The sequence below is a fragment of the Providencia sp. PROV004 genome (assembly GCF_011045615.1).
GTDB classification, from domain to species: Bacteria; Pseudomonadota; Gammaproteobacteria; order Enterobacterales; family Enterobacteriaceae; genus Providencia; species Providencia rettgeri.
In genome coordinates, this window is the sequence record NZ_CP042859.1 from 2,820,652 (window position 1) to 2,878,322 (window position 57,671).

57 protein-coding genes, 2 pseudogenes and 1 riboswitch are annotated in these 57,671 nt (G+C 39.9%); of the genes and pseudogenes, 33 read left to right on the forward strand and 26 right to left on the reverse strand.

All coding sequences use genetic code 11. The annotated features are described in order from the left end of the window. The first annotated feature begins 56 nt into the window (after window positions 1–56). Window positions 57–761, forward strand: a complete 705-nt coding sequence (locus tag FVA69_RS12710; RefSeq protein WP_004910345.1) for a MarC family NAAT transporter — start codon at window positions 57–59, stop codon at window positions 759–761. Here FVA69_RS12710 and FVA69_RS12715 read toward each other — a convergent pair. Continuing rightward, window positions 755–1,408, reverse strand: coding sequence for a transglycosylase SLT domain-containing protein (locus FVA69_RS12715; RefSeq protein ID WP_109911243.1), 654 nt, complete (start codon window positions 1,406–1,408; stop codon window positions 755–757). The two genes, FVA69_RS12710 and FVA69_RS12715, sit on opposite strands and share 7 nt — an antisense overlap. Window positions 1,409–1,691: 283 nt before the next feature. Between FVA69_RS12715 and FVA69_RS12720 the strand changes: the two genes are divergently transcribed. From FVA69_RS12720 to FVA69_RS12740, 5 genes are all read left to right on the forward strand, one after another. Then, complete coding sequence (locus FVA69_RS12720; protein WP_004910339.1) at window positions 1,692–2,603, forward strand: metal ABC transporter substrate-binding protein; 912 nt, start codon at window positions 1,692–1,694, stop codon at window positions 2,601–2,603. 1 nt (window position 2,604) lies between these two features. Beyond that, window positions 2,605–3,495: a manganese/iron ABC transporter ATP-binding protein gene (locus FVA69_RS12725; protein WP_109911242.1), complete on the forward strand. Its 891-nt coding sequence runs from the start codon at window positions 2,605–2,607 to the stop codon at window positions 3,493–3,495. Continuing rightward, complete coding sequence (locus tag FVA69_RS12730) at window positions 3,492–4,382, forward strand: metal ABC transporter permease (RefSeq protein WP_109911241.1); 891 nt, start codon at window positions 3,492–3,494, stop codon at window positions 4,380–4,382. The genes FVA69_RS12725 and FVA69_RS12730 overlap by 4 nt, the downstream gene beginning before the upstream one ends. Then, a complete protein-coding gene (locus FVA69_RS12735; RefSeq protein WP_042851806.1) occupies window positions 4,375–5,241 on the forward strand; it encodes a metal ABC transporter permease in 867 nt (288 codons plus the stop codon). The genes FVA69_RS12730 and FVA69_RS12735 overlap by 8 nt, the downstream gene beginning before the upstream one ends. A 392-nt stretch (window positions 5,242–5,633) precedes the next feature. Further along, complete coding sequence (locus tag FVA69_RS12740; RefSeq protein WP_004910334.1) at window positions 5,634–6,503, forward strand: fructosamine kinase family protein; 870 nt, start codon at window positions 5,634–5,636, stop codon at window positions 6,501–6,503. A 161-nt stretch (window positions 6,504–6,664) separates the two neighbouring features. Here the strand turns inward: FVA69_RS12740 and FVA69_RS12745 are convergent, their stop codons facing one another. After that, window positions 6,665–7,204 (reverse strand): YniB family protein, encoded by a 540-nt coding sequence (locus FVA69_RS12745; RefSeq protein ID WP_004910331.1) that lies wholly within the window; start codon window positions 7,202–7,204, stop codon window positions 6,665–6,667. Window positions 7,205–7,499: 295 nt separating this feature from the next. Here FVA69_RS12745 and hxpB point away from each other — a divergent pair, with 295 nt between their 5' ends. The 4 genes from hxpB to FVA69_RS12765 all read left to right on the forward strand — a co-directional run bounded on the left by hxpB (window position 7,500) and on the right by FVA69_RS12765 (window position 11,143). Beyond that, window positions 7,500–8,165, forward strand: coding sequence for a hexitol phosphatase HxpB (gene hxpB, locus FVA69_RS12750; RefSeq protein WP_123382036.1), 666 nt, complete (start codon window positions 7,500–7,502; stop codon window positions 8,163–8,165). Between the two features lie 192 nt (window positions 8,166–8,357). Continuing rightward, window positions 8,358–8,933: a metal-dependent hydrolase gene (locus FVA69_RS12755; protein ID WP_109911238.1), complete on the forward strand. Its 576-nt coding sequence runs from the start codon at window positions 8,358–8,360 to the stop codon at window positions 8,931–8,933. 181 nt (window positions 8,934–9,114) lie between these two features. Beyond that, window positions 9,115–10,506, forward strand: a complete 1,392-nt coding sequence (locus FVA69_RS12760) for an L-cystine transporter (protein WP_004910323.1) — start codon at window positions 9,115–9,117, stop codon at window positions 10,504–10,506. 247 nt (window positions 10,507–10,753) lie between these two features. Next, window positions 10,754–11,143: a YkgJ family cysteine cluster protein gene (locus FVA69_RS12765; RefSeq protein WP_004910319.1), complete on the forward strand. Its 390-nt coding sequence runs from the start codon at window positions 10,754–10,756 to the stop codon at window positions 11,141–11,143. 95 nt (window positions 11,144–11,238) lie between these two features. On the opposite strand, the gene FVA69_RS12770 is transcribed toward FVA69_RS12765, so the two are convergent. After that, window positions 11,239–12,243 (reverse strand): luciferase-like monooxygenase, encoded by a 1,005-nt coding sequence (locus tag FVA69_RS12770; RefSeq protein WP_164528921.1) that lies wholly within the window; start codon window positions 12,241–12,243, stop codon window positions 11,239–11,241. Between the two features lie 179 nt (window positions 12,244–12,422). Between FVA69_RS12770 and FVA69_RS12775 the strand changes: the two genes are divergently transcribed. Further along, on the forward strand, window positions 12,423–12,818 hold the full coding sequence (locus tag FVA69_RS12775; protein ID WP_109911236.1) for a hypothetical protein: 396 nt from the start codon (window positions 12,423–12,425) through the stop codon (window positions 12,816–12,818). A gap of 301 nt (window positions 12,819–13,119) precedes the next feature. Continuing rightward, a complete protein-coding gene (locus tag FVA69_RS12780; protein WP_004263611.1) occupies window positions 13,120–13,308 on the forward strand; it encodes a YegP family protein in 189 nt (62 codons plus the stop codon). A gap of 113 nt (window positions 13,309–13,421) precedes the next feature. On the opposite strand, the gene FVA69_RS12785 is transcribed toward FVA69_RS12780, so the two are convergent. Both FVA69_RS12785 and FVA69_RS12790 read right to left on the reverse strand, forming a co-directional pair. Next, window positions 13,422–13,739: an AzlD domain-containing protein gene (locus FVA69_RS12785; protein WP_004910308.1), complete on the reverse strand. Its 318-nt coding sequence runs from the start codon at window positions 13,737–13,739 to the stop codon at window positions 13,422–13,424. Between the two features lie 2 nt (window positions 13,740–13,741). Then, window positions 13,742–14,407 (reverse strand): AzlC family ABC transporter permease, encoded by a 666-nt coding sequence (locus FVA69_RS12790; RefSeq protein ID WP_117162016.1) that lies wholly within the window; start codon window positions 14,405–14,407, stop codon window positions 13,742–13,744. 82 nt (window positions 14,408–14,489) lie between these two features. Here FVA69_RS12790 and FVA69_RS12795 point away from each other — a divergent pair, with 82 nt between their 5' ends. Both FVA69_RS12795 and FVA69_RS12800 read left to right on the forward strand, forming a co-directional pair. Beyond that, a complete protein-coding gene (locus tag FVA69_RS12795; protein WP_004910302.1) occupies window positions 14,490–15,050 on the forward strand; it encodes a helix-turn-helix domain-containing protein in 561 nt (186 codons plus the stop codon). A gap of 67 nt (window positions 15,051–15,117) precedes the next feature. Continuing rightward, complete coding sequence (locus tag FVA69_RS12800; protein WP_004910298.1) at window positions 15,118–15,294, forward strand: DUF2526 family protein; 177 nt, start codon at window positions 15,118–15,120, stop codon at window positions 15,292–15,294. Between the two features lie 127 nt (window positions 15,295–15,421). Here FVA69_RS12800 and FVA69_RS12805 read toward each other — a convergent pair whose 3' ends face one another. The 6 genes from FVA69_RS12805 to dalD form a co-directional block, all read right to left on the reverse strand. Continuing rightward, window positions 15,422–16,606 (reverse strand): amidohydrolase, encoded by a 1,185-nt coding sequence (locus tag FVA69_RS12805; protein ID WP_004910295.1) that lies wholly within the window; start codon window positions 16,604–16,606, stop codon window positions 15,422–15,424. 57 nt (window positions 16,607–16,663) lie between these two features. Next, entirely contained in the window at window positions 16,664–17,899 is a 1,236-nt protein-coding gene (locus FVA69_RS12810) for a Zn-dependent hydrolase (protein WP_109911235.1), read from the reverse strand. Between the two features lie 5 nt (window positions 17,900–17,904). Beyond that, a complete protein-coding gene (locus FVA69_RS12815) occupies window positions 17,905–19,128 on the reverse strand; it encodes a hypothetical protein (RefSeq protein WP_109911234.1) in 1,224 nt (407 codons plus the stop codon). Window positions 19,129–19,768: 640 nt separating this feature from the next. Beyond that, complete coding sequence (locus FVA69_RS12820) at window positions 19,769–21,058, reverse strand: MFS transporter (RefSeq protein WP_004910288.1); 1,290 nt, start codon at window positions 21,056–21,058, stop codon at window positions 19,769–19,771. Window positions 21,059–21,148: 90 nt separating this feature from the next. After that, complete coding sequence (gene xylB, locus FVA69_RS12825; RefSeq protein ID WP_115167400.1) at window positions 21,149–22,618, reverse strand: xylulokinase; 1,470 nt, start codon at window positions 22,616–22,618, stop codon at window positions 21,149–21,151. A gap of 11 nt (window positions 22,619–22,629) precedes the next feature. After that, window positions 22,630–24,018 (reverse strand): D-arabinitol 4-dehydrogenase, encoded by a 1,389-nt coding sequence (gene dalD / locus FVA69_RS12830; RefSeq protein ID WP_104872953.1) that lies wholly within the window; start codon window positions 24,016–24,018, stop codon window positions 22,630–22,632. 177 nt (window positions 24,019–24,195) lie between these two features. Here dalD and FVA69_RS12835 point away from each other — a divergent pair, with 177 nt between their 5' ends. Next, window positions 24,196–25,146, forward strand: coding sequence for a sugar-binding transcriptional regulator (locus FVA69_RS12835; RefSeq protein ID WP_109911232.1), 951 nt, complete (start codon window positions 24,196–24,198; stop codon window positions 25,144–25,146). A 1-nt stretch (window position 25,147) separates the two neighbouring features. Here FVA69_RS12835 and crcB read toward each other — a convergent pair whose 3' ends face one another. From crcB to FVA69_RS12865, 6 genes are all read right to left on the reverse strand, one after another. Beyond that, window positions 25,148–25,528, reverse strand: coding sequence for a fluoride efflux transporter CrcB (gene crcB / locus FVA69_RS12840; RefSeq protein WP_004910278.1), 381 nt, complete (start codon window positions 25,526–25,528; stop codon window positions 25,148–25,150). Window positions 25,529–25,661: 133 nt separating this feature from the next. Continuing rightward, window positions 25,662–25,732: riboswitch (Fluoride riboswitch) on the reverse strand. 164 nt (window positions 25,733–25,896) lie between these two features. Further along, window positions 25,897–26,859 carry a sugar-binding transcriptional regulator gene (locus FVA69_RS12845; RefSeq protein WP_004910275.1) on the reverse strand — a complete coding sequence of 321 codons (963 nt, stop codon included), beginning with the start codon at window positions 26,857–26,859 and terminating at the stop codon, window positions 25,897–25,899. A gap of 159 nt (window positions 26,860–27,018) precedes the next feature. Next, window positions 27,019–27,672 (reverse strand): dihydroxyacetone kinase subunit DhaL, encoded by a 654-nt coding sequence (gene dhaL / locus FVA69_RS12850; protein ID WP_109911230.1) that lies wholly within the window; start codon window positions 27,670–27,672, stop codon window positions 27,019–27,021. A 10-nt stretch (window positions 27,673–27,682) separates the two neighbouring features. Then, window positions 27,683–28,684: a dihydroxyacetone kinase subunit DhaK gene (locus FVA69_RS12855; RefSeq protein ID WP_004910269.1), complete on the reverse strand. Its 1,002-nt coding sequence runs from the start codon at window positions 28,682–28,684 to the stop codon at window positions 27,683–27,685. Window positions 28,685–28,695: 11 nt separating this feature from the next. After that, a complete protein-coding gene (locus tag FVA69_RS12860) occupies window positions 28,696–29,967 on the reverse strand; it encodes an MFS transporter (RefSeq protein ID WP_115167405.1) in 1,272 nt (423 codons plus the stop codon). Between the two features lie 129 nt (window positions 29,968–30,096). Further along, window positions 30,097–31,209 (reverse strand): MDR/zinc-dependent alcohol dehydrogenase-like family protein, encoded by a 1,113-nt coding sequence (locus FVA69_RS12865; protein ID WP_004910265.1) that lies wholly within the window; start codon window positions 31,207–31,209, stop codon window positions 30,097–30,099. A gap of 323 nt (window positions 31,210–31,532) precedes the next feature. Here FVA69_RS12865 and rpiB point away from each other — a divergent pair, with 323 nt between their 5' ends. Together rpiB and tkt are read left to right on the forward strand one after the other, a co-directional pair. After that, on the forward strand, window positions 31,533–31,985 hold the full coding sequence (gene rpiB / locus FVA69_RS12870) for a ribose 5-phosphate isomerase B (protein ID WP_109911228.1): 453 nt from the start codon (window positions 31,533–31,535) through the stop codon (window positions 31,983–31,985). 36 nt (window positions 31,986–32,021) lie between these two features. Then, window positions 32,022–34,031 (forward strand): transketolase, encoded by a 2,010-nt coding sequence (gene tkt, locus FVA69_RS12875; protein WP_164528923.1) that lies wholly within the window; start codon window positions 32,022–32,024, stop codon window positions 34,029–34,031. 165 nt (window positions 34,032–34,196) lie between these two features. On the opposite strand, the pseudogene FVA69_RS12880 reads toward tkt, so the two are convergent. Then, window positions 34,197–34,957 (reverse strand): annotated as a pseudogene (locus FVA69_RS12880) (SDR family oxidoreductase). Window positions 34,958–35,424: 467 nt separating this feature from the next. On the opposite strand from FVA69_RS12880, the gene fetA reads away from it, so the two are divergent. After that, the gene (gene fetA, locus FVA69_RS12885; RefSeq protein WP_004910255.1) at window positions 35,425–36,078 is read left to right on the forward strand and encodes an iron efflux ABC transporter ATP-binding subunit FetA; all 654 of its coding nucleotides are present in this window, start codon (window positions 35,425–35,427) and stop codon (window positions 36,076–36,078) included. A gap of 9 nt (window positions 36,079–36,087) precedes the next feature. Next, a complete protein-coding gene (gene fetB / locus FVA69_RS12890; RefSeq protein ID WP_004910254.1) occupies window positions 36,088–36,864 on the forward strand; it encodes an iron efflux ABC transporter permease subunit FetB in 777 nt (258 codons plus the stop codon). Window positions 36,865–36,915: 51 nt separating this feature from the next. Here the strand turns inward: fetB and FVA69_RS12895 are convergent, their stop codons facing one another. Then, entirely contained in the window at window positions 36,916–37,950 is a 1,035-nt protein-coding gene (locus FVA69_RS12895) for a LacI family DNA-binding transcriptional regulator (protein WP_115167407.1), read from the reverse strand. A gap of 234 nt (window positions 37,951–38,184) precedes the next feature. Here FVA69_RS12895 and FVA69_RS12900 point away from each other — a divergent pair, with 234 nt between their 5' ends. Together FVA69_RS12900 and FVA69_RS12905 are read left to right on the forward strand one after the other, a co-directional pair. Next, window positions 38,185–38,913 (forward strand): SDR family oxidoreductase, encoded by a 729-nt coding sequence (locus tag FVA69_RS12900; RefSeq protein ID WP_004910250.1) that lies wholly within the window; start codon window positions 38,185–38,187, stop codon window positions 38,911–38,913. A 44-nt stretch (window positions 38,914–38,957) separates the two neighbouring features. Next, window positions 38,958–40,586 (forward strand): FGGY-family carbohydrate kinase, encoded by a 1,629-nt coding sequence (locus FVA69_RS12905; RefSeq protein WP_123382041.1) that lies wholly within the window; start codon window positions 38,958–38,960, stop codon window positions 40,584–40,586. A 123-nt stretch (window positions 40,587–40,709) separates the two neighbouring features. On the opposite strand, the gene FVA69_RS12910 is transcribed toward FVA69_RS12905, so the two are convergent. Continuing rightward, window positions 40,710–41,099 (reverse strand): hypothetical protein, encoded by a 390-nt coding sequence (locus FVA69_RS12910; RefSeq protein WP_004910246.1) that lies wholly within the window; start codon window positions 41,097–41,099, stop codon window positions 40,710–40,712. 1,056 nt (window positions 41,100–42,155) lie between these two features. On the opposite strand from FVA69_RS12910, the gene FVA69_RS12915 reads away from it, so the two are divergent. Continuing rightward, window positions 42,156–42,443, forward strand: coding sequence for a hypothetical protein (locus FVA69_RS12915; protein ID WP_004910245.1), 288 nt, complete (start codon window positions 42,156–42,158; stop codon window positions 42,441–42,443). A 71-nt stretch (window positions 42,444–42,514) separates the two neighbouring features. Here the strand turns inward: FVA69_RS12915 and FVA69_RS12920 are convergent, their stop codons facing one another. Next, window positions 42,515–43,408, reverse strand: a complete 894-nt coding sequence (locus FVA69_RS12920; RefSeq protein WP_164528924.1) for an endonuclease/exonuclease/phosphatase family protein — start codon at window positions 43,406–43,408, stop codon at window positions 42,515–42,517. Window positions 43,409–43,665: 257 nt separating this feature from the next. Beyond that, a complete protein-coding gene (locus FVA69_RS12925; protein WP_004910239.1) occupies window positions 43,666–44,700 on the reverse strand; it encodes a LacI family DNA-binding transcriptional regulator in 1,035 nt (344 codons plus the stop codon). Window positions 44,701–45,072: 372 nt separating this feature from the next. Between FVA69_RS12925 and FVA69_RS12930 the strand changes: the two genes are divergently transcribed. From FVA69_RS12930 to FVA69_RS12940, 3 genes are read left to right on the forward strand one after another with little or no spacing between them, the layout of a single operon-like run. Next, complete coding sequence (locus FVA69_RS12930) at window positions 45,073–45,519, forward strand: PTS sugar transporter subunit IIA (RefSeq protein ID WP_109911223.1); 447 nt, start codon at window positions 45,073–45,075, stop codon at window positions 45,517–45,519. A gap of 21 nt (window positions 45,520–45,540) precedes the next feature. After that, window positions 45,541–45,828, forward strand: a complete 288-nt coding sequence (locus FVA69_RS12935; RefSeq protein ID WP_004910231.1) for a PTS sugar transporter subunit IIB — start codon at window positions 45,541–45,543, stop codon at window positions 45,826–45,828. An 11-nt stretch (window positions 45,829–45,839) separates the two neighbouring features. Continuing rightward, window positions 45,840–47,096, forward strand: coding sequence for a PTS ascorbate transporter subunit IIC (locus tag FVA69_RS12940; protein ID WP_036958647.1), 1,257 nt, complete (start codon window positions 45,840–45,842; stop codon window positions 47,094–47,096). A 51-nt stretch (window positions 47,097–47,147) separates the two neighbouring features. On the opposite strand, the pseudogene FVA69_RS21695 reads toward FVA69_RS12940, so the two are convergent. Continuing rightward, a pseudogene (locus FVA69_RS21695) lies at window positions 47,148–47,389 on the reverse strand (hypothetical protein); the annotation flags it as partial. 258 nt (window positions 47,390–47,647) lie between these two features. Between FVA69_RS21695 and FVA69_RS12950 the strand changes: the two are divergent. The 3 genes from FVA69_RS12950 (at window position 47,648) to FVA69_RS21700 (ending at window position 50,413) form a co-directional block, all read left to right on the forward strand. Then, entirely contained in the window at window positions 47,648–48,190 is a 543-nt protein-coding gene (locus tag FVA69_RS12950) for an RrF2 family transcriptional regulator (protein WP_004910219.1), read from the forward strand. A 132-nt stretch (window positions 48,191–48,322) separates the two neighbouring features. Further along, the gene (locus FVA69_RS12955) at window positions 48,323–49,531 is read left to right on the forward strand and encodes an NAD(P)/FAD-dependent oxidoreductase (RefSeq protein WP_109911222.1); all 1,209 of its coding nucleotides are present in this window, start codon (window positions 48,323–48,325) and stop codon (window positions 49,529–49,531) included. A gap of 138 nt (window positions 49,532–49,669) precedes the next feature. Beyond that, window positions 49,670–50,413: an ankyrin repeat domain-containing protein gene (locus tag FVA69_RS21700; RefSeq protein ID WP_184957447.1), complete on the forward strand. Its 744-nt coding sequence runs from the start codon at window positions 49,670–49,672 to the stop codon at window positions 50,411–50,413. 229 nt (window positions 50,414–50,642) lie between these two features. Here FVA69_RS21700 and FVA69_RS12965 read toward each other — a convergent pair whose 3' ends face one another. After that, window positions 50,643–51,587: an SPFH domain-containing protein gene (locus tag FVA69_RS12965; protein ID WP_004910213.1), complete on the reverse strand. Its 945-nt coding sequence runs from the start codon at window positions 51,585–51,587 to the stop codon at window positions 50,643–50,645. Between the two features lie 427 nt (window positions 51,588–52,014). On the opposite strand from FVA69_RS12965, the gene FVA69_RS12970 reads away from it, so the two are divergent. The 5 genes from FVA69_RS12970 to FVA69_RS12990 all read left to right on the forward strand — a co-directional run bounded on the left by FVA69_RS12970 (window position 52,015) and on the right by FVA69_RS12990 (window position 56,544). Beyond that, window positions 52,015–52,968, forward strand: coding sequence for a 2-keto-3-deoxygluconate permease 1 (locus FVA69_RS12970; RefSeq protein WP_109911221.1), 954 nt, complete (start codon window positions 52,015–52,017; stop codon window positions 52,966–52,968). A gap of 10 nt (window positions 52,969–52,978) precedes the next feature. Beyond that, window positions 52,979–54,253, forward strand: coding sequence for a D-threonate kinase (dtnK, locus tag FVA69_RS12975; RefSeq protein ID WP_110731867.1), 1,275 nt, complete (start codon window positions 52,979–52,981; stop codon window positions 54,251–54,253). Next, on the forward strand, window positions 54,243–55,226 hold the full coding sequence (locus tag FVA69_RS12980; protein WP_109911219.1) for a D-threonate 4-phosphate dehydrogenase: 984 nt from the start codon (window positions 54,243–54,245) through the stop codon (window positions 55,224–55,226). The genes dtnK and FVA69_RS12980 overlap by 11 nt, the downstream gene beginning before the upstream one ends. 3 nt (window positions 55,227–55,229) lie before the next feature. Beyond that, window positions 55,230–56,006: a DeoR/GlpR family DNA-binding transcription regulator gene (locus tag FVA69_RS12985; protein WP_109911218.1), complete on the forward strand. Its 777-nt coding sequence runs from the start codon at window positions 55,230–55,232 to the stop codon at window positions 56,004–56,006. Between the two features lie 106 nt (window positions 56,007–56,112). Then, window positions 56,113–56,544 (forward strand): carboxymuconolactone decarboxylase family protein, encoded by a 432-nt coding sequence (locus FVA69_RS12990; protein ID WP_164528925.1) that lies wholly within the window; start codon window positions 56,113–56,115, stop codon window positions 56,542–56,544. A 66-nt stretch (window positions 56,545–56,610) separates the two neighbouring features. Here the strand turns inward: FVA69_RS12990 and map are convergent, their stop codons facing one another. Both map and FVA69_RS13000 read right to left on the reverse strand, forming a co-directional pair. Then, window positions 56,611–57,381, reverse strand: a complete 771-nt coding sequence (gene map, locus FVA69_RS12995; RefSeq protein WP_004263445.1) for a type I methionyl aminopeptidase — start codon at window positions 57,379–57,381, stop codon at window positions 56,611–56,613. Then, the gene (locus FVA69_RS13000; protein WP_004910200.1) at window positions 57,374–57,580 is read right to left on the reverse strand and encodes a ParD-like family protein; all 207 of its coding nucleotides are present in this window, start codon (window positions 57,578–57,580) and stop codon (window positions 57,374–57,376) included. The genes map and FVA69_RS13000 overlap by 8 nt, the downstream gene beginning before the upstream one ends. Window positions 57,581–57,671: the final 91 nt, after the last annotated feature.

Below are 57,671 nucleotides of genomic sequence, written 5' to 3' on the forward strand. Positions count from 1 at the left end.
ATCATTTGGGATAAGGTGTTTTATTCACATTAATCAGGAGCTTGAATCTAACTTCCATGACAAACTTTTTTGAGCTATTTCAAGCCGTTGGTATTGGCCTGGTACTGTTACTTCCTCTTGCCAACCCTTTAACTGCAATTGCGGTCATGCTAAGCATCTCTGCTAATATGACAAAAGAACAGCGTGATCATCAATCGCTGTTGGCCTCTATTTATGTATTTGCAATCATGACAATCGCTTTTTATGCAGGCCAATTAGTCATGAACACATTTGGAATATCAATCCCAGGGCTGCGAATTGCCGGAGGATTAATTGTGGCATTTATTGGCTTTGGCATGCTATTCCCTAGTAGTGATGTAGGAGAAGACCAGACCACCAATGCGCTTGATGACCCAAATGTCCCCAAAAAACGCCAAGAATCACCTAGTATTGCCTTTGTTCCCCTTGCAATGCCAAGTACTGCGGGCCCGGGAACTATTGCGATGATCATCAGCTCCACTGCATCATTACAAGGTAATGTGAGTTTTGCTCCATGGGTCTTAAAAGTTGCCCCCGTGATTACTTTTTTTATTGCAAGTCTTATCGTTTGGATTGGTTTAAGAGGCGCAACTTCTATCATGAGGTGGCTTGGAAACAGTGGTATTGATGCTATCGCGCGGGTGATGGGGTTCTTATTAATCTGTATGGGAGTGCAGTTTGTTATCAACGGCATTGTTGAAATTGTCGCGCAACTCCCACACTTAATGAGAGAATATCAATAAGACATCGCTAGTGCATTGTAAGCATTTTTGACTTTCCACAAATAGCGTGGAGCTTGCGGTGCAGGGTGCTTTGTTTGTACATGCTGATAAAACTCTTCCGGTGATAAGCGATTAATCATCGCTATCGCCCGACCTTTATCATTATCAAACGTTCTTAATAACGCTCCAGCCCCATTCACATAAGCAACAACCGTTGCATAATATAATGTCTGAGGATGGCTTATTCCCGCAAGGTGCTGTTCCCTTAAAATACGAATATAAGCTGTACCAATATCGATATTTTTTTGTGGATCTTTTAGGTCACGAGAACTCGGCTCCCCCGATTTCCCTTGGTAACGATAGGCGTCACGTCCTGCTGTCGAAGCTTTAATCTGCATCAAACCTATTGCATTGGATTTACTGACAACTTCAGGTCTAAAGTTAGATTCGACCTCAATAATCGCTCTAATTAAAGTTTCATCAACACTGTAACGAGCCGCAGAGTCACGAATAAATTCATCAAAAGGCGTTCTTGGAAATACCGTATTTTGTGCTGTTATTGGCCCGGTAGGCTCTAACATTCGCTGTTTTGTTATAGGCCTATCTGGTTCGCTTGAACAACCTGCAAGTAGCAGTAACACAAAAGTACCGCCAATTATTTTTTTCACTGTCGAATCCTCTGCGATGAAAGCCGATGGCAGAATAACTAATCCTAAGAAAAATAAAATAATTTTTACTTAACTTTTACTTCAGGACGTGTTTTAGTCATACAAATAACCATGGGACTTAGAAGCCTATAATGACAAATAATGCTATTCCACACTTTTTATATTTATTTTTCTCAATTGATATTGATAATCATTATCAATTGAGATATAAAATATAATTGTTATAAACCTTAACAACTGTATGTTAATAAACGCTAAACCAATAATGTCAGGGTCAACTTTTATGAAGAAGAACGTATCTCGGTTATCTGCACCTTTACTAACTAGTATGTTTGCTTTGATAGCAATCATCTTTTTTAGTCAGCCTGCTTTTGCTAAAAAGTTTAAAGTCGTAACCACTTTTACTATTATTCAAGATATCGCTCAAAATGTAGCTGGAGACGCGGCAATTGTCGAGTCTATAACAAAGCCTGGAGCAGAAATTCACGGTTATCAACCGACACCTAAAGATATCATGAAAGCCTATGACGCAGATTTAATCTTATGGAATGGGATGAATTTGGAAGTGTGGTTCCAACGTTTCTTTGAAAACTTTAAAAATGTCCCTGCTGTCGTGGTCACTGAAGGTATTGAGCCAATGCCAATCCGTGAAGGTGAGTATAAAGACAACCCGAACCCACATGCATGGATGTCTCCTGCTAATGCTAAGATTTATATTGAAAATATTCGTCAAGCTCTGGTCAAATATGACCCTGAAAATGCTGAAACATATAATGCCAATGCAAAAAAATATGCGCAACAAATTGCTGAGCTTGACGCCCCTTTGCGTGAACGCTTAAATCGCATTCCTGAAAATGAACGTTGGTTAGTCTCAAGTGAAGGCGCATTTAGCTATTTAACTAATGATTACGGCTTTAAAGAAGTCTACTTATGGCCAATCAATGCGGAAGAGCAAGGCTCTCCTCAACAAGTAAAAAAGGTAATTGATACTGTCCGTAAATACAACATCCCTGTAGTATTCAGTGAAAGTACAATTTCTGACAAACCGGCTCGCCAAGTCAGTAAAGAAACAGGGGCAAAATACGGTGGCGTATTATATGTAGACTCACTTTCAACTGCTGATGGCCCAGTACCAACATATATTGACCTTTTAAATACGACTGTAGACACGATAGCGAAAGGATTTTCACAGTAATATGAATCACTCAAGTCAATTCGAACACCCGAATCTTATCGTCGATGATGCGACTGTGACATATAATAATGGTCACACCGCTATCTATGACGCAAGCTTTACTATCTCTGGTGGCTCTATTTGTGCCTTAGTTGGCGTAAATGGTAGTGGTAAGTCAACGCTATTTAAAACTATTATGGGGCTTGTCACCCCATCTTCTGGCAGTGTGACATTAAATGATCAACCGATAAAAACCGCGCTTAAAGAAAACGTGATTGCGTACGTCCCACAGACAGAAGAAGTAGATTGGAATTTTCCCGTTCTCGTTTCTGATGTCGTGATGATGGGTCGTTATGGCAAAATGGGTTTTTTTCGCATCCCTAAACAAGCAGATAAAGACGCTGTCAAAATGGCATTAGAGCGAGTTGACCTTGCAGGGCTTGAGCATCGACAAATAGGCGAGCTCTCAGGAGGCCAGAAAAAACGAGTTTTTTTAGCGCGGGCGCTCGCACAAGAAGGTAAAGTTTTACTCCTCGATGAACCCTTCACTGGGGTTGATGTTAAAACCGAAAATGCCATTATTGACCTGCTACGTAGTTTGCGTGACGAAGGCCATCTCATTCTCGTTTCAACTCATAACTTGGGCAGTGTGCCTGAGTTCTGCGACCATGTTATCTTAATCAATCGCACTGTTTTAGCGAGCGGGCCTACTGAAACGACATTTACGCAACGAAACCTGCAACAAGCTTTCGGTGGTGTATTGCGTCATATTAACCTGTCTGGTCAAGAGCTTCATGACGATGATGACCCGCGCTCTGTCACCGTCATTACCGATGATGAAAGAGCGGCTGTATTCTATGGTCATGACCATGATGCACCCGTTCGAAAAAACCAAGCTAAGGGTTCCGAATGATTGAGATGTTATTACAGCCCTTTGAATATGATTTTATGATAAAAGCCATTTGGGTCAGCGCCATTGTTGGTGCTGTCTGTGCATTCTTATCGGCGTATTTGATGTTGAAAGGCTGGTCATTGATGGGAGATGCCCTCTCCCACTCCGTTGTTCCTGGGGTGGCGGGTGCTTATGCTTTAGGTTTACCCTATGCGGCAGGCGCCTTTTTTACCGGGATCCTTGCGGCACTTGCCATGACATTAATAAAGCATCTAACTCGTTTACGTGAAGATGCTGTTATTGGCTTTATCTTTTCTACTTTTTTCGCGGCAGGTTTGTTGATTGTTTCATTGAATCCAACATCTGTTAATGTACAAAGTATTATTTTTGGTAATATTTTAGGTATTGCGGATTCTGACGTATTACAAGTAGAAATTATTATCGGCGTTTCATTTATTATCCTGTTGTGCTTATGGAAAGATTTATTAGCCGTTTTTTTCGATGAAAGCCATGCACGCTCAATAGGTTTGAATCCTCTACGCCTAAAAATTATTTTCTTCACATTATTAAGTGCGTGTACTGTTGCTGCTTTACAAACAGTTGGCGCAATCCTTGTGATTGCGATGGTCGTCACACCAGGTGCGACTGCCTATTTATTAACCGACCAATTTAAACGCTTACTCATTATTTCAGTCACGATTGGTACCGTAACCAGTGCTGTTGGTGCTTATATCAGTTATTTCCTTAATGGTGCTACAGGTGGGTTAATAGTCACCTTACAAACCATTATTTTCCTACTGGCATTTTTCTTTGCACCTAAGCACGGTATTTTTGCCTCAAAACGTAAAGCCAAACAGGAAGTCGCCCGGCTGCACCAATCACACCAACAAGGAGCATCTCATGAGTGATTTCATTGACTTACTGATGGCTCCGTTTGCATTTCCCTTTATGCAAAAAGCATTGATTACAGCCATTGTCAGCGGAACGGTATGCGCTATCCTCTCTTGCTTTTTAGTATTGAAAGGTTGGTCATTGATGGGCGATGCAATTTCCCATGCCGTTTTACCGGGGATCATTATTGCTTCTTTACTCGGTATCCCATTAGCGATAGGGGCATTTGCATCTGGCTTGTTTTGTGCTGTGGCTACAGGTTATTTAAAGGAAAATAGCCGTATAAAAGAAGATACGGTGATGGGTATCGTCTTCTCAGGCATGTTTGCTATCGGCTTGGTTATGTTTGCTAAAATAGATACCGAACAGCACCTTACGCATATTCTATTTGGTGATATTTTAGGGATAACCGATAGCGAGTTTAAACAAATATTACTATTTGCAGGGGTAACCATTGCAATTATCCTACTGAAACGTAAGGATTTCATGTTGTATTGCTTTGATCCTAACCAAGCACGAGTCATTGGCTTGCCTGTGAAGTTAATCCATTATGGCTTGCTATCGCTACTCGCTCTCACCATTGTTGCTTCATTGCAAGCAGTTGGTATTATTTTGGTGATTGCAATGCTAATTTCCCCAGGCATCATTGCTTTTGTGTTATGCCGTAGTTTTGGGAAAATGCTCATCGTCGCTATCATTGCTTCGGTAACATCGAGCGTTATTGGGACTATCCTGAGTTTTCACATCAACGCAACAACCGGACCAACTATCGTTGTTACACAGGCTGTGTATTTTGTGATTGCATTACTGTATAGCAAAATCGTATTAGCCCGCAAAAAAGGGCAAGCTAACCCACAAAGTATGCATACAGCCTGATAATTGAATGCTCTAAAAGTAAAAAGCTGAACTCACAAATTCGTAAGTTCAGCTTTTTATTAAAACAATCAATACTTACTACCAGCCTAATGTTTTAACGCATTTTCGTCGTACAACGTTAATCCCGCCCCTACTTATCCCTCATAAACTTTCATTGCTAGGCTTCTCGCTGATAATGTGAGTTCTGTAGCTACTTATTTCCAATTATTTGAACATTCTCATTTGGTTCGTCACACGTTAAATTTGAGTCACTCTCTGATTATAGTTATCAACCTGATAATTAATTAACTATTTCGTGATAGCGGCTTCTTTTTAAGCAATTATCACTGTTAATTCCTAAACTGCCGCTATAGTATTATATTAATGAAGACCAAAGCAGAGCGAGGTGAGTCATGTGGCAAGCAATGTGTCGTTTATTAAGTGAACACTTAGGTGAGGCGGAGCTACGTAACAAAGTCATTCTCTCTGGTGGTGATATTCACCATACGTTAAGAATTGACTATGGCGAACACACCGTGTTCATTAAACAAAATCGGCGTGAGTTTTTGCCTTTATTTAAACAAGAGGCTGAACAACTTGAAATGCTCGCTAAAAGCCAAACTATAACCGTTCCTAAAGTTTACGGTGTTGGCAGTAATAAGCACCATAGTTTTCTTCTGCTCGAATATTTCCCTCTAAAACCTTTCGATAACACCAATGCATGGCATTTTGGTCAACAACTAGCACGTCTACATCAATGGGAAGAGCAGCCTAGTTACGGGTTTGATTTTGATACAATGCTAAGCACAATTGTACAGCCTAATGGCTGGGAAAAGCGTTGGAATTCATTTTTTGCAGAAAAGCGTATTGGCTTACAATTACAACTCGCCTCCGAAAAAGGAATGGTATTTAGCGATATTCAGCAAATTGTCGATATTGTTAAGGACAAACTTGCAGGACATCAACCACAACCTTCTTTATTACATGGTGATTTATGGCCAGCAAACTGTGCTATCACTCAAAATATTGAAGGAGTACTGTATGACCCCGCCTGTTATTGGGGCGATAGAGAATGTGATATTGCGATGTTACCGTTATATCAAGAACTTCCGATCCAAATTATCGATGGCTACCAAAGTGTTTGGCCATTGCCAAATGGATTTTTAGATAGGCAACCAATCTATCAGTTATATTATTTACTCAATCAAGCCCATATCTTTGGTAATGAACAAAGCTACCACCAAGCACAAACAATTATTGATAACCTACTCAACGAAAAATAAGCTCCTGTTTTTTAATATTAAGTACGACGAATAGTTAATTTTCTAAATAATTCGCGTTATGAGTAGGCGGCAAGTGCAGATATCTCTGGGAGCATACATCAGTATGTGACCCGAGTAGCTAAACGCAGCCAACACCCTCATAACGTGACGTATGACGAAAATTACCAGTTAAGGAAGCGTAGAAGAAAATACAAGCCAACCCCCAATACAATTGGCCAAAAATAAAGAAGAAAAAATTGAGAGAAAATGGTGTGACGTGGAATAGTTACCTTAGCTTCTAGTTCTTCTTTTGAGATGTCTATGCCTTTTGCTTTTTCTATAATCACGTGGTCTTCTAAGCTTTCACGGATAAACTTAATTTGTCGGTACATGCGCAAACCTGATGCACTTAATGCAAGCCCAACAAAAATAAAAATAAAAATGATGATAAAGCCGATATTGCTGCCAGAAAACCCATTAGCAACTTGAGGTACTGGTGAGTTATTCCAAAAGAAATTTAGGAAAGGCGTAGTTTGACGGGCCATTTCCGCCATTAATTTAATAAAATCATTAGCGACTGCATTGATCCCTTCACCTGCAAGCCCCTTCATGCCAGCCAGTTTAATTAAAGACGCCAATGTCGAAATTAATGCTAACAGAAAAACAACCCAACCCAGAATACGTTTGCCGATTGCGACATAATTGGCATTATGGTAATTCATTACTGCTTTTCCTCAGCGTTATTATTTTTGATAAATTTTTACAATGATTTTTCAACGCTAATCATAGCTGAAAAAAGTCATCGTCTCCAAATTTCAATTCATAATTGATAACAATATTTAGACTTTCAGACTAATCAAAATAGTATGGTTATTAATTATCATTATATTTTTACTTCATGCTGTCCGATAATTCTTCAATATTGCCCTAATACTGACCTCAAGTAATACGCTTGAAGCCTGTTTACTGATATCATTGCTCCTTCGTTAATAGATACGACATGAATGGAGTTTTGACATGTACCATAATCTTCCCATCCAATCGGTCATTTTTGATATGGATGGTTTACTGATCGACTCGGAACCTTTTTGGGCACAGGCTGAACTTGAGATTTTTTCACAATTGGGTGTCGACGTTTCAATTGCTGATACCCTGCCTGATACCTTAGGTTTACGTATTGACCATGTGGTGGAGCTTTGGTACCACGCTTCCCCTTGGCAAGGATGCAGCCAAGAAGAAGCCACACAACGCATCATTGACCGTGTTGTTGGCTTAGTTGAAGAAACTCGCCCTATTCTACCCGGTGTGCAACATGCCATGGAACTTTGCCGGTCAATGGATTTAAAAATTGCCCTGGCTTCTGCTTCTCCTTTATACATGTTGGAAAAAGTATTAAACCTTCTGGATATTCGTGATTATTTCTCTGCGGTTATTTCTGCGGCTAATTTACCCTTGAGTAAACCTCATCCTGAAGTTTATCTTAAAGCAGCAGCTGAGTTATCAACTAAACCGGTCAATTGCGCATCATTAGAAGATTCATTTAACGGTATGATTTCTGCAAAAGCGGCCAGAATGCGTTCAATTGTGGTACCTGACAGCAAGCATTTTAATGATCCGCGCTTTGGTTTAGCCGATATCAAACTAGCCTCACTGAATGACTTAAAGGCTGAACATTTACGTTAAGAATACTTTGTGTGTCTAAGAAGTGTTCTCCCCTATCTAACTTAGGTAGGGGAATTGTGTTAATTTATAAAATCCTTTCCTTATCTGCTAATAAATAAGAGTTTTTTTACCTTTCTAGTACTATCATATTCTTTTCAAACACTTTATACTGCCAATCAACTGTATAGATAAACAGATGGTATTTTATCCACCATGACAGCTGAAGGGCATCTGCTTTTTTCCGTCGCCTCTTTAATAATGGCTCATAAACTTCAAATCACCCCAGAGATTGCTCATGGTGATTGGCTGCACATGGTTCCAGGAGCCTTATTAGGCGCATTATTGCCCGATATTGACCACCCCTCCTCAATTCCTGGTCGATTACTGCGGATTTTCTCATTACCCATTTCCAAGCTTTGTGGGCACCGTGGGTTTACTCATAGCCTAGTTGCATGGTTTCTATTGATGATTTCTTGTTATCAATGGGTACCTAAAGAATGGGCAATCCCAAATGATATTATCCAAGCCTTTTTATTGGGTTATATCAGCCATCTAGTCGCCGATATGCTCACGCCTTCGGGGGTACCGTTACTATGGCCACTCCCCCAACGTTTTTGTTTTCCCATGATCCGCGGTAAAAATAGCCAACGTGGAGAACGCTTTGTTGCCATTATTTTGACCGTTTGTGCCTGCTTATTACCCGCAGGTTACCAATTCGATTTTTATAATCACGTTGATGTGATTATAAAATACATTCATAATCAAATAGATACATACTTCCCTACATAATTTATAGTTTTGTCATATAATGTAAGTATGAATAATACTATCTTATTACTTTTTGGTATAAGAAATGTGTTTTATCAGCTGATAACATATAACCAGTTGTTTGAAGTAACTAAATCCTTATAACAAATAAGGATTAAAGGGCAAGTAACACACCTTATAAAAATATGATTTGGAGTTCGGAATGAATATTCCTCTAATTATTAATGTGCTCGGCTTTGTAGCACTACTAATACTGTTGGCAAAACTAGGGGCTAAAGGCTGGAGCCTATCTAAAAAAGTTTTAGTCGGTCTGGTTTTCGGTGTTGCCTATGGGGTAATACTGCACCTCGTGTACGGTAGTGGCCACCAAACGGTAAAAGACTCCATTCTGTGGTTTAATATTGTCGGAAATGGGTATGTGCAGCTATTACAAATGGTGATTATGCCATTGGTATTTGCTTCAATTCTAAGTGCGGTGGCAAGATTACATAAAGCCTCTTCACTGGGTAAAATTAGCTTTTTAACAATTGGCACTTTGTTATTTACCACTGCTATTGCTGCGTTAGTTGGTATTTTAATTGCCAATGTATTCGGCCTGACCGCAGAAGGTTTAGTTCAAGGTCAATCTGAAACTGCTCGCTTATCTGCAATAGAAAGCAATTATATTGGGAAAGTTTCTGACTTAACCGTACCTCAATTAATTTTATCATTTATTCCAAAAAATCCATTTGCGGATTTAACTGGAGCAAATCCAACATCGATTATTAGTGTCGTTATTTTTGCTGCCTTCCTCGGCGTTGCCGCACTACAATTGTTTAAAGATGATAAAGAGCGTGGTGAAAAAGCCTTAGCTGCAATTGATGTTATGCAAGCTTGGGCAATGAAATTAGTTCGCTTAGTAATGCGTTTAACGCCGTATGGTGTGATGGCGCTGATGATTAAAGTTGTAGCAAGTTCAAACTTACATGACATCATCAACTTAGGAACCTTTGTTATTGCCTCTTATGTTGCATTAGGCATTATGTTTGTCATACACGGTATTTTAGTTGCGACAACAGGCTTAAACCCGATTAAATTCTTTAAAAAAGCTGGGCCAGTGTTAACCTTTGCATTCACGAGTCGTTCAAGTGCAGCAAGTATTCCACTGAATATTGAAACACAAACACGTCGTTTCGGTATCCCTGAGTCCATTGCTAGTTTCTCAGCATCTTTTGGTGCAACGATTGGGCAAAATGGTTGTGCAGGTATCTACCCTGCAATGTTAGCGGTAATGGTAGCACCGACAATGGGAATCAACCCATTCGATCCACTGTGGATTGCGACATTAGTCGGTATTGTTACTATCAGTTCAGCAGGGGTTGCTGGTGTTGGTGGCGGTGCAACTTTTGCAGCGTTAATTGTACTACCCGCAATGGGCTTACCTGTCACATTAGTTGCTCTGTTAATCTCAGTTGAGCCATTAATTGATATGGGCCGTACTGCGTTGAATGTCAGTGGTTCAATGACAGCAGGTACTGTCACTAGCCAATTGATGGGTGAAACCGATAAAGCGATATTCAACCAAAATGATGACGCAGATTTAAAACACGTTTAATTTGTCATCATAGTTCAAACAAAAACCTGCCTTCTGGCAGGTTTTTTTATGGTTATCACAAATACGTCAATTTTATTAATCTTGGTGAACATTAAAAAAACCAGTTTTTTGTGCTAAATAATATTGCAATAAACTGGAATTACGTAAGATAATAAAGCCTGAGCAACGTTTTCTTGAGCTTCCTGCTTGTGTTGCGTCAACCCATTTCCTATGGGTATTTTATCAACATCATTTATGGTTTTTTAATATGACTAATAATGTCCATATCCTAAAAACTGCGTCTTCTGAAAACCCTTGTGTAAGCTGCGGTGCATGTTGTGCCTATTTTCGTGTCTCTTTTTATTGGGCTGAGGCAGAAAGTGGCGGTGGTGTTGTACCACAACATTTAACTGAGCAAATTACCCCATTTATGAGTTGTATGCATGGCACCAATCAAAAACAAAATACCCGCTGTACTGCTTTAGAGGGCACTATTGGTGAGTGTGTGTCTTGTTCGATTTATGCACAAAGACCCACACCGTGTCGTGAGTTCGAACAATCTTGGCAGGACGGTGTTTACAACGAAGCCTGCGATAGAGCGCGTGCTGCTCACGGTTTACCCCCCTTAGAGCCTCATCAACCACAAATAGCTTGCTAGCCGTCAATGACCCAGATTTTTCTGGGTTATCTCTTTTTTGCATCAAGTCTGAAAAATGCGTCCTTGCACTGGTGTTAACCGCTCAGCTATATACATTACATAATTTCGTTCATTACCTGCATCGCTAACTCAAAAGAGTGCAAACGAGCTTGATGATCAAAAATTTGGCCATTAACCATAATTTCATCCGCTTGAGTTTGCCTCAATATCGTTTCCAACCCATGGCGTACCTTGGTTTTATCCCCTACCAGTGACATCCCTAATGCTTGTTGAACACCAAATTCCTCGGCAGGTGACCAAATGTTTTCCATGCTCTCGACTGGTGCAGGAAGTTGAGAGGGTTGGCCACGACGTAGCATGACAAAGGCTTGCTGCATCGATGTAAATAAAAATTCCGCTTCACGTTGAGTCTCTGCGGCAATGATATTGATGCAAACCATTGCATACGGCTTAGGTAGTCTCTGCGATGGCTGGAAATTAGCACGATAAACATCCAACGCTTGTAATAGCAAATCAGGTGCAAAATGAGAGGCAAAAGCAAAAGGGAGCCCCATCTGCGCAGCTAACCTTGCACTGTATAAACTCGACCCTAGCAACCAAACTGGAATTTTTTCGCCAAACCCCGGTACTGGACGCACTGCTGGATCTGGGTTTATGGCATCAAACCAATTAATAATTTGCGCTACATCTTGCGGGAAATTATCGATATCCGTGTTCATATGGCGACGTAAAGCTTGCATCGTCCGTTGATCACTTCCTGGTGCACGCCCTATGCCTAAATCGATACGTTCAGGGTAAAGTGTATTTAGCGTGCCAAATTGCTCTGCAATCACCAACGGTGAATGATTCGGTAACATGACACCACCAGAACCTAAACGTAAAGTGCGCGTATTAGCAGCAAGATAGCCGATTAATACCGAGGTGGCCGCACTTGCAATCCCTGTCATATTATGGTGTTCCGCAAGCCAATAACGATGATAACCGAGTTTTTCGGCTAGTTGGGCAATATCAAGAGAATGAGCAAAGGCCTCTTTCGCTGTCGAACCCTGAATGATTGGTGCAAGGTCGAGCAACGAAAGGGGAATTTTTTTATCTGACATACACACTCACTTTGTTAGAGTTTTGTTGAACCTAACTTACCATCCTAGACTATCCCCTTTGATGTCTCCAGCACTGAAATTTGCATTAGCACAAGTGGTCTAAAAAAGTAAATTATCGTCTACTAACCTACTGTTTTATAAAAATTATGGAATAAGCTTGAATAAAAAGTGCAGTAATTATGGAGCTTCCGTCAGGGGAGGTAAAAGCAATTGCGAGACGAAATGAATTGGTCAATGATTTGCTCATCACCAATACAGAGGAAACTGAAATGAAAAAATTAAATACAAGCTTATTAGCCTTAGCATTATTAACCGTCGGTTTTACTGCGGCAGCAAATGGTGTGAACCAAAAAATGCCTCGTCAGCACATGGGTAACCATCACAATATGGTATACAGCGTTGCAGAACAAACGACGACACCGAATGAAACTGTAAAAAAACTGGCCAATAGTGCGCCTAAAATTGAAGATGGCAAACGCTATATTGTCAAAGTTACAGTGATGGAAGTCCCTGAATTTAAACCAATGAATACCATGCCAACACCAGAACCAATTGGTGCTCCAACTGCAAAGTAACAGTTAGTATCAATGAGGATTAATGAAGTTATCGGCAAAACCTTTTATATCGATAAGTACAACCAGATAGCTGTTACAAGAAAAAGCCGATATTTTAGTCAGATAATAAAGAGTTCTATATATCCTACGATTGCCTCTGCTTCCCAGAGGCTTTTTTTTAAAAAAAGTTTATCCGAATTGAATCTTTTCCCCTAGTAATAACACCTAATAGCGACTAATCTTAATTCAAGCAGATTGTTAATATCAGCTACCTATTAACACTTTGTTTGACATCCTTTCAATAGAAAATCAGGAGCTTAACATGGGGTATTTTGAATTAAAAAAATCCACTAAAGACGTTGCTCAGCCTTACTATTTCGTTTTAAAAGCAGCAAATCATGAAGTGATTGCTAAAAGTGAAATGTATGCTTCCAAGCAATCTGCGCTAAAAGGGATTGCCTCTGTCCAAAAAAATGGCTCTTCTGAAACAATAAAAGATCTCACTGAGTAAATTTCAGTGACCCCAACTCTCTTCAAGTCGGGGTCACTTTTTTATCTGCTCTAGCTTATATAAGCTATATAAATATGCGCTATTCAGATTAACTCTAATTAGAATAACCTTATTTAGAATAACCTAAGTAACGCAGTCACAATCGCAGCTGACAAAACAATGATAATAAATGGCTTTTTAAACCACGTTAGTACCCCTGCCACCAGCACGCCTACAATTTTAGGCCAATCAGAAATCTCATCACCGGAAAATAATGTCGACGTCGCTGCCACTGAGAATAAAATGACAATGGCTGCTGCTGAAAATAACATTTTACTATTTTCAGAAAGTACCACTCGGCCGCGCAACAAAGCACCTGACGCTCGCATTAAATAAGTACCTGCCGCCAACAACAAAATACCGCTAATAATTAACCATGGGTTATTTGTCATTATTATTTCCTTATATAAATAACCAAGCTCAATAATGCCAGTAATACAGGGATCCCCGCGGGTAATACTGGTGTGGTTGCAACCGCAATAACTGCACCAATAATGGCAGCTAACCGCAGGCGTTTATCCGATAACGCAGGTAATGAAAGCGCTAAAATAATTGCAGGAAACATCGCATCCATCCCATATATATGCGTATCACTAATAAAGCTACCCAAGACTTCACCTATCACGACCCCTATTGGCCAACACAATAGAATACCGATCCCACACAACCAAAAAGCTGCGCGTTTTTCTGATTCAGTTTCTTGTGCTAAACCAAATACAACACTCTCATCGTTCATAATATGGTAGCCCAGTAATGACTTCGCTCCTTTCCCCGTTAATTCGTTAGTTGCAAAACTAAAAGGGATATGTCGTGAATTGACTAACAACCCCGCAAGTGCAGCAGAAAGCGGGCTACCTCCTGCAAAAATAACACCAATAAACAAAAACTCAGACGCCCCTGCGAGCACTAAAATAGATAAAGTAAGTGGTACCCACCAATCAAAACCTTGCGAAAGCGCTAAAGCGCCATAAGAAATGCCGACAATTAAGTCAGCAAAACAGACAAGAGCTATATTTTTCACTGTGCTATGATTTAATGTTGAGCTTATTGAAGTTAGCATCCCTAGACCGTTCGATATATAATACATTCGTTCATTATGTCGATAGATAGTATAAAGTGCAATCTAAATAGGAAAATTAAAATTGAATCTACCTTCCCCGCCCATTGAGTTGATTTCGAAAGCCCTTAGTCGTGAAAGACAAAAAAGCGGGCTATCCCTATCAGAACTATCTCGCAAAGCCGGTATCGCTAAATCTACACTTTCTCAATTGGAATCTGGTAGCGGTAACCCAAGCATTGAAACTTTATGGGCACTTTGTGTGGCTTTAGACATTCCTTTTGCGCGATTAATTGAAGAAAAACAAGAGGCTGTCACTGTGATCCGTCATGGGGAGGCGATACCGGTCAGCGCTGAACACGCGAACTATTTGGCCTTTTTGCTCTCATCAGCCCCTGCTGATTCGCGACGTGATATTTATACTGTGGTTGCCCAGCCCGGTCGTGACCGTATTTCAGAGCCTCATATGCATGGTGTCAGCGAGCACATCATTATTATGTCCGGCAGAGCGTTAGTCGGCCCATTGGATAACCCTGTTGAGTTACAGGTTGGGGACTATATTCACTACCCCGGAGATGAGCCGCATATAATGCGAGCCTTAGAACCCAATACGATGGCAGTTATGGTGATCGATAAACAGAATTAATCACCTATCTAACCCATTAAATTTTGCGTTATGATAACTTTAGTGAATATTAATTGGAGCCTGCTTTATGTCCTACTATGATGAAATTGTTGAAAAAATAAATCAACTGATTGAAGAAAGCTCAGTTCATAATATGAATGAAATGCTAATGCAGCTATCCCATGATCAGCAAATCAACCAAGAACAACGTTTTGAACAACAACAGCGTTTAAGAGAAGCTATTTTTATTCATCACGACAAATAGCAGCCATACAATAGGCCGCTATTCGCAGTTTTAACCAATCTTAATAGGCAAAATAAATAGGCAGTAGGGCTAGTGGTAACCCCGGTATTGGCAAAATAACTAGCCCTAATAGCATTAACATACTCAATTAAAATTCCTGTTGCTGTAAATAACTCCACGCATATTGCGCATGAAGTTCAGCCCCTGTCGCCATCGTGTCTTCATCAATATTAAAGCAGCCATGATGATGCGCCCATTGAGTGTCTTTTTCGGCATTTCCTGTGCCTAACAAAGCAAAGCACCCTGGGATATTTTCAATGTAGAAGCTGAAGTCTTCACCGCCCGGTGTCGGTCTTTCATTAATCAGAGCTTGTTCACCAAAAGCTTGTGAAATCACTGACTGAGCCAGTAGCGCACTACGCTCCTCATTAATAACAGGCAATGTCCCATAGATATAATCAACATGCGCAGTCGCCCCATAAATAGCCGCTGTATGCTCTGCATAACGACGGATCGCAGCTTCGATACGGTTACGAGTTTCGATATCAAAACAACGTACCGTGCCGTCCAATACTGCATTTTCAGCGATAACATTGAAACGTGTCCCGACATCCATTTTACCTATCGTGACCACGGCTGAGTCTAAAGAAGACGTTTCACGGGAAACAATCGCTTGTAAATTCATGACAAATGCAGAAGCAACAACCGCAGCGTCAATGGTGGCCTCTGGCATAGAACCATGACCACCACGGCCTTTAAAGGTGACTTTTAGTAAATCTGCGGAAGCAAAAGAGCCTCCCACATTACAAGATACTTTTCCTGATGGTGTGGTTGTCCAAATGTGCATACCAAAAACGTTATCCACATTTTCGATTGCGCCTTGTTTGATCATGGCTAATGCGCCTTGAGCAATTTCTTCTGCGGGTTGGAAAATCAAACGCACATTACCGGCTAATTCTTCACGTACTTCATACAACGCTTTAGCTGCGGTTAATAGCATTGCCGTATGCGCATCATGGCCACAAGCATGCATTTTACCTTCAATAGTCGATTTATATTCTAATGAATCGTTCAATTCCAAAACGGGTAATGCGTCTATATCTGCACGCAGAGCAACTGTTTTACCTGGCTTACCGCCTTTAATTTCAGCAATAACACCTGTCGGTTCGGTTAATCGATACGCTATTCCAATTTTGTCTAATTCTTCTGCAATACGTTTTGTAGTACGTATTTCTTCAAACGGTAGTTCAGGGTGAGCGTGTAGATCACGACGAAAAGCAATCATTTCCGGTGTGTGTTTTTTGATTGCCGCTGTAATTGTTTTGTTGATCATTTTTCTACCTTTTTACCCTATTACACAACCAGATGATTTACCTGGTTTATTTATTAATTAGCATTCTATTAATGACTTAACAGTAGCAAACATCACATCTGCACCTCTTGCAATTTGTGCATAATCCGTCCATTCATCTGGATGATGGCTTAACCCATTACGACTTGGCACAAATATCAATCCTGTTTGAGTAATACCTGCAAAAATCATAGTGTCATGCCCTGCGCCACTGACCATTGAACGAAAACGTAAGTTTTGGTCGCTAGCATGTTGTTGCATCAGTTGATGAATATCACTATTGAGCTCCGTTGGCTGAACATATAACGGCTGAACAATATCGCTTGAAATAGCTAATGAATTGCTAACTTGCTCAGTTAACTCAATAACTTGCTCAATCACCTTGCGTAACGCAATATCATTTTTGGAACGAATATCAACGCTAAAAGTGACTTCGCTTGGGATGACATTAGCCCCATTCGGCAATACCGCTAACCGCCCCACAGTCGCCACCGTATTATCCCCCACTGCCGTTGCTAGCGCAGGGATTTGGCTAATGATTTGGCTAGCGCACACTAATGCATCGGCTCGCATATTCATCGGTGTGGTACCTGCATGGCCTGCTTTACCTGTCAATTTAATTTCTAACTGGCTGATGCCTACGATAGTTTCTACGATCCCTACATCTTCATTCGCCTGTTCTAACACTGGGCCTTGTTCGATATGTAGCTCTAAGAACGCTTTGACATTTTTAGGATTAAGAACTGCTTGCGCTGCATTGTCTGCATTGAACCCAGCTGCGGCCATGCGTGCAGCAGCACTCACGCCTTGCCTATCCTTTAACTGATATAATTCTTTCGTACCAATCAGGCCGGTTATTACACTCGAAGCCATCAAACCACGACCAAAACTGGTACCTTCTTCTTCAACCAACGCAATCACTTCTAAGGGATATTTCGGTGTTAAATTTTGTTCGCGAATACGCGCCACAACATCCAAACCGGCGACAATTCCCGCAGGACCATCAAATGCCCCACCGTGAGGGACCGAATCAAAATGTGAACCGACTATGACTGCAGGCAAATCCGGTTGTTGGCCTTCTAAGCGCCCATAAATATTGCCGATAGCATCTTCACGAACGTGTAATCCTAAGGCGCGCATTTCTTGTTTTAGATAATCACGCGCTTGTTTATCTTGTTCGCTATAGCTCATCCGCGTAGTACCCTGACCCGGCGTTGCGGTGTATTCTGCCAATTGTTCTAAATGGCGCTGAATTCTTGAAGTACTTGTTTCCATTATTTTTACCCTGCAATTGGAACAATATAAGCCACCATAATACCTGCTAATACGACAGAAACCATGGTCACAGAAATAAAGCCACCAACTAGCATTGGCCCTAACATATGGCCAGTTAATACTTGGCGTTCTTTTTCGTCTTTCGTTAACGCGTTGATCGCTTCATTAGTAATAATGTAGTCAGCTGGAAAGCCATATAACGCAGTTAGCGCAACAGCAAATGCCATTTCTTTGGTGACGCCTAATATTTTACCAACCACCCAAGATGCAAGGTACATCCCAATAACCGCTGCACTAATTAACACCACCATCGGATAAACTAGGCGTAATAACATATCGGGGGTTGCGTGGTTTAATGTATCAAAAATAAACAACATTAAGGCCATAATTGCGAACCCAAAGCCATTAGCTTTTTGTAACGGCTGTCTTTCTAAGAAACCCAATGAAGAAGCAATAACACCAAATAATAAGCACAATACAAATGGGCTAATACTGACATAAGGGGCAGCATAAGATGAGGCCAAATAAGCCAAATAGCCTACCGCAGCTAAGCGTAAGAACTTAAAATAGCTCGTGTTATAGTGATTAGGGATTTTTTTAAACATACGTGGCATTTCATCTTCAGGTACCACCGTTTTAACTTCGACCTCTTTTGCCCCGTCTACCGTTAAGGTTTCTTGCCATTGGCCATTGCGATATTTTTCTAAAACTCGGCGTCCTTCTTTTTTTAGCATCACCGCAGTTAATGGATAACCTGCAAACCCCTGCATGACGTAAATTAAAATTGCGAAAACCGAAAGGTCAACAAGACCTGCCTCCGCAGCACCTTTTGACATAATTAACGAAGAAACAATACCACCAACCAACGGAGGAACTGCAACTAATACCGTATTTAAATCAAATAAAGTTATACCAACAATAAAGGTTAATAAAATGATGCCTAGAATCCCAGCTAAAGAGATAAGAATGGTTTTCCATTGGCGCAATAATTCTTTTAGCGATAATAAGGTCCCCATATTTGTAATTAACAAATACATCAAGGTAACCGCAACCACCTGAGGAATACCCGCAATACTCACAATATCTTTCGGGAAAATAGTCCAATAACCTAAAAGGAAGAGCACTGCACATACAAATACAGATGGGATCCACGCCTTAGTTCTAACGGCTATAGCATCCCCTATATATAATATCCCTACTATCAGAAACAGAGCTAACATCTGTGACATAACTTTTTCCCCGCAATTATCTTTTTTTATTAGATTATTTTTTAGTATTACAAACTATTAATTTTAATTAAGATTGGATTATAAATTTTATTTGGCGCAATAAAACACCAATATAGAGAGTATTTCGCTGCAAACACACGAATTTGCAACAAAATTCATCATAACACCGAAAATTCAGATGTATAGAGAGTAAAACCGGATTTAAACAGCTTGGAATAAAGGGAAGCTATGAATTAAATAGTCAGATATAACATTGAAATGGGACAAGCACCTTAATATTCTCTAAATGCAGGTTTAGAAGCTAATATTTTATGTCATTTAAGTAATTATTTATAAACAAATCGACTATAGTTGTTTTTTTAATCTATGAAATTATATTCTATTGTCCAGCGCTGTATTTTCAATAATTATCGCAATAAGATGAAAAATCACCTTATAAATATGACTCAGATTTCTATTTATAGGAAATATTCTACTTTATTTTATTTTTAAACCGTTTCTCTTTATATTACCTTTGAAAAGGACGATATCCCTTCATGTCCAATTTAGTTTGTCTCAATAATAGAGGTGAATTAAATAAAGAAAAAACCCCATAGATAATTCACTATCTACAGGGCTTGATGATATTAGGTAAAGTAAATTAATGACTGGTTTGTTGTTCAGTCGCCACCTTAGCTGGTTTTATTTTACGATTATTTTCAAAACCGGGTTGTGGCACTTTAATAAAGAATGTCAGTATCCCTGCAAAGATATACAAACCTGTATAGGCCCACACTACACCCACAATATCAAAGAAAGGCAATACTAAACTGGCAATTGCTGGTGCGGCAAAATTACTTAACCCCGCAGAAAGGTTATAAATCGAAACTGCAGCACCTTTATGATGTGGCTCAATACTTGGGAATACCGCAGTCATTGGAACAAAAGCAGCCACAAAGATACCCAATAAAATGGCAGGTATTAATGCGATGGCAAAATTATGACCAAAATAAACGGGTAAGTAGTAAAACATTAAGCTGGATATTGCCATTCCTAAACAACCAAACCATCTGACCTGGCGAACCCAACCAATATGTTCACCAACAATTCCCCAAAAAATATTCGTAAAAATAGTCACAAAGAAGAAAACGGCCCAAATCTGTAACCATTCAGAGATGGTGAACCCTAAGCGGTCAACAAATAATAATGGCATGATAATCGCAAAACCAAACAATGAAATTGTGTTGATAATCCGGATCAGGCTCGCCATAAAGATATCTTTATTCGTGAATAAAATAGTCGCAGCTCGGGATAACTCGGCCATTTTATCTTTCATTGGTAAATTAACTTTAGAGCGATCAACTGGAATATGACGCAGGCTAAAATAAGCAATTGCGCCACCAATAGCGACCCAACCAATTGCCATCCATAATGTTCCCGTTTCCCCCATCATTGGGATTGAAAAGCTAGGTAAATAGCTACCAATGACACCAATTCCGACAGAATACATCGCCCAGAACCAACCGGTAGCGGCAGCAAGATGTGCTCGAGGAATGACTTGCACCAACATCATCATAAATGAATAAATAAACAATGGATAAGCTAATCCACGAATGCCGTAAAATAGTAGCATCAAGGTATAGCTTTTCATGCCCAGACCGAACGCCATAAACAATGCATGCATGACAATCCAGAGAATGAACCCGATCATCATGGCTTTTAGGGGGGTGATAATTTCAGCCACAACACCAGATGCCCACGCCGCAACAGCGGCCATTAAGCCATAGACAGTAAATACCATCGCTGATTGTGCCGGTGTAAACCCTAAATCAGTAATATGTTTTGATAGAAAAGCCATTTCAAAGCCATCACCACTCATAAAAATAGCGATAGCAATAAAACCCCAGAACAAATGCTTAGGTAGACCAAGCCAATACTGCTTCTGTTCCATTGCAGTTTCCTCATTTTAATTTTGTTATTTTAATCAATCGCGAAGAGATAGCTGTGGCGGTGATGTGTAGGGAAACACCGCCACACTCGCCTACTGTGGCAATAATTCCCTTGCTTGTTTTTGCTGTTGGTATAATAAACGGAAAACATCAAGCCGTTGATTTAACCAAGTTTGGTACTGTTTCTGCGGTAAATAGGTACTTAACACCTCTGGTTTTTGGCACACGGTTTCTGTATTACCGCCGTCTGCCAGCCATGCCAAACGAGCCGCACCTAAAGCTCCCGATGAACTCGCTGGGTGGGTCACAATTGGTATATCGATAACATCAGCAATCAGCTGCGCCCAAACAGGACTACGTGCTCCTCCCCCCGTTAAGCTACACCGACTAATTTGCGTTCCTGTTTGCGTTAAAACCTGCATGCCATCCGCCAGGGCGAAGGTCACACCTTCAATCACCGCATAACCAAGCTGAGCACGCGTTGTTTCATTTCTTAACGCAAAAAATGAGCCCATTGCGTAGGGGTCATTATGAGGCGTTCTTTCCCCTGAGAGGTAAGGCAAAAATACAGGCGCTAGCTTCTTCTGGTCATCGGTCAATTTCCCCACTTCCTCCATTAGCTGATTTTCAGTTGTAGAAAGAAGTTGGCAAAGCCACCGTAAACAGTTGGCGGCACTTAACATCACACTCATTTGGTGCCAGCGATTTGGTAATGCATGAGCAAAAGCATGGACACCCTGATGTGGTGCTGCTTGTAGTTGATTATTAACCACAAAAATAACACCAGATGTCCCCAAAGAAATCAGAGCATCGCCATCATTAATTGCGCCAACGCCCACTGCAGAGGCTGCATTGTCCCCCCCTCCACCAGCAATAATCACATCTGCACTTAAACCCCATTGCGAAGCTAAATCGGCCCGTAACACACCACTTTTTTCAGCTCCTTCAACTAAAGCCGGCATTTGTTCACGCGTTAGATTAGTTGCCGCTAATAATTCATCTGACCAATCACGCTTAGCCACATCCAGCCACAATGTGCCTGAAGCATCAGACATATCACTGATAAATTGACCGGTCATTTTCCAACGTAAATAATCTTTAGGAAGCAACACTTTGGCAACTTGTTTGAATATTTCAGGCTCATGACGTGCAACCCACAATAATTTAGGTGCTGTGAAACCTGGCATCACTAAATTAGCGCCAATCGTTAGAAACTCAGGGTGATTTTCCATGAGCCATTCACATTCCTTCGCACTGCGGGTGTCATTCCATAAAATACAGTCGCGAAGTACTTGGTGCTGGCTGTCTAATAATACCGCACCGTGCATTTGGCCCGATAAGCCAATCGCTTTTACTGCCGCCCATGCTTCTGGGGCTTTTTGGCGCAAGGTAGCGGCAACCGCATTGGTGGCTTCCCACCAACTATCTGGCGATTGCTCGGCCCACTGAGAATGTGGCCTTTGTACTGTTAATGCCATATGGCTTGAGGCAACAATTTCACCCTGAGCATTAATTAATACAGCCTTAAGTTCTGAAGTGCCTAAGTCAATTCCGAGGTACATCGCCTTTCTCCTTACAGAGGTTGTTGAGGTGACTTGAGCCAATTTTCAACTTTTTCAACGGTGTTGCTCATCAATTCGTGGAATTCGGTAGCATGAGCAAGTGAAGCGAATAGCATTTCACTGGAGACAAATTGCGACAATGCATCACTACTATTCATCATTTTTTGATATAGCTCGACATCCAGCACACCATCCTGATACTCATAAGGTAATTCACCACGAGCCCAACGCTGTAAAAACACGAAAAATAAAGCGGGTAGTACAGCCGTCGCCGCCGGAGTCTGCTGGCGCTGATAGCATTCTTGTAAAGTTGGCGTGATAAAACCCGGAATTTTTGATAAACCATCGGCAGCAACACGTTGATTAGTATCCTGAATATACGGGTTACTAAAGCGCGCGAGTACTACATCACGGTATTGTTCTAAATCAAGGGGGCTTGGTGACAATGACGGGATCACATCCTGCGTCACATAATTCCATGCCATTTGTTTGATAGCAGATTGGCGGGTGCTTTCATCAATAAAGCTCAAACCGATTAAGGTTCCTGCCCAAGCAATGCAACTGTGGCTTGCATTCAGAATACGAATTTTCGCTTCTTCCCACGGTAAAACGGACTCAACCATTTCTACATCGACATTTTCTAATGCAGGACGTCCATTAATAAAGTCATCTTCAATCACCCACTGAATGAATGCTTCTCCCATGATAGGTGCTTTATCATCCCAACCCGTTTGCTGTTTAACACGCTCAGCAACATCTGGTGTTGGGCGAGGCGTGATCCTATCAACCATAGTGTTCGGCGAACGCGTATTTTCTTTCACCCATTGGTATAGCTCAGTTTCACCTTTTAATTGTAGAAACGATAAAAAGCCGTGTCTAAACCGTTCGCCATTGTGGCGCAAATTATCACAGTTTAACAAAGTGACAGGTTCACCATGAGCCGCTAAACGTGCGCGTAAAATTTGTGTTAATGCACCGTATATTGTGCTCATTCTGCCCGTTAAATCGGCTTTAATGTCTGGCTGTTCTGCATCTAATTCATGCTGTGGGGTTAAATAATAGCCCGCCTCCGTGACCGTGAAAGCAATAACACGTGTTGCTTTATCACAGCCTTGTTCCACTAATTGGCTTAAATTCTCATCCCAATGTAATACTTTGCGCACTGAAGTAATTTTTTCATAATGACGCTCACCTTCAGGTGAGACTGTTTCAAGGGTATATTCCCCATTTTGCTTGGTTAAGTTATCAAGCAATGCATTCGCATCATTGCGAATATTCCCTAAGGCAATTGACCAACTATCATCCCCTTGTTGAATCAAACGGTGCAAATACCACGCTTGGTGAGCACGATGAAATGACCCAGCACCGATGTGCATCCACACTGATTTCTGCTTTAGCATTGTGACTCCTTAACCTAAAATTAAATAATTGCTATTTTTTTGGGCATATGCCCGTTTGTTATATTTTAGTTTCAATCTGATCACAATTACTGCGATAATGCTCACAGTATTGACTTTTGCCCTTTTAATAAACAATTGCCCAGAATTACAATAAGCGAAACCAGCAGGAGAATGTCCATGCAGAAAGAATTAAAAAAAATGGAACAGGCTGCACGTGCGGCATGGCTATATTTTGTGGCAGGCAAAACACAACAGGAAATTGCACATGAACTTGGGCTATCGAGACAAGTCGCCCAACGCCTTATTTCTCTAGCAAAAGAACAAGGTATGGTTCAGGTGCAAATCACGCACCCTATTACGGAGTGTTTAAGACTCGCTAATGAAATCCAGCAAAAGTATCACCTAACACATTGCTTTGTTGTCCCGTCAGGGCAACTTGATACAGAAGCGACGCTCGATATGATTTCAGTGGCCGGTGCTGAGCTCATGGAACAATTAATCGACCCCGATAAGCCTCAAGTCATTGGTATTGGTTCAGGTAGAACATTACGCAGTATTATTGATGCCCTTCCTTACCTAGAAACCTCCCAGCACCAATGTGTTTCATTAATAGGCGCTATTGCCCGTGATAGCTCAGCAACACGCTATGATATTCCATTACGTTTTGCAGAAAAATTACAATGCCGACACTATATTCTACCTGCGCCACTGTACGCCGATAGCCCAGAAGATAAAGCAATGTGGTGCCAACATCGCGTGTATAAGGAAGTCACGGAAAAAGCCCTGAATGCAGATATTACCTTTATTGGTATTGGTGAAGTCGGCAAAGGCTGTCCACTCAATTCCGAAGGTTTTGTCACAGATGAACAATTGGAAATGCTATTAGAAAAAGGAGTAGCCGCGGAGTTATTGGGGCATTTTATCCAAGCTAATGGCGAGCGACTTTCTACAACTTTGGATGACACTCACACCAGTGTACCACTGTTCCCCTCCCCGAATAAGCCTGTGATCGCATTTGCGGGTGGCGCGCACAAAACAAAAGCAATTCAAGCTGTTATGAATGGCAGTTGGGTAACAGGCTTAGTGACCGATGAAGCCACTGCACATCAATTATTAGCAAATAAATAAATTATCCCTGTGTCAGCCAGTTATGGCACAGCATACCGAGTAAGGTAAAAATCAACGCCCCAATTACGTGGATGGCGATGGTACTAATGGCGAAGCCCAATTTACCTTCTTGGATTAGCACCAGCACTTCGAGTGAAAAGGTCGAAAAGGTGGTAAATGCACCACAGAAACCCGTCACAATGAATAATTTATAGGCAGGACTAATATTTGCATTGGCAAAATACGAAATGGCAAAGCCAATGACAAAGCCACCAAGCAAATTGACCGCGACAGTGCCTAGTGGAATGTTTGGGTAAAGGTGATTGAGTCTTAAGCTAACAAACCATCTTAGCCATCCGCCAAGCACTGAACCAATCGCTATTGCAAATAATGAGGCATACATAGAAACTTCCTTTAATGTTTGGCGGGATAAATGAAAGGAAAGTCCCCCAGTTATACTCGAAGTATGACGAGTATAGATCATTTATGCCCTAAATTAGGGCACATAATACCTACGTACCCTATCTAATCAATAGGTTAACGTAGGCATCATTAGCCCTCTACGGGCGGTTTTGTAAAAAGGAGGAATGCCATCTCCCATATATATTTTAAAATAATAAGGTAACTCATTAGGTTATGTAAACCCATTTTATAATAGATGGCATGAATGATTCTAATTACACAAGTGAATGAGTCGTTAGGAGCATACACAAGTATGTGACTAATGCGAATGAGCGTAGTCAACAACGCGACAGCTTGAAGTATGACGAGCTATTGGGACATCTTCAAAATCGTCCGCACATTACTCGCACTCGTTGCGATAATATCAATCGCTCCCGTACGCAGTGCCCCCATAATGGCCATAGCCTTAGAGGATTCGGAAGCAATCGCTATTACACAAGGGATTTTCTTGAGTTCGTCTATGCTTAGGCCAATCACTCTGTCATTCATCACTGTATCAACATGCTGCCCTTGCGCATTAAAAAAATCATAACCGGCAATATCGCCAATTACCCCTTGATTTAAACTCGCATCAACAATTTCACGCGGTGTAAACCAACCTAGTTTGACCATATAGCTGTCTTCATTCATATCGCCAATACCAATTAGGGCTATATCCGCTTTACGGGCGCGATCGAGCGTTTCCTTAATGGTGCCGTTTTTCATAAATGATTGTTTTAATTCATTATTTTCAACATAGGCAGGCGCGTATAAAGTTTCACTGGTTCCACCAAATTTCTTCGCTAAGCGGCGGCTGATATGGTCCGCATTGATGGAATCTCCCGGCCGGTGGGTTCCGCCAATTCCGCAAATAAAACGGCAATCTTTTTCAGGAACTGCCCCACCGCTATCAGCCACTACCGCAACATTGCGGCCTTGGCCGACCGTGACTATCATGTTGTCTCGTAATGTTGTTGATAAATAATTAGCGACTAATGTGCCAACTTGGTAGCGTTGTTCTTCTTCATCGGGATGGTCGAGGGCAATTAACGCACGGGAAATCGGGAAGCGAGAAAGTAGCTGTTGCTCTAGCTGAGTGCTAAAAATAGGGTGATAGCGAACATTGATCTCAACAATCCCTTCTTCTTTTGCTCGCTTAAGTAAGCGCCCTACCTTAATTCGCGATATACCAAACTTATTGGCGATCTCTTCCTGAGTAATTTCATCACGATAATAAGCTATCGCAATTTCAGTCAGTAGCTCGATTTCGGAAGATGTTTGTGATCTATCCATAAGATAGTGGTTTCCTCTTTATTGGTGTTAATCGCAACAAGGATGATAAGGTTTTAGTATAGCGTTTCTAGTGGCAATTAATAAGTGAGTTATAAAAGAGAGTGGATATATAGCAATAGTTTTTGTCTATATATCCACGAAAAGAGTTATATAAAACAATTATGCATTGGTTAATGCGCTCTGTTTTTCAACACTTTGCGCTAATTGACATAATAATAAACAACAAGAAGTCGCGCCTGCATCTAACACGCCCCTTGAACGCTCACCAAGGCGGCTTGCACGGCCAATTTTAGCCACTAAATCTACCGTGGAATCACGGCCTGCAACGGCGGCGGCCTGCATCGCATCAAGCGCTTGTTTAAAGTTTTTTCCTGCTTTTGTTGCCTCTTCAAAAGCATTAACTGCGGGGATCAATGTATCCATTAAGCACTTGTCCCCCACTGTCGCGCTACTGATATCTTGCAGTTCAGATAACCCATTTTTTAACATAGCGAGGAAATCTTGTTGTGATAACGCATTTTTCCCTGAAATGCTGTCTGACATCCCCATAAAGAAGCTGCCATAAAGTGGCCCCATTGAACCACCAATGCCTTCCATCAACGCATCAGAAATTTCTTCAAACCCTTCACTGAGTGATAATTCACGGTCTGCAATTGCTTTAGCACATAAGTTGAAGCCTTTCGCCATATTGATGCCATGGTCTCCATCCCCTATTGCACCATCAATTTCGCTTAGATATTCACGGTTAGAAACAATAATGTTCACTAAATCAAGGGTAATTTCCTTACCGTTGCCCGTTGAAATAACTTGCATAGTTGTCTCCTTATTTGACCTGTGTTAAACCCAATGAATACGCAGGAACATCCATCAACGTTTTCAATTCATCATCCACTTTCATTAATGTCAGTGTTACCCCCATCATTTCTAATGAGGTAAAGTAGTTACCAACATAGTTACGAACAATACGCACACCTTTCTCACTGAGTTGTTTTTCAACCTCTGCATAGTAGATGTACAGCTCCATCACGGGAGTGGCACCTAACCCTGAAACTAATACGACAACTTCATCACCTTGCTTTGCCTGCATATCATCTAAAATTGGCGTTAACATGGTTTTTGCCATTTGCGCTGCGGATTGAATTGGCATAATTTCAATGCCTGGTTCACCATGATGACCAATACCGAGCTCCATCATCCCATCTTCAATATGAAAATTGGGATGACCCACCGCAGGTATGGTACAAGACGTTAGCCCAACACCAATAGAGTGGCAGTTATTAATCGCTTTTTGTGCCGCATTAATCACACCGTCTAAATCATAGCCTTTACTTGCTGCGGCAGAACCCACTTTCCACATAAGAATTTCACCCGCAACGCCGCGACGCTTTTCTTTTTCACTGGCAGGTGCTGAAGCGACGTCATCGGTAGCGACCACGGTTTTGACTTGCATACCCGCTTTTTCGGCTTTTTTCATCGCCATCTTAACGTTCATGTTATCGCCCGCGTAATTACCATATAAGCAAGCAACGCCTGCCCCACTGTCTGCGGCTTTGAACGCATCTAAAAATGCCCCAGCCGTTGGCGAGGAGAAAATTTCGCCAATCGCCACCGCATCTAGCATATTTTCACCTACGTAGCCTAAAAACGCAGGTTCATGACCTGAACCACCACCAGTGACAATGCCCACTTTCCCTTGTATTGGTGCTTTTGGGTATTTTAGAACCCGCGCGTTATCTGTTTGTGCAAAATATTCAGGGTGCGCTTTCAAATAGCCTTGAATTGCATCTTCAACAACAAGATCAGGTTCATTAATGATTCTGTTCATAATTCCCTCTTTTACTTATTTTCTGGTGTTAGCTGCATCTTTGCCGACTGTTCAAGTAATTCTTCCGGCACAGTAATAAATTTCATCAATATCGCACTAAATAAATAGAGCCCCGAGAAAATCCAAATCACGCCAAACGCACCTACGCTACTAATAAAGAGCCCAACAAGTGCAGGCCCGACAAACGTACTTAAACCGGCGCCTAAATTAAGGACTGACATGGCAGCGCCTTTATTTTCAGGCGCTAAACTCGGCATGATGGCTGAAAGTGGTACGTATCCTGCGAGGCACGCACCAAATAAGCCAGCGGCTATCATCATCAGGGTATAACTGTGCCCAAAATAATAAGGCACGTAGTAAAACATTAAGGTACAAACCATACAGCCGACACAACCAAACCAAATTACAATATTGCGCCAACCGATGCGGTCACTGACAACACCAAAGATCAGATTAAAAGCAATGTTCACTGTCCAAAGTGCTGCGTAGATATGTAACCACTCTGTGCGGGAAAAACCAAAGTCAGCAAGAAACATTGGCATAAAGATCACAAAACCATATGCTGCCGAGGTATTAATGGTACGAACAATGCCACCTAAACCAATTTTTGGGTTCTCAAACGCAATAGTGATCCCTTTGAATACATAGCTGAGCGATACTTTTTCTTTCGGTGCCTCTGGTGTATCTCCCGCTTTGTTGCGGTTAAGTGCAATAGCAATAAATGCCCCTATAGTGACAAAAATCAGTCCACTCCATAACGTTGCCATTTCACCTAACACTGGCAGCGCATAACTCGAATACATCACCCCTAAAACACCCAGCCCGCCGCTATAAACGAACCAGAAGATCCCGACAGCAGAGCCCAATTTTTTAATTGGTGCCTCATAGGCTACCCAAACTAAGAAGCCGTAGGCAAACATGGGATAACCAAAACCACGCAGTGCATAGGTCGGGATCATGATAGACAGGCTGTTACTCGGTAAGCCAACAGATAAGAAAATAACCGAGCCAATCACAAACATCACAAAACCAAAAATCATCACACGACGAGCGGTATAAATTTCAGCTAATACGCCGGATAACCACGCGGCCACAGCAGCAAAAAAACCATACACACTAAATAGTAATGAAGATTCTTCAATACTCATTCCACGGCTAATTATAAAAGGTGACAGCCAGCCTTGTTCTAGGCCTTCCCCCATCATAAAGATCAGGACGCCAAAATAGCCAAGTAGTAACTTTGGTGAAAACCCCGTTACTTTAGACAGTTTATTGATTATCATATTGTTGACCTCAGTGCTTATTCGCTGGGTTAGGACCTGAATAACAAGCCTTGGTAGGGTGACATTTATTCAGGTCCAATTTTTATCGTTATATTTTTAATTTCGTCTTTTTTTCAACCCACGACAGCTCTACAGGTTCGGGTCGAGAACCACTTTAATGTGCGGGTCGCCTTTCGCCATCATTGAAAAACCTTCCGCAAACTTATCTAAAGGTAAAATATCCGTCACCACGCCTTTGGTTGGGAAATCACCATTGCCAATACCTTCAATCACTAGTGGATAACAATATGGGCCAAGGTGAGAACCTAATAAATCCAGTTCTTTACGGTCACTGATAATGCTCCAGTCCACTGTCACTGGGTCTTTAAATACAGAAAACTCGACAAAAGTCCCCAATTTACGGATCATCTTCAGGCCTTGCTCAACCGATTTAGGCGCCCCCGTTGCTTCAATGTAAATGTCACAGCCATAACCTTCAGTCATCTCTTTGACAATTTTGTCGACATCATCACGTTTCGGGTTTAATACGATATCAGCACCAAATTCTTTCGCTAATTCAAGGCGTTTATCAAATAAATCCAGAACGACTAACTTACCAGCACCGGATTTTTTAATTGCCCCAATCATGCCTAGGCCTAATGTTCCTGCGCCAGAAAGCACAACGACATCCCCCAATTTGACATTGGCACGCTGCACGGCATGTAAAGAACAGGCGTAAGGTTCAATCAAAATAGCGTCTTCAATTGGCATCTCGACAGGCACATGGTAGTTGATGGCTTCTTTGGTGAATTTCATATATTGCGCCATACCGCCATTTACATTGTTTTGGAAGCCATACAAGTCATGTTTTTCACACATCCAGTATTCGCCGCGTTTACAGAAACGGCATTCCCAACAAGGTACGATTTGTTCAGAAATAACACGATCACCTAATGCAAAACCTTCCACTTTTGACCCAAAGCCTACGACATGGCCAATAAATTCGTGCCCAGGGATCATTGGCGCCTTGATATAAGCGGGCTGTTCTGCATCTCCCCAAAAACTAGGGGCACCCTCAAAAGCTTTCACATCACCCGCACAGATGCCACAAGCCTCTACGCGAACCAAAATTTCTTCTTCACTAATTTTAGGGACATCGACAGTTTCTAAACGGTAGTCTTTTGGTGCATAAGCAACCACGGCTTTCATTTTTTCTGGAATGCCTGCGCTCATCGTTGCTTTTGAATCACAGTGTTCACACATAGTTCTATCCTCGGCGGTTTGTAAAATGAACATAAGTTCAATGAAGATACAAATTAACCATACCTTCTTTTCTTCATCCTTGCCCATAGTGAGAGTGTCAAAGTGTGATTCAGTGCAAAAATTCTCATAAAATCGCCTTAAAACGACTGTTTTTTACCTTTTTTGCAAAAAAAATTAAATTTAAAGCTGTAGATCACAGAATTCATCATCATAAAAATAAAAACATATGTTCAACTATTGATTATTTGTTCATAAGATCCTATTTTCTAAATAGTACATTTGATTGGTTTATGAACTTTTGTTCAACAATAAGGATCTCTATCATGCTATCTATTGCTATTGGCGCGGATGACGCTGCATTTGAAATGAAAGATTTGATTAAAGCTCACTTAGCAGAACTAAACATTGAAGTGACTGATTACTGTTTAAACACTGGGGTTGCAGACGAAATGTACCCTGATGTTGCCCATGCGGTTGCCACTGCGATCGTACAAGGCAAGCACCAGCGCGGTATTTTAATTTGTGGTACCGGAATTGGTATGTCCATTGTTGCCAATAAAGTCACGGGAATTCGTGCAGCACTGTGCCATGACACATACTCCGCTGAACGAGCTCAAAAAAGTAATGACGCACAAATTATTACCTTTGGTGCACGAGTAATTGGCCCTGAATTAGCAAAAAGCATTATTGATACATGGCTGGCTTCCCATTATGAAGGAGGACGTTCGGCACCAAAAGTGGCTCGAATCAGTGAGTATGAAAATGGGGAACGTTAGTTTTACTTTAGGCGCTTTTACTTTGGGAGCTTTGTAATGTCCACTCAACCACAAAATAAATTAGCCAATGCCATTCGATTTCTTTCAATAGATGCCGTACAACAAGCTAATTCAGGCCACCCCGGAGCCCCAATGGGAATGGCTGATATTGCTGAAGTTCTTTGGCGAGATTATTTACAGCACAACCCCGCGGACCCGCATTGGCCTAACCGTGACCGCTTTGTATTATCAAACGGCCATGCCTCAATGCTGCTCTATAGCTTGCTTCATTTAACAGGCTATGAGTTATCCATTGATGATTTAAAACAATTCCGACAACTCCATTCCAAAACACCGGGTCACCCCGAATTAGGCTATACCCCCGGTGTTGAAACCACAACAGGCCCGCTGGGGCAAGGCATCGCCAATGCGGTTGGTATGGCAATCGCAGAAAAAACCCTAGCAGCTACATTTAATCGCTCTGGTTTCCCCGTTGTCGACCACTATACCTACACATTTTTAGGTGATGGCTGTTTAATGGAAGGGATTTCCCATGAAGTGTGCTCATTAGCGGGAACGTTAAAACTCAATAAGCTCATTGCATTTTATGATGACAACCGCATTTCTATTGATGGTAACACGCAAGGTTGGTTTACTGATAATACAGCAAAGCGTTTTGAAGCCTATGGTTGGCATGTTATTCGCCAAGTCGATGGCCATTCTAGACCCGCAATCAAAGCGGCCATTGAACAAGCTCACCAACAAACTACGAAACCAACACTCATTATGTGTAGAACCACAATTGGTTACGGTTCTCCTAATAAAGCAGGTACAGCGGATTCTCATGGCGCGCCACTCGGACAAGATGAAATAGCTCTGACTCGCCAACAACTGGGTTGGGAGTACCCTCCTTTTGTGATCCCTGATGACATATATGAACCTTGGAATGCCCTAGAACGTGGTGCTGAGCAACAATTACGTTGGGAACAAGCATTACGAGAATACACAAAACAATACCCAGAACTCGCTGAGCAGCTAACTCAACGATTATCTAATCAACTCCCTGAAAAATTTACAGATATCATTGATAATTTTATTCAAAAATTAAATGATAACCCTGCAACGATAGCTACACGTAAAGCATCACAAAATACCTTAAATATTATTGGCCCTATTTTACCTGAGTTAATCGGGGGTTCCGCAGACTTAGCCCCAAGCAACCTTACCTATTGGTCTGGTTCACTGCCGATTAATAAACAACCTGCTGGCAACTATATTCATTATGGTGTCAGAGAATTCGGTATGACCGCCATCGCAAATGGGATTGCATTACACGGCGGTTTCCGCCCTTACACGGCAACCTTTTTGATGTTCTCGGAATATGCACAAAATGCCGTGAGAATGGCCTCATTAATGAAATTACCGCAAGTGCTTATTTATACCCATGATTCAATTGGCTTAGGTGAAGATGGCCCAACACATCAACCTGTTGAGCAACTTGTGTCACTACGTGCAACACCTAATTTGTCAGTATGGCGCCCTTGTTGCCAAGTAGAAACCGCCGTGGCTTGGAAGCAGGCTATCATTCATCAACAGAACCCAACAGCACTTGTGTTATCCCGTCAAAACCTAATACAGTATTCGCGCACTCCCGAACAGCTCACCAATATCGCTCGAGGCGGATATATTTTACGCAGTAATAGTGAAGCCCCTGAATTACTATTAATTGCGACAGGCTCTGAAGTCACGTTAGCGGTTGAAGCATGGAAACAACTGACAGAACAAGGTTTTAATGTGAATGTCATTTCGATGCCATCAACAGATACCTTCGACCAACAACCCTTAGAATACCAGCAGCGTGTTTTACCCAATCACATTCGCCATCGCATTGCGATAGAAGCCAGTATTAGTGATTACTGGCGTAAATACGTAGGAATTGATGGGTTAGTTATGGGTATGAATAGCTTTGGTGAGTCTGCTCCTGCGGACCAATTATTTAAACATTTCGGTTTCACCGTAGAAAAACTTATTACTATGTCGCTTTCATTATTAAAACCTAATGATTAATTGATATAGCAATAATTAATATCTGTTATCCTACTTTGTAATTCCCTATTACAAGCCAAATAATACCTATGTTATTTGGCTTATTTTTTATTTAAATAAAATCATGCAAAATAAAAAAGCGAATATCTAATTATACTCGCTTTTTTTATTATTGATTTAATATCATTATTGGATACTGTAGCCACCATCAATCACTAAATTATGACCTGTAATCATATCAGATGCATCGCTGGCCAAAAATAGCGCACATGCCGCAATTTCAGAAGGTTCGGCAAAGCGCCTTGCAGGGATTTTTCCTTTCATTTCATCTCCTTTTTCACCTTCCCACGCTTTTTTACCTAATTCTGTCATGACAATGGTTGGTGAAATGGCGTTAGTTTGTATGCCTTTCGGGCTCCACTCCAGTGCTAATACTTGGGTTAAACCAATAATTGCCGCTTTACTCGCACAATAGGCCGCATGCTGGTCTAAGGCAATCACCCCGCTTGAGATGCCATATTAATAATTTTTCCTTTTCCATTATTAATCATAACATTACCCGCAGCTTGGCAAACCAAAAAAGTCCCTTTTAAGTTCACGTTCATGGTTAAGTCCCAATCGGATTCACTTAAATTTTCAGCGGGAGCCAGTGCTACAATTCCAGCACTATTGACGACAATATCTAGCCGACCATAATGCTCAATGACATGTTCTACCATCTGAGAAACCGCCGTAGAATTTGTGATATCACATTGAATACCAATTGAATTGCCTAATTTCTCTGCAGTCGTTATTACGTTATCTGACTTATCGATTAGGGCAACTTTAGCCCCTTTTTCAACATACAGTTGAGCAATCGCCAACCCAATACCTGCTGCTCCCCCGGTAATTAAAGCGACCTTACCATCAAGTGAAAAGTTGGTGTTATAGCCACTAAATTTTTTCATTTTAATTCCTTAACATCATGATGTGATATTGAATATATAGATGAAATAAATATAGTGCTGTCTTAGACAGACAGCAAAATATTAAACGAAGATTAAATTACTTGGTATTATTAATATAATATTATTGCCGATTAAGTTCTATATTATTCATGTAAAAAAAAGAGATATCTCTCAAATTAAATACCTCACTAAATTCCGAATGGGCATATGTTCAAAATAATAATCTAAATGAATATTTGTACTTTATCTTTAACTGTAAAAATCTTCTAAAAACCCCTCTATGTTGTAACTGCTCCGTAAAAATACATTTTTTCATTCCCCTATAAATTTTCGGTTAATTGGCGCATAATATTAGTTATATCTAAATTGATATTAAACAATATCAGCACTGGGTTATTGAGTAAGATATTGAAATGAATATCATTCACACTAAATACTGCACATTTAATTTATAGGTTATTGATAATATGGAAGAAAGTAACTTACTACTACAACTTAATAACATTGGGTATAGCATTGAGGAAAAAACAATTCTTGATAATGTGCAGATTAACTTACAGGCAGGTGACTTCAAACTGATTACAGGACCTTCTGGCTGCGGTAAAAGTACTTTATTAAAAATAATCGCCTCGTTAATTTCACCAACTCAAGGAACTATTCAGTTTCAAGGGAAAGATATCAATACCATCTCACCAGAAACTTATCGGCAGCAAGTTTCATACTGCACTCAAACGCCCACCTTATTTGGACAAACCGTGTATGACAACCTCGTTTTTCCCTATCAAATTCGAAAATTGCCGCTTAATAAAGAGAAAGTCATCAGTGATTTGCATCAATTTTCTCTGCATGAATCTATTTTAGATAAAGGGATCAACGAACTCTCCGGTGGAGAAAAACAGCGTATTTCTCTTATTAGAAACTTACAATTTCTTCCACAAGTCTTACTGTTAGATGAAATCACCAGTGCCCTAGATGAAGAAAACAAAATTATAGTGAATGAATTTATCCATCATTTAACGAGTGACAAAAAAATAGGCGTGTTATGGGTAACCCATGATCAAGATGAAATCGCTCATACCAATGAAGTTATTACCCTTCCTGTTCATCACAACGAATCATAGGATATCACTGTGCATCAACCAACTATTTCCAATGAATCATTAACCTTTTCTATCCTGTTAGTCCTTGTGGCTATTTTTATTAGTCATAAAGAAAAACTGTCCCTTGAAAAAGATATTATCTGGAGTACTTGCCGAGCGATTATTCAACTATTGATCGCTGGCTACATTCTAAAATATATTTTTAATGTTGATCACGAATTGCTCACGATTGCCTTGGTGATGTTTATTTGCGTCAATGCCGCCTGGAACGCTAAGAAAAGAAGCAAATATATTGATAAAATTTATGTTACCGCATTAATTGCCATTACCTCTGGTACATTTCTTACATTGTTAATCTTAATATTAACTAACGCCATCGCATTTACACCCATGCAGGTAATTCCTATCACTGGAATGATTGCAGGTAATGCCATGATTGCAGTAGGATTATGCTTTAATAACCTCGGCCAACGGTTTTCAAGCCAACAACAACAAATTCAAGAAATGTTAAGTTTAGGGGCAACCCCAAAAATTGCTTCTGCTGCTATTATTCGCGACAGTATCCGAGCATCATTAATCCCAACGGTGGATTCAGCCAAAACAGTAGGAATTGTCAGCTTACCGGGTATGATGTCTGGCCTGATTTTTGCTGGAGTTGACCCGTTACAAGCAGTTAAATACCAGATTATGGTGACTTTTATGCTGTTAGGTACCGCAAGCCTTTCAACCATACTGGCTGGGTATATGACTTATACAAAATTCTATAACCAACGCCATCAATTATTGGTTACCACACTGAATAAATAATAACCTTCCGCCGCTTATTTATCATCAACGATAAGCGGCACTTACTTAACATCACTCTTTAACCACGCCCACAGGTAATACTTCAATTAACTGTGCTTTGCTATTTTCATTATCTATCAACTTAAAAATATGATTTAGCATCGTTGGCACATCCTGTTTAACCATTTCGATGTCATTACCTAATAGTGCAACAAAAGGGTCCCAGTCAAAACAGCCTAAATGAGGTTGACGCGAACCGATATAGCCTTTTTTACCTAACCAATCAATAACCCCTTCTAATGAAATAGTTGAATTAATAAATAAACCACATTTCACTATTTTCTGTGGATCTTCATTATTCTGTTCAAAAAATCGTGAAAGTGCTTTTTCCGCTTTTTCGGGAGCATAACCGCAGGCCAAGATATTTTCTTGTGGAACTGTGATACCTTTTTCATTATGTGCATCAATAAACCCACGAATACGTTCTCGTGTATTGTGGTCATGTTCACGACCACCAATAAAAATTAAAGCTTCATGTGTTGATGTCTGAGATTTATTTTTGCTTAAAATACGTTGTGTTAAATTTTTTGCACCAAGATAGTTGTCTGAAATAACAGAAGGCGCCAACAAGCCTGGTAAGTCTAAATTCAAGGTTGAGACACCGGAAGCTTGGCAAATTTCAGTGATTTTATCCGGATTGGTTGCCCCTGTTGAAACCAACCAATCAACCTGATAAGAAATCATTGCACGTGCGGCTTCTATTTCTAATTCAGGGTCACGCCGCGTGCAGGTAATGATAGGAAATAACCCTCTTTCACGCGCCATTTCCTCAAAATGTTCGACAATAGAACCAAAATAGCGGTTGTCATACTTCGGAACTAACATACCGATTATTTTGGATTTATTACTGCGCAATAAGCTGGCTTGCTTATTGACTGCATAATTTTGTTCTTCGGCGATGCGGATCACTTTTTCAGCAAGTTGTGCGCTAATTCGCCTTTTTTGCCAATTACCATTGAGTATTGCACTCACTGCACTCGCTGAAACCCCTGCTAATTCGGCAAGGTCATAGATCGTTGTTTTCTTATTTTGTCTGATCTTTGTCACAGATTCTCATCTCCATTTTTTACTAGCTTGACACCAAAGTCGAAAAGTCGCAATACTGCTACATCGATTGAGCAATATTGAAATTGATGATGCATGAGTTGATATACTGCAAAATAAATACTATCAACCCATCGCATGTAGCCACCTATCCATCCCCGTGACTCATTGCTGTTTCATTAATTTCAGGCGCTTTTCATTCTTACATTTCGCTAAAATATCCGATTGGAGTAAATTATGGCCATTTCTATTGAAAACAAAGTCGCAGCAATTACCGGAGCTGCCTCAGGTATTGGGCTTGAATGTGCACGCACACTGATCAAAGCAGGTGCAAAAGTCGTTCTAATTGACCGCGCAGAAGAGCGATTAAACCAACTTGTTGAAGAATTAGGTGAAAATGCAATTCCATTAGTTATCGATTTAATGAAACCGGAACAAGTTGATGGAATGTTAGATGCCATTTTACAAAAAGCAGGCGGTTTAGACATTTTCCATGCTAACGCTGGTGCCTATATTGGCGGCCCCGTTGCTGAAGGTGACCCTGATGTATGGGATAAAGTTTTAAATTTAAATATTAATGCAGCTTTCCGTTGTGTTCGCGCGGTATTACCTCATTTTATTGCTCAAAAATCAGGCGATGTGTTATTCACCAGTTCAATTGCAGGTGTTGTTCCTGTGATTTGGGAACCGATTTACACCGCATCAAAATTTGCTGTTCAAGCCTTCGTCCATTCAACACGCCGTCAAGTCTCTGAGCATGGTGTGCGTGTTGGTGCGGTATTACCCGGCCCTGTGGTTACTGCCTTACTTGATGATTGGCCAAAAGAAAAAATGGAAGAAGCCTTAGCAAATGGTAGCTTAATGCAACCAATTGAAGTGGCTGAAGCGGTATTATTTATGTTAACTCGCCCACGTAATGTCACTATTCGTGACCTTGTTATTGTGCCTAACAGTGTTGATCTCTAACTTGTCATCTCGCAATTCATTGCAGTTAGCACCTTGGAGGGAAAATGAATAATTCACATGCACCATTAAAAGATAACGATAAAGTCGTTATTGGTATCGATGTTGGCACAGGTAGTGCACGCGCAGGTGTCTTTGATATGTCTGGCAATATGTTAGCGTCTGCCAAACATGATATTACACTATTTCGTGACAACGCCAATTTCGCGGAGCAATCAAGTAACGAAATTTGGGAAGCGGTTTGTTATTGTGTCAAACACGCAATGGCATCATCAAAAGCAAAACCACAACAAGTGACTGGTATTGGTTTTGATGCAACCTGTTCACTAGTTGTCATCGGAACAGATACACAACCAATTACAGTTAGCCCATCGAATGACCCTGAGCGCAATATTATTGTGTGGATGGATCACCGCGCGACAGAGCAAGCTGAACGTATTAATCAATTAAAACATCCGGTTTTAAACTATGTTGGCGGTAAAATTTCGCCTGAAATGGAAACACCTAAGATTTTATGGCTAAAAGAAAATCTACGTCAATCCTATGATAATGCATGGCAATTTTTTGATTTAGCCGATTTTTTAACTTGGAAATCGACTAATTCTTTGGCTCGTTCAACCTGTACGGTAACCTGTAAGTGGACATATCTAGCCCATGAAAAGCGCTGGGATGCAGATTACTTTCAACAAATTGGGTTATCTGAACTCGCAGATGAAAATTTCGCGCGTATTGGGCAGCTTATTGTCGAGCCAGGAACGCCTTGTGGTGAAGGCTTGACGGAAACCGCAGCTCAGCAAATGGGCTTACTAGCAGGAACTCCTGTCGCCGCAGGTATGATAGATGCTCATGCTGGCGGTATTGGTACCGTTGGTGTTAATGGCGATGCAACCGCTAATATGGCCTACGTATTTGGTACATCTTCATGCACGATGACGACCACCAAAGAACCCGTATTTATACCCGGTGTATGGGGGCCTTATTTCAGTGCAATGGTGCCAGGTATGTGGCTAAATGAAGGTGGCCAAAGTGCGGCAGGTGCTGCAATTGACCAGTTACTTTCCTTGCACCCCGCTTCAGCACAAGCAAAACTCACTGCAAAAGAACAAGGTAAACCCTTGCCTGTTATGTTAGCGGATTTAGTATTAGAAAAAGCATCGTCACCATCGCAGTCTGTTGAGCTAGCTGAAAAAATACATGTTGTCCCTGAGTTTTTAGGAAATCGAGCACCTTTTGCTGACCCTCATGCCAGAGCCGTCATTGCTGGCTTAACCATGGATAACAGCATGGAAAATTTACTTTCTTTCTATGTTGCTGGTGTGTGTGGCATTGGCTATGGGTTACGACAAATCATTGAAGCACAAGCAAAATCCGGTGCAGTTATTGAAAATATTGTCGTCAGTGGAGGTGCTGGCCAACACCCGTTGATCCGCCAATTACTTGCGGATGCGTGCGGTGTCCCTGTGATTTCAACACAAGCCAGTGAGCCTGTTTTACTCGGTTCAGCTATCCTCGGTGCAGTTGCAGGAAAAGTCTGTGACGATGTTGCACAAGCCATGGACCAATTTAGTGCAATTGACCTCACCTACCAAGCCAATGAAGCTTATAAAGCACGCCACGATACAAGATTTACCTCTTTCTTGCATTTACAGCAATGTGCTAGAGAATTAAAAGGCTAATCACGCTAATATGACGTTGAGTCATATTTATACTAAAGAAAGCCGGCTTACGGCTTTCTTTATTTAGGATTCGTATTACCTATTGCGTTTAATTTAATAAAAGGCATACGCTATCACTCAGTTTTAAAAACAATATCTTGCCCATAACGAATCAACCATTTCTTTTGGCATTAAATCGTAATCTCCCTCAACCATAGGAATTGACAAGGATACCTTCCCTTGTTTATCACTATAGGCTTTCACAATGAATTTTTTATACCCTTCTAATCTTGCATTCTTAACCCGAAACACTTCACCACAAACGTAGCCTAAATCACCCTTATCCGCAGTTTGGCGAATAAAATTATATTTCACATTTTTAAATGAAGCGGATTCAGGGAAAGATAAATAGTCTTCAACACTACTTTTTGCCATTTTCACAAGATCAGGTGTAGGGGAATAGTTCAATGTCACCCCTAAAATAAAAGAGCCCCCAGTTAACAATAAAATTGTGAGCAACTTTATAATATTCATATTCTTAAGCTCTCATTTATTCAATAACAAGCCAATTGACCTGGATGACCTAATCACCCCGCCCAAAAATACACTTAAGTAGTTATCATTAGCCAATTGTAAGTAAATAATAATTATTTTAATAATATCCAGCCTTATCTATATAAGAATACCTTATTAGATAGCTTGTTTTTTCTAATTACTATCTCCGATAACCATCACAAACAGCGCAAATAAACACAATTAAATTTATAAAGTCTGTTCGTATTTATACTTTATTTTACACATCACATGAGTAAGTATACCAGTATTAAACTAAGAATATAAATAGTACTTGAAACATTAACTGTTTCAATTTGTATTTTTTTAACTAGAGAAGTTTCATTTACCAAAACACAGAAACAATAATAAGCCTTAATTGTTCATCATAGCTTAACAAAAATAAACCCAAATATGTAATAAAACAATTCAATTTAATAATAGCCATGTCTAAATGTTAATTAACTCACTTTGTGAGTATTTAAACTCAATATAAGCGTAAATTAAAATTAAATTATAATATATTCGTTATTTTCAAATAAGCCATCCTTGCTAGATCTCACCATTAAAAAACAAAAAATATTTAAAATTCAACTTGATATAAAAAATACATTAATTCATGCCATTTGCCATCTTAATTTTTAACCTATTGTTCATTAATCTCTTTTTTCAAACTAAATTAGCCGAGTTATCGCTTCCACCTTAAGCGCAATAACGCACAACCAATTGATTAATAAGATAAAAACAAACAAAGAGTTAATTAATGAAATGTTAATGTTATGATACCAAACAGTTAACATCAATAGTCAACCTCAAAATGCATAAGAATATTTAACAATATCCATATAGTAATTTACTATTAAACTTCTCGATATATCTTCTTTTATCCAATTTTTGATATATACCACCAACCTAAATTACAGAATATTCCTAGTAAAAATTGCTTCTTTTAGCCAATACATAAAATTATCCGGCCAAATTTGACAAAATATTTTTTTTATCTCATGTAGCATTGTTTTCCAAAGAAAAGGGTAAACCATGACAAATATTCAATTACTATTACTTGCAACTAATAACATCAAAAACAACACAGAGCTAAGCCACTCTCAGGAGTCTTATGTATACCAATTTTACTATGCTAACGTCGCAGGCCATTTCGATAGCATTCAAGATTTTCTTACCGTATTTAAGCAGCAGACAGATGCAACATTAGATGCATCGCAACAATTAGCCGAACAGAGTCAGCAAATATACTCAACAGTTGAGTCTTATTTGGAAGTAGCCGAAAAACGGTATATTGAAAGGAAAAAATTGCTAGCCAATTAAGTTAGCATTTACAGTTGAAAAGGCCTACAAACTAAATGAGGCCTTTTATCGATAATTTTTCTGTTAAACTTCTATTGCTCTTGTAGCTCTAATTCAGCAATTATAGGTAGGTGGTCGCTAACACTTGACCATTGAAACTCTTTGCTATCTGTTGGGATTTCCATATTTTTCACATCCCAAACTTGGCCTTTAAATGTAAAAATATGGTCAATATCTATCGCTGGGTTTACCGCTGGCCAGCTACGGTAATCAATACCTTTAAATTCAACTGGGTTCCACATATAACGAATTTCTTGGATAGGCTGTTCATTCACTGTTGAATTAAAATCCCCTGCTAATATTTTTATTGATGCCGCAATATTATCAAATCCCGTATCCGTATCCCCAATACTTGCATCTAAAATATGGCGAACCTGTCCAATGCGAATGGTTGGATCTTTCTGCCAATCAAGGTGCGTTCCCATCACTATAATTGGCGCATCAAAACCTGGTTTTGATATCTGGGATATTAATACAACACGTTGTTCAGCATCACCCGAAGGTAAATTAACTACTTTAGATTTATCGATTTTATATTTTGATAAAATTCCTACACCATATTCTCCACCATCAAAATCCAATGCCTTACCAAAAGCAAAATCCATCTTATTGGCTTTCGCTATTTCTTCTAACTGGTGAACTTTTTTACTGCGGGCTGTTTTATTATCAATTTCTGTTAAAACAATCACATCAGCATCTATTTTCGCAATCGCCTTATTCAATCCATCGAGATTACTGACATCTGATGCCAACTCATTTTTACCAATGTTATAGGTTGCAACTTTAATTGTCGGTTTGTTTGAAGTGTAAGCTTTATTCGGTGTTCCTCCATCCTGTACTTTTAAAACTTCAGAACCCGTCATCGATGCCATCGCACCGCAAGAAACTAAAATTGTAGTGGAAATAACTGTTTTTAGTAATTTCATTGTTTTCCCCTGTGAATATCTAATATGACAAAATAGTGCAAGTGTTGAATAAAATTCTAGCTAAGCTGAATTCATTAACTTGCAGTTTTCATACATTAACAGAGAATAAAAAAGATGTAGTGACCAAGTCGACAATCTTATTTCGAGAGAAAAAAAAACCACCATTGTTTATACAAAATAGTGAGTTACCGCACTATTATTCACTAAGGACAAGCAAGATATTCAATAAAACGTGATTAATAACAATAAATTAAATTTTACGCACTTTGTCTTGCTTCAAATTTATACGGAAAAACAACTCCTTCTTTACGTTCAACAAAATCACAATCGACATCAGCAAGCCATTTTTGTAGTCTTTTCGCTGTTTCTCGAGCCATTTTACTGTAATCAATCCGCACGGAAGTCAGTGATGGATGAATGTGATCACAATTTGAAGAACCTTCAACACAAGCGATCGCTAACATTTTAGGTATCTGAATTAAACGTCTCTGGCACTCAAAAATGACGCCAAGCGCAATCATTTCATGGCTGCAAATCACAGCTTCAAGCTCTGGTTGGCGGGTCAACATCTCACTAATTGCCTGACGACCAAAATCCATCGTTGCAACATACGGCGTTGTAATACTTTGATCTGCACTTTGGTTATACGTCAGCATCGCTCGGTTCCAGCCACTTAATTGTTGGCTTTGCATTTTACTGTCCATTTGAGCGCCAATATAGCCTATCTTCTTATACCCTTTTTGTAACATATAGTTAGTTAAAAAATTAACCGCATCACCAACGTTACTCTTGATATTCAACGTGACTGGATGGTTCGACTCCCCTGCAACACTGACAACTGGAATATCTAAATTCTTTAGATAATTAGACACACTTTCTGAATTTATTGCCCCAAAAATAATCAATGCCGCGGGGTTACTCTGTAATAGTGTCGATAAAACTTCAGACTCTTTTTTTTGCTGGTAATCATGGCTACCAATAACAACTTGATAATTATTTTTGTTCAGCGCTTCTTGTAAAGATTGCAGAAAAACTGAACTGGCATTATCACGCAGAGACGGAATTAAAACAGCAACAGTACGGCTTTGACCAGAAGCCAAAATACCTGCCGCAGAATTAGGTATATAACCAAGTTCTTCAACCGCAGCATTAATTTTTTCACGTAATTTGTCGGATACTAATTCAGGTGTACGCAGAGCTCGAGAGACCGTCATGGACCCAACGCCTGCAAATTTTGCGACATCCTGCAACGTGACTCGCCCTGTATTTTTTCTTTTTCGTATTTTTTGCATGTAATACTTTTACTTAGCCTAAACTCATTATTAACCCTAAGGTTGTTGATCTTCAATGGACAATTTTCATTCGAATCAAGCGTGTTTTTTTTGCTTTTTTCGTGTTCTAGATTAAATGAGCTAAAAATAGCCAATATGGTTCTCTGAAATCTAAAGAAACACTAAAAATCACCAGCTCAGATTAACTTACCACAGGTTGAATTTGTTAATCAGCCGACAAGTGTACTCATTTTGTTTTTGTTCGCTATATTTTCTTAAAATGATAGCGCTATCACGAAAATGAAAGATTCAGCTAGATAGCGCTACCATAGAACACTACTATTCATTCAACCATTACAAAGATAATAATTTCACTCTACCAGGAGCAACCCGATGCTAACGACATTACTGACCCCTAACGTCATTCAAGTCGTCGACAGAGCCAGTGATTGGCAAGAAGCGATAAAAATCGCCTGTAACCCATTAATTAATAATAAACTCATTGAACCGAGATATGTTGATGCAATAATTCAATCGCACGAAAAAATCGGTCCTTATTATGTATTAGGTCCAGGAATTGCCATGCCTCACGCACGCCCTGAAGATGGCGTGAACCAATTATCCCTTGGTTTAACCGTTCTTAAACAAGGGGTTGAATTTGGTTCTGAGGGCAATGACCCAATCAAATTATTAATTGTACTCGCAGCAACCGATAGCAATAGTCATATCGGCGCCATCGCAAAATTAGCTGAACTTTTTGATAATCAAGAAGATATTGACAGCATCATGCAATCAGAAAACGTAGATGACATTCTTAAAATCATCGCTAAATATGAATAATTAGATATTAAGGTAAATATTATGAAAATTACTGTTGTTTGTGGAAATGGCTTGGGCACAAGCTTAATGATGGAAATGAGCATTAAGAATATTTTAAAAGATCTGCAAGTCAGTGCAGATGTTGACCATGTGGATTTAGGTTCCGCAAAAGGCACCGTAAGCGATATCTTTGTTGGTACAAGCGATATTGCAGAACAATTAGTTGCTCAACAAGTTGGTGGTGAAATCGTTGCTCTGGAAAATATGATTGATAAAGTTGCAATGAAAGAGCGCCTGACTGTTGCTTTACAAAAACTTGGTGCAATGTAAGCGGAGGCACTATGTCATTTTTTCGTTTTCTGATGCAGGATGTTTTATCTGAGCCAGCCATTCTTGTAGGTTTAATCGCACTTATTGGTTTGATCGCGCAGAAAAAACCAGTAACTGAATGTATTAAAGGCACCATCAAAACCATCATGGGTTTTGTGATCTTAGGTGCTGGTGCAGGCTTAGTCGTCAGCTCGCTAGGCGATTTCTCAGCCATTTTCCAACATGCCTTTGGTATTAACGGCGTTGTTCCAAATAACGAAGCTATCGTGTCTATCGCACAAAAAAGCTTCGGCCGTGAAATGGCAATGATTATGTTCTTTGCGATGCTAATCAATATCTTGATTGCTCGCTTAACACCCTGGAAATTTATTTTCCTTACAGGGCACCATACTTTATTCATGTCCATGATGATTGCGGTTATCTTAGCTACCGCAGGAATGGAAGGAACCCTATTAGTGACTGTTGGTTCATTAATTGTTGGCTTTTGTATGGTATTTTTCCCTGCAATTGCCCACCCTTATATGAAAAAAGTGACGGGTTCAGATGACGTTGCGATTGGTCATTTCTCAACGATTTCTTATGTTTTAGCTGGGTTCATTGGTAGCAAGTTCGGTAACAAAGAACATTCAACAGAAGATATGAATGTCCCGAAAAGCTTGCTGTTTTTAAGAGATACTCCTGTCGCTATCTCTTTCACCATGTTCATTATTTTTATCATTACATGCTTATTTGCCGGCGGTGATTTCGTTCGCGAAGTCAGTGGTGGCAAGAATTGGTTCATGTTCTCATTGATGCAATCCATTACATTTGCTGCCGGTGTATATATTATTCTGCAAGGTGTGCGCATGGTTATTGCAGAAATTGTTCCTGCGTTTAAAGGTATCTCTGACAAATTAGTCCCTAACGCAAAACCGGCTTTAGACTGCCCAGTTGTCTTCCCATATGCACCAAACGCGGTGTTAGTCGGTTTTTTAAGTAGTTTCGCTGCTGGTGTTTTGGGAATGTTCGTTCTGTATGCATTAAATATGACGGTGATTATTCCAGGCGTTGTACCGCATTTCTTCGTGGGTGCTGCTGCAGGTGTTTTTGGTAATGCAACAGGCGGTCGTCGTGGGGCTATCTTGGGTGCATTTGCTCAAGGATTACTAATTACCTTCCTACCTGTATTCCTATTACCTGTTCTTGGGGATATTGGTATTGCTAATACGACATTCAGTGACGCTGACTTTGGCGCAATCGGAATTTTATTAGGCATTATAGTTCGCTAAGGTAAGACTCCCCATCGCAAATTTGCGAGTGGGGAGTTGTTTGCGGTTACCCTACTTTCCCAGCCAAGCCCCAACTCTAAATAAAAACTCCTGTAGCATATTAAATCATCCGGTGTTACGTGGATCATACCTTCTCCGGGAACATCAATTTCCGCAATCATAAATAGTGCTAACGTGGTTAATGATGGCAATATGAGTATCAACCAATTTTTCCCTTTTGTTCCGCGTATATTGTAACCAATAAGAATATTTGAACAGATAGCAAAAAAGATCAGCAAAAACCAAACCGCATTTAGATTTTCATTCAATATATCAATAAAAATTCGTTCAATCTTAAGATGAAGCGCCTCTAACTAAGGATCATACATAGAAATATGTACGACAAAGGACAGCGCTTGTAGCCCCATAGCTCTATTTATCAAATGCCATAATGCAACTTGTTGCAGCTTACATTAATAACGCGGACTAACCTTATCTTAGTTCTATTGACAATTAAAACGGAGACCTGTATTGTCCTTGTTTATAAATAGATGCTTAGGAACTTTAAATAAATGGCACACATTACTGTCAGTGTTGAATACGGTATCCATTGTCTACTTTGGTTTGTTGATAATCCCGAACGCTCTCTTAGCAGTAGAGAACTTGCAGAGTTACAAGGCATCTCTCCAAGTTTTCTAGCAAAAATTTTGCCTCGGTTAGAAAAGGCTGGGATCGTGAGTTCGAATGAGGGAATTAGAGGTGGATATCGATTGGCATTGCCTCCTGAAAAAATTACATTTCTATCTATAATTGATGCAATAGAAGGCTATAAACCTCTTTTCGAGTGCCAGGAAATACGGCGCCGTTGTGCTGTTTTCGAAGAAAATGGTCTACCACAATGGGCTATTTCTGGTACCTGCTCCGTACATAAAGTCATTCTTCAAGCTGAAAATGCAATGAGAGATGTATTAGCTAACCAAACCCTTGCTGATGTGGCGCAGCGTCTATGTCAAATCGCGCCTAATAGCTTTTATAGAGATGTAAACTCCTGGATGGATCAAAAAATTGAGGCTAGAACAGTTCGTTCAAACAAAGGAGGTCGTGGGAAAACATAACATATAATCCTATAGCCTTACCTTAAATTCACATCGTTTGTATTTAATTAATAACATCTTCACTGGTGCGGGTTTTTATTATTTAAAATTTGCAAATGAGCACTTAAAGTTAATCTTCAAAGGAATTCAATAATGACAGCTAAAATTGTTATTGCAGGATCGGGTTTTGCTGGTTTTTGGGCTGCTATTTCAGCAATGCGGGTAATTTCACAAGCTAATAAAGAAAATAGCATCAAAGTTATTTTAATTTCACCAAGGCCTAACCTCACTATACGACCGCGTTTATATGAAGCAAAGCTGGATAATATGTCCCCAGATATTTCAAAGCAGCTAGCTGCCGTCGGAGTTGAATATATTGCAGGTAAAATCCAAAATATCGATACAGATGCAAAATTATTAACCATTAATCTAGCTAATGGCAACCAAACTTCACTAGTTTATGAGCGCTTTATTCTGGCAACGGGTAGCCAATTAAACGTACCTCCTGTTCCTGGATTTGATAAGTATGGCTTTGATGTTGATTCATTAGAAGCTGCGCATCGTCTTGAAACACATTTACAAGCACTAAAGAACAAACCGGAAACTTTAGCTAGAAACACCGTTGTGGTAGTAGGTGGAGGGTTAACAGGCATAGAAAGCGCCGCGGAAATGCCAACACGCCTGAAAAAAATTCTAGGTGGATCTACAAAGAGCCGAGTATTTATAATTGACTCAGAACCCACTGTGGGAGCCGGAATGGGAGCAGACATCTCTCCTGTAATTCAACAAGCTTTAATTGAATGTGGCGTTGAATTACGCGCGGGATTACGAGTCGAAGCACTAAGCCATGATGGAGTTACTCTGTCAAACGGTGAGTACATAGAATCAAATACTGTCGTATTAGCGACAGGAGTAAAAGCAAGTTCTCTAACGGAACAGATTCGCGGTGAACGTGACGCTAGTAATAGGATTATCTCGGATAATTATTTACACGCACAAGCTGTCTCAAATGTTTTCGTCGCAGGAGATACTGTCAAAGCTCCCACTGATAATCAAGGAAATCATAATTTAATGACTTGCCAACATGCCCTAAGTTTAGGCCGTGTTGCAGGGCATAATGCAGCCGCTGAACTGTTAGGGCTTCCTCTTCATCCTTACAGTCAGCCTAAATATGTAACCTGCCTTGATTTAGGGGCTTGGGGGGCTCTTTATACCGAAGGTTGGCAGAGAGAAATACATTATATTAAAAAGGAAGGGAAAAAAATAAAACAAGAAATAAATACTAAGTGGATATACCCGCCTGAATTAGAAAAAAATGAGCTATTTGCTATCGCCGCTCCAGATTATGTCATCGTTCCTTGAGGTAAAATTTAGATTTAATATATTCAAGTAAAATAAATCGGAATAACCGCATAAAAATACAATAAGTATGATTTGTATTGCTTTGTGTCGTTTATTTTTCAATACTGATAAATAACTAAATATTAATAAGGTTTAAATATGTATATTAAAAAAATTATATTTGCTTTTTCATTACTTACTTTTGGGTCAGTATCACAAGCCCAAGTTGTTAATAATAATAACCCTTTAAAATATAGGCATTTTAAAACAGATTACGCTACGATGGTCGAACTAGCGAATAAAGAACGTTTACCTTGGAGAGTCTTCTATGAAAGCCCTAGTGAAGGCGTCAATGCCGAATGGTTTGATGCCGTAAAGCAGGGAGATTTAGACAAAGTAAAACAAATGGTTACTGAGGGGCAAGACATAGAAGCCAAAGACACCGGTAGCTTAGACCAAACGGCTCTGGGATGGGCGGCCTTTATTGGTGATGAAGCAATGGTTGATTATCTTATATCCCAAAATGCTAATCTTTGGGCAACCGATACAGGTGACGTATATAACGTACTAAAATCCGCGGTACTCGGTAATAATGTCAATGTTGTAAAAAAAGTCCATCAGCTAATGAAAGACGAAGTAGACTTGAATAATCAGCAAATTGAAAGTGATGGTGAAACATTAGTCATGGTAGCTGCAAGTAATAATAGAATGGAAACGGTTAAATACTTATTATCGCAAGGCGCAGATATTAACCGAAGTACAACGACTGATGATGTAACCATGTTTTCTTATGACCAAAGTGCATTAACTTATGCATGTAAAAATAATCTTCCAGAAATGCAAAAATTCCTTATTGATAATGGTGCACTAAATCATCGTACCGGTAAACCATCTTGTAATTGATTTATAGGAATATTGGGTAATAACAGAATTATTTTCACCAATCATGCAAATAAGTTATTTTTAGCATAACAAAAGTATTGGACGTACCCTTCTATATATTAAATAGCCTGATTCCGATTATATATCGAAATCAGGCTATACAATCAATTGACTAAAAGTGCCCAACTTTATGTGGTTACTTCAAGCTTAATAGAACAGGTTGTAAATGTAGTCATTCTTTTAATGAAAATTACTGGCTATTACGCATATCCATAATCATTTTGCCATCATAGTCTGCACCAACCACAATATTAGGCACCTCACCTTTATATTTGTGAGCTTTAATTTGTTCAATCTCTAACTGTTTCCAATTGATCATTTCACGGGTAATAGTACGTTGTAATATCGCATTAGCTTCAGCTTCTTTCTGTGCAGCATACAATTTTGCATCCGCTTCTTGGCGCATCGCAAATGAACTTGCTTGTGCATTACGTTCTCTAGCGATGGCTTGTTGTTCAGCAGACTCTCTTTCCGCTTCAGCAATAACAACCTTTTTCTGAGCTAATTCACGCTCTTTTTCTGCCTCTGCTTTTGCTTGGTTAATTTGCTCTTGGCGCATTTTAGTATTAACCACTTGCTCTTGTACAACTTCAGGCAAAGTAATATCTTGGATCATAATTTCTTTTATTGTATAGCCATAAGGGGATGCATACCCTTGAATAGCATCACGAATAGATTCTTGTAATTTTCTTTGTGTATCTGCTGTATAAAGATCTTGCGCATTAGCAACATCTTTACCAAATTCCAAAATCGTTGAAATCAATTTTTGGCGTACATATTTATCTAAAGCTTCACTTTCTGTACCACCATTAATACGTAATACCGGAGCTTTAGAACCATCAAACTGAAGCATTACCGTAATATCAACAATAGATTTTAGTTTATCTTGTGAAGGTACTCTTAGCTCTTTTAGTGATACACGAATATCTTTTGTTGAGTACGTATCAAACGTTGTAAACGGGTTAATTGGAAAATGTAAACCTGCATCATAAGCAACTGGATCGACCTTTCCTAAAAATGTTCCTACCTTAACCGAACCATCTTGGACAATGGTATATGAGTTAATACCTACAAGGCCGATAACTAGTAGTAATGCAGCGCCAACAACCAATTTAATCATTGATTTAAATTGCATGAGTTAATCCCTATCAAATAATAATTATAATAAAGCGCCTATTGTCACTACTTGCTTTCTAACTACAAGTCTAATAATCCTAAATTTAAAAACACTAAATTTACTGTTTCTATCTTGGTAAAAATGTATTGCTAAGTCATTACAGATAATTTTTTTATAAAGCTAGTTTTATCCTTTTAAATTATTACTGCTTATTTTCAATCATAAAACATATGAATGATTATTTATAATCACCACCTTAATCAGTTGAGATGACGTTCACCCCATCTTAAAATCAATAAATCGTTATTTTCAACCAAAAAAACAGCAATTTTAAGCATGTAACGCCGATTAATAATAAAGGGGATTATTGCGATCTTGATCACTGTTGTTTTTGATTGATTAAATATAATCATTGTGACTAAAATAAATCATGGCGGAGAAAACCATGCAAATAAAAAAATCGATTGAACGTATACCTGGTGGCATGATGGTTGTGCCATTAGTACTTGGTGCCCTAATCAACACCTTTGCTCCTCAAGCTCTCGAAATCGGTGGCTTTACGACATCACTATTTAAAAATGGTGCTCCTGCTCTTATTGGCGCATTCTTGCTTTGTATGGGTGCAGGAATTAGTTTCAAGGCAGCACCTCAAGCTTTATTACAAGGAGGTACAATTACCTTAACAAAATTAGTCGTTGCGATTGCTCTTGGCCTAGGAGTCGATTATCTCTTTGGAATGGAAGGGATTTTTGGTTTAACTGGTGTTGCAATTATTGCAGCAATGAGTAATTCAAATGGTGGTTTATATGCCGCTTTAGTTGGGGAGTTTGGTAATAAACGAGACGTTGGTGCTATCTCAATTTTATCTCTTAATGATGGCCCCTTCTTTACGATGATCGCGCTAGGCGCAGCTGGTATGGCAAATATCCCTTTAATGGCATTAGTTGCGGTTCTTGTTCCGTTAATTGTTGGTATGATCTTAGGAAATCTAGACCCACATATGCGCGATTTTCTAACAAAAGGTGGGCCAATATTAATTCCTTTCTTCGCGTTTGCACTAGGCGCAGGGATCAACTTAGAAATGCTATTACAAGGTGGGCTCGCGGGTATTTTACTCGGTGCGCTGACTACGTTTGTTGGCGGCTGGTTTAATATTCGAGCAGACCGTCTAGTTGGAGGCTCTGGTATAGCAGGTGCTGCAGCCTCAAGTACCGCAGGAAATGCAGTGGCAACACCACTCGCTATCGCACAAGCCGACCCATCCTTAGAGGCTATCGCGCTTTCTGCGGCTCCATTGATTGCTGCATCCGTGATTACCACCGCTATTCTAACCCCTATCCTGACCTCTTGGGTTGCTAAACGTCAACAAGCAAGACAACCCCAACAAACTGAAGAGTAAGGAGTTATTTATGAAGCTATTAGTTATTGCGGATGACTTTACAGGGGCAAATGATACCGGTGTTCAATTTGCTAAAAAGCATGCGCGTACAGAGATACTTCTTGATAGTACACAAAAACATTCTTGGTTTGCTGATGTCGTTGTGCTTAATACAGAAAGTCGTGCATTAAATGCACAAGTTGCTTCAGAAAACCTACGAAATAGCCTGAAACCTTTTTTATCTCAGAAGGATAAACCTGTTATTTATAAAAAAATTGACTCAACATTTCGCGGTAATATCGGTGCAGAAATAGAGACAATTATGTCAGAAACAGGCTTAAAATTTGCTATTGTTGCCGCAGCTATTCCTGCGGCAGGACGCGTAACGTTAAATGGTGAATGCCTCGTTCATGGAAAAGCACTTGTTGAAACTGAATTTGCTTCTGACCCTAAAACACCAATAGTTTCATCACGCATCCAAACTATCGTCCATCAACAGACTACCCTGCCTGTTATTGAAGTGTATCTAGACCAAATACGTTCAGGCCAATTCGTAACATGGTTACAAGCACAAAAGCCAACGCAAGCCAGTATCATCGTCACTGATGCTGAAAATGATGAAGATCTAACCCTAATTGCTAAGGCTGTATTTTCAATAGCTCAACCTTGCCTACTCGTTGGAGCTGCGGGCTTTGCAAATGCATTGCCTGAGATTATTTTCATGGATAAAAAGCAAGGGCTACCGTTATTTATTGTCGCTGGCTCAATGAGCAGCGCAACAATTGAACAGGTAAACTATGCACAAACGCATTGTGATGCCAGTGTTATTGATGTTGATGTAACGCAAGTACTTGCAGCCACTACACAAGATAACTATATGGCTGCGCTCATCAAAGAAATTAGTCAAACATTAAACCAACAAAAACACACCATCATACGAACCAGCCGAGATGTGCAAGATAGGCATCATATTGATGACCTATGCACTACCTACGGTATGACACGTAATGAATTGGGAAAAAATATCAGCGACTTTATTAGTTTGCTGACCTTAAAAACGCTGTCTGTTTCCAGCATCGGGGGACTTTTTTTAACAGGTGGAGATATTGCGATTGCGGTTGCCAATACTTTGGGAGCAAAAGGTTATCGAATTCAATCTGAAGTAATGCCATGTATACCTTGCGGCACTTTTATTGACAGTGAAATTGATGATTTACCCGTGATCACCAAAGCGGGAGGGTTTGGTCAAATAACCACTTTATGCGAAGCCATCAAATATATTGAGGAAATTTATTGTGAAAAATAATGTTGTTGCTATTACGATGGGAGATCCTGCTGGTATTGGCCCAGAAATTATCGTCAAATCCCTTGCAGAAGGTGAACTTGCAGGAGCCTCTGCCGTTGTTATCGGTTGTGCATCAACAATGCAGCGATTAATTAAATCGGGGTTAGTTCCTCAGGTAAAAATCAATGTGATACAAAATATCAAAGAAGCTCAATTTTCAGCGGATACCATCAATATTATTGATGAACCCTTAGCCGATCCTAGCGCGCTTATTGCGGGCAAGGTCCAAGCTCAAGCTGGTGACTTAGCATTTCGTTGTATTAAACGTGCGACTGAACTAGCACTCGCAGGCGAAGTGAAAGCGATTGCTACTGCACCTTTAAATAAAGAAGCATTACACCTTGCTGGGCACAACTACCCAGGTCACACTGAACTTCTTGCCCAGCTAACCAATACCAAAGATTATGCCATGGTGCTTTATACAGAAAAATTAAAAGTCATCCATGTCACGACACATATTGCATTGCGTAAATTTTTAGATACATTAAATAGCGAGCGTATCATAACCGTGTCTCGTATCGCATCAGACTTTTTAAAACGCGTTGGTTATGAAAAACCGCGTATTGCTATCGCAGGCGTTAATCCTCATGCTGGGGAAAATGGTTTATTTGGTGATGAAGAAATCGTATATTTACAACCAGCTATAGAACAGGTAAGGTCTGAAGGTATTGATGTTTATGGCCCTTGTCCTCCAGATACTGTATTTTTACAAGCCTATCAAGGGCAATATGACATTGTCGTTGCCATGTATCACGACCAGGGTCATATTCCTTTGAAATTATTAGGTTTTTATGATGGTGTTAATATCACTGCGGGTCTTCCGTTCTTGCGCACATCAGCCGATCACGGTACCGCATTTGATATTGCTTGGACGGGTAAAGCAAATCCTGAAAGTATGGCCATCTCACTTAAACTTGCGATGAATGTAGTATAACTAATGAGCACAATGGATAGATTAGATTTAATACTTGAGTATCTTAAACAGCATAACCTCGTCACTGTTGAGGAACTAGTACAAGCACTATCCGTATCAGCGGCTACTATCCGGCGTGATCTCATTAAACTTGATGAAACTGGGGTTATCTCTCGCACACATGGCGGTGTAACCCTCAATCGTTTCATTCCTGTTCAGCCCACTACATCGGAAAAAAACCAGCGTAATCTAAGAGAAAAACGGGCTATTGCGAAAACAGCAGCCCGTTTAATTGAACCAGGTAGCACAGTTTTACTTGACGCAGGAACAACCATGCTTGAGCTAGCGCGGGAGCTCACTCATATGCCCCTGCGTGTTATCACCTCTGACCTCCATATTGCTCTTTTTCTTTCTGAATTCAAACAAATTGAAGTCACAATTGTTGGTGGACGAATTGACGATAGTAGCCAATCTTGTATTGGTGAGCATGGGCGCGTTTTATTACGTAGTATTTATCCTGATATCGCATTCATTAGTTGTAACTCTTGGAGTTTAGAAAAAGGAATTACAACACCAACAGAAGAAAAAGCTGGGCTAAAACGTGATCTAATAACAAATGCTACACGTTCTGTTATGCTTGCTGATAGTAGTAAATACGGTAAATGGTCATTATTTCGTGTCGCTCAAATAGACGAATTCACAGATATTATTACAGACAACCAACTTCCTCTCGATATTCATCAAAAATTTATAGATTCTTGTCGTACTAATCTAATATTGGTTTCCACAAATGCCACTTAATGCTATTGAACGTGATTTCTTTATAAAATAAAGTAGCGCAACCTTCCAACCAAACCGCACCAAACATTGCATTTTATCTGACAACAAAATATGTAAGGAATCACTCATGAGTGAACTGAGATTAGCCTATTACAATTTATCACCTGAAGCTTATAAAGGGCTTATTGATTGCAAAAATGCATTGGATAAGAGCGGGTTAGATAACGAACTGATAGAACTCATCTATTTAAGAGTTTCACAAATCAATGGCTGTGCATTTTGCCTAGATATGCATGCAAATTCATTGCGTTCAAATGGCGTTAGTAACAAAAAAATTGATACTCTCGCTGGCTGGCAGGTCAGTCATCATTTTAATTCATTAGAACGCACTGCATTAGCTTGGACAGAAGCGGTTGTTAATATAGCTACCAGTGGTACATCAGATGCTCTCTTTAATGAATTAAAACACCATTTTTCTGATGCTCAAATTTCTGATCTAACCATCGCTATTGGTTTAATGAGTGCATTTAATCGTATAGCAATAGCACTGAGACAATAGTAAAAATTTGCATAAAAAAAGCTTGTTACCATAATGGCAGCAAGCTTATAAACTCTATTTTTAACGCTATTTTTCTTCATCGCGTAGTGTTAAAACTTCATAACCATCTTTAGTAACTAATACCGTATGTTCCGATTGAGCAGATAATTTTTTATCTCGCGTTACGACTGTCCAGCCATCTTTTTTTGTTTTAATTTTCATTCCACCTTGGTTGATCATTGGCTCTATCGTAAATGTCATTCCTTCTTTTAATTCTACCCCTTTCCCTCGTACGCCATAATGAAGAACTTGCGGGTCTTCATGCATTTCACGGCCAATACCATGCCCACAATATTCACGTACAACACTATAACCTTTAGATTCCGCATAATGTTGAATAGCAGAACCAATATCACCTAACGTTGCGCCTGGTTTAACTTGCTTTATGCCTTCCCACATAGCGGCATAAGTATCTTTAACTAACTTACGTGCCAGTGGTGAAGCTTCCGGCATCACATACATTTTACTTGAATCGGCAATGAAACCATTTTTCTCTAGCGTAATATCAACATTAATAATGTCTTTTGCTTTTAAAATTTCATCTGTTTTTGGAACGCCATGGCAAACGACTTCATTTAGAGACGTGTTCAAAACATATTGGTAGCCATATTGCCCTTTACTGGCAGGCCTTGCTTGTAACTCATTAACAATATAGCTTTCAACTTTATCATTAATTTCCATCGTAGAAATACCAGGTACGATAAATGAATCCAACATCTTAAAAACACTAGCCAAAAGTCGTCCAGACTCACGCATCAGTTCAATTTCTTCTGCTGTTTTAATTGTAATATTATTCATGAACCTTTCCTTTTAATTCAATTGACTCTTTCTCTAACATTTCATTGATTAACATAGTAAATGTCTTATTCGGGTTTAATTCAGCTTGCATTCCAATTTTAATCCAAAATTCTGCCTGTGAATTAATCGACCGGGACATAACTTGGCTCGCATGGCGTAGATAATCATGCAATTCATCTGAAATTTTTACGATACCCAAAATAACCTCAACAATATGATATGTATACAAACCATGTATAGATCATATAACAGGAAGGTGATGATTCAAAGTACTCACGTTTTGTATAGCA

Coding starts and splice junctions, on each gene's coding strand:
- FVA69_RS12710 (WP_004910345.1), top strand. CDS start 57: ATGACAAACTTTTTTGAGCTATTTCAAGCCGTTGGTATTGGCCTGGTA.
- FVA69_RS12720 (WP_004910339.1), top strand. CDS start 1,692: ATGAAGAAGAACGTATCTCGGTTATCTGCACCTTTACTAACTAGTATG.
- FVA69_RS12725 (WP_109911242.1), top strand. CDS start 2,605: ATGAATCACTCAAGTCAATTCGAACACCCGAATCTTATCGTCGATGAT.
- FVA69_RS12730 (WP_109911241.1), top strand. CDS start 3,492: ATGATTGAGATGTTATTACAGCCCTTTGAATATGATTTTATGATAAAA.
- FVA69_RS12735 (WP_042851806.1), top strand. CDS start 4,375: ATGAGTGATTTCATTGACTTACTGATGGCTCCGTTTGCATTTCCCTTT.
- FVA69_RS12740 (WP_004910334.1), top strand. CDS start 5,634: ATGTGGCAAGCAATGTGTCGTTTATTAAGTGAACACTTAGGTGAGGCG.
- FVA69_RS12745 (WP_004910331.1), bottom strand. CDS start 7,204: ATGAATTACCATAATGCCAATTATGTCGCAATCGGCAAACGTATTCTG.
- hxpB (WP_123382036.1), top strand. CDS start 7,500: ATGTACCATAATCTTCCCATCCAATCGGTCATTTTTGATATGGATGGT.
- FVA69_RS12755 (WP_109911238.1), top strand. CDS start 8,358: ATGACAGCTGAAGGGCATCTGCTTTTTTCCGTCGCCTCTTTAATAATG.
- FVA69_RS12760 (WP_004910323.1), top strand. CDS start 9,115: ATGAATATTCCTCTAATTATTAATGTGCTCGGCTTTGTAGCACTACTA.
- FVA69_RS12765 (WP_004910319.1), top strand. CDS start 10,754: ATGACTAATAATGTCCATATCCTAAAAACTGCGTCTTCTGAAAACCCT.
- FVA69_RS12770 (WP_164528921.1), bottom strand. CDS start 12,243: ATGTCAGATAAAAAAATTCCCCTTTCGTTGCTCGACCTTGCACCAATC.
- FVA69_RS12775 (WP_109911236.1), top strand. CDS start 12,423: ATGGAGCTTCCGTCAGGGGAGGTAAAAGCAATTGCGAGACGAAATGAA.
- FVA69_RS12780 (WP_004263611.1), top strand. CDS start 13,120: ATGGGGTATTTTGAATTAAAAAAATCCACTAAAGACGTTGCTCAGCCT.
- FVA69_RS12785 (WP_004910308.1), bottom strand. CDS start 13,739: ATGACAAATAACCCATGGTTAATTATTAGCGGTATTTTGTTGTTGGCG.
- FVA69_RS12790 (WP_117162016.1), bottom strand. CDS start 14,407: ATGCTAACTTCAATAAGCTCAACATTAAATCATAGCACAGTGAAAAAT.
- FVA69_RS12800 (WP_004910298.1), top strand. CDS start 15,118: ATGTCCTACTATGATGAAATTGTTGAAAAAATAAATCAACTGATTGAA.
- FVA69_RS12805 (WP_004910295.1), bottom strand. CDS start 16,606: ATGATCAACAAAACAATTACAGCGGCAATCAAAAAACACACACCGGAA.
- FVA69_RS12810 (WP_109911235.1), bottom strand. CDS start 17,899: ATGGAAACAAGTACTTCAAGAATTCAGCGCCATTTAGAACAATTGGCA.
- FVA69_RS12815 (WP_109911234.1), bottom strand. CDS start 19,128: ATGTCACAGATGTTAGCTCTGTTTCTGATAGTAGGGATATTATATATA.
- FVA69_RS12820 (WP_004910288.1), bottom strand. CDS start 21,058: ATGGAACAGAAGCAGTATTGGCTTGGTCTACCTAAGCATTTGTTCTGG.
- xylB (WP_115167400.1), bottom strand. CDS start 22,618: ATGTACCTCGGAATTGACTTAGGCACTTCAGAACTTAAGGCTGTATTA.
- dalD (WP_104872953.1), bottom strand. CDS start 24,018: ATGCTAAAGCAGAAATCAGTGTGGATGCACATCGGTGCTGGGTCATTT.
- FVA69_RS12835 (WP_109911232.1), top strand. CDS start 24,196: ATGCAGAAAGAATTAAAAAAAATGGAACAGGCTGCACGTGCGGCATGG.
- crcB (WP_004910278.1), bottom strand. CDS start 25,528: ATGTATGCCTCATTATTTGCAATAGCGATTGGTTCAGTGCTTGGCGGA.
- FVA69_RS12845 (WP_004910275.1), bottom strand. CDS start 26,859: ATGGATAGATCACAAACATCTTCCGAAATCGAGCTACTGACTGAAATT.
- dhaL (WP_109911230.1), bottom strand. CDS start 27,672: ATGCAAGTTATTTCAACGGGCAACGGTAAGGAAATTACCCTTGATTTA.
- FVA69_RS12855 (WP_004910269.1), bottom strand. CDS start 28,684: ATGAACAGAATCATTAATGAACCTGATCTTGTTGTTGAAGATGCAATT.
- FVA69_RS12860 (WP_115167405.1), bottom strand. CDS start 29,967: ATGATAATCAATAAACTGTCTAAAGTAACGGGGTTTTCACCAAAGTTA.
- FVA69_RS12865 (WP_004910265.1), bottom strand. CDS start 31,209: ATGTGTGAACACTGTGATTCAAAAGCAACGATGAGCGCAGGCATTCCA.
- rpiB (WP_109911228.1), top strand. CDS start 31,533: ATGCTATCTATTGCTATTGGCGCGGATGACGCTGCATTTGAAATGAAA.
- tkt (WP_164528923.1), top strand. CDS start 32,022: ATGTCCACTCAACCACAAAATAAATTAGCCAATGCCATTCGATTTCTT.
- fetA (WP_004910255.1), top strand. CDS start 35,425: ATGGAAGAAAGTAACTTACTACTACAACTTAATAACATTGGGTATAGC.
- FVA69_RS12900 (WP_004910250.1), top strand. CDS start 38,185: ATGGCCATTTCTATTGAAAACAAAGTCGCAGCAATTACCGGAGCTGCC.
- FVA69_RS12905 (WP_123382041.1), top strand. CDS start 38,958: ATGAATAATTCACATGCACCATTAAAAGATAACGATAAAGTCGTTATT.
- FVA69_RS12910 (WP_004910246.1), bottom strand. CDS start 41,099: ATGAATATTATAAAGTTGCTCACAATTTTATTGTTAACTGGGGGCTCT.
- FVA69_RS12915 (WP_004910245.1), top strand. CDS start 42,156: ATGACAAATATTCAATTACTATTACTTGCAACTAATAACATCAAAAAC.
- FVA69_RS12920 (WP_164528924.1), bottom strand. CDS start 43,408: ATGAAATTACTAAAAACAGTTATTTCCACTACAATTTTAGTTTCTTGC.
- FVA69_RS12925 (WP_004910239.1), bottom strand. CDS start 44,700: ATGCAAAAAATACGAAAAAGAAAAAATACAGGGCGAGTCACGTTGCAG.
- FVA69_RS12930 (WP_109911223.1), top strand. CDS start 45,073: ATGCTAACGACATTACTGACCCCTAACGTCATTCAAGTCGTCGACAGA.
- FVA69_RS12935 (WP_004910231.1), top strand. CDS start 45,541: ATGAAAATTACTGTTGTTTGTGGAAATGGCTTGGGCACAAGCTTAATG.
- FVA69_RS12940 (WP_036958647.1), top strand. CDS start 45,840: ATGTCATTTTTTCGTTTTCTGATGCAGGATGTTTTATCTGAGCCAGCC.
- FVA69_RS12950 (WP_004910219.1), top strand. CDS start 47,648: ATGGCACACATTACTGTCAGTGTTGAATACGGTATCCATTGTCTACTT.
- FVA69_RS12955 (WP_109911222.1), top strand. CDS start 48,323: ATGACAGCTAAAATTGTTATTGCAGGATCGGGTTTTGCTGGTTTTTGG.
- FVA69_RS21700 (WP_184957447.1), top strand. CDS start 49,670: ATGTATATTAAAAAAATTATATTTGCTTTTTCATTACTTACTTTTGGG.
- FVA69_RS12965 (WP_004910213.1), bottom strand. CDS start 51,587: ATGCAATTTAAATCAATGATTAAATTGGTTGTTGGCGCTGCATTACTA.
- FVA69_RS12970 (WP_109911221.1), top strand. CDS start 52,015: ATGCAAATAAAAAAATCGATTGAACGTATACCTGGTGGCATGATGGTT.
- dtnK (WP_110731867.1), top strand. CDS start 52,979: ATGAAGCTATTAGTTATTGCGGATGACTTTACAGGGGCAAATGATACC.
- FVA69_RS12985 (WP_109911218.1), top strand. CDS start 55,230: ATGAGCACAATGGATAGATTAGATTTAATACTTGAGTATCTTAAACAG.
- FVA69_RS12990 (WP_164528925.1), top strand. CDS start 56,113: ATGAGTGAACTGAGATTAGCCTATTACAATTTATCACCTGAAGCTTAT.
- map (WP_004263445.1), bottom strand. CDS start 57,381: ATGAATAATATTACAATTAAAACAGCAGAAGAAATTGAACTGATGCGT.